General features: G+C 41.6%; 35 protein-coding genes, 1 tRNA gene and 1 pseudogene. 24 read left to right on the forward strand and 13 right to left on the reverse strand.

The window, feature by feature from the left end; translation table 11 throughout:
* A partial coding sequence (gene cobN, locus V7K50_RS27420) for a cobaltochelatase subunit CobN (RefSeq protein WP_334965679.1) occupies nucleotides 1-3,606 on the forward strand: 3,606 nt, incomplete at its 5' end.
* A gap of 9 nt (nucleotides 3,607-3,615) precedes the next feature.
* The gene (locus V7K50_RS27425) at nucleotides 3,616-4,845 is read left to right on the forward strand and encodes a peptidoglycan-binding domain-containing protein (RefSeq protein WP_334965681.1); all 1,230 of its coding nucleotides are present in this window, start codon (nucleotides 3,616-3,618) and stop codon (nucleotides 4,843-4,845) included.
* Nucleotides 4,846-4,976: 131 nt separating this feature from the next.
* On the opposite strand, the gene V7K50_RS27430 is transcribed toward V7K50_RS27425, so the two are convergent.
* The 4 genes from V7K50_RS27430 to lipA all read right to left on the reverse strand — a co-directional run bounded on the left by V7K50_RS27430 (nucleotide 4,977) and on the right by lipA (nucleotide 9,748).
* Nucleotides 4,977-5,432, reverse strand: coding sequence for a Fur family transcriptional regulator (locus V7K50_RS27430; protein ID WP_334802855.1), 456 nt, complete (start codon nucleotides 5,430-5,432; stop codon nucleotides 4,977-4,979).
* Between the two features lie 407 nt (nucleotides 5,433-5,839).
* The gene (sigC, locus tag V7K50_RS27435) at nucleotides 5,840-7,090 is read right to left on the reverse strand and encodes an RNA polymerase sigma factor SigC (protein ID WP_334965683.1); all 1,251 of its coding nucleotides are present in this window, start codon (nucleotides 7,088-7,090) and stop codon (nucleotides 5,840-5,842) included.
* 798 nt (nucleotides 7,091-7,888) lie between these two features.
* Nucleotides 7,889-8,824, reverse strand: a complete 936-nt coding sequence (locus V7K50_RS27440) for an NAD(P)H-dependent glycerol-3-phosphate dehydrogenase (protein ID WP_334965685.1) — start codon at nucleotides 8,822-8,824, stop codon at nucleotides 7,889-7,891.
* Between the two features lie 45 nt (nucleotides 8,825-8,869).
* Nucleotides 8,870-9,748 (reverse strand): lipoyl synthase, encoded by an 879-nt coding sequence (gene lipA / locus V7K50_RS27445; RefSeq protein ID WP_334965687.1) that lies wholly within the window; start codon nucleotides 9,746-9,748, stop codon nucleotides 8,870-8,872.
* Between the two features lie 137 nt (nucleotides 9,749-9,885).
* Between lipA and V7K50_RS27450 the strand changes: the two genes are divergently transcribed.
* The 8 genes from V7K50_RS27450 to V7K50_RS27485 all read left to right on the forward strand — a co-directional run bounded on the left by V7K50_RS27450 (nucleotide 9,886) and on the right by V7K50_RS27485 (nucleotide 18,132).
* Nucleotides 9,886-9,959, forward strand: a tRNA-Pro gene (locus V7K50_RS27450).
* Between the two features lie 506 nt (nucleotides 9,960-10,465).
* The gene (locus V7K50_RS27455) at nucleotides 10,466-10,606 is read left to right on the forward strand and encodes a hypothetical protein (protein ID WP_334965689.1); all 141 of its coding nucleotides are present in this window, start codon (nucleotides 10,466-10,468) and stop codon (nucleotides 10,604-10,606) included.
* A gap of 204 nt (nucleotides 10,607-10,810) precedes the next feature.
* Complete coding sequence (locus V7K50_RS27460) at nucleotides 10,811-12,580, forward strand: N-6 DNA methylase (protein ID WP_334965691.1); 1,770 nt, start codon at nucleotides 10,811-10,813, stop codon at nucleotides 12,578-12,580.
* 3 nt (nucleotides 12,581-12,583) lie between these two features.
* Nucleotides 12,584-14,506 carry a restriction endonuclease subunit S gene (locus V7K50_RS27465; RefSeq protein WP_334965692.1) on the forward strand — a complete coding sequence of 641 codons (1,923 nt, stop codon included), beginning with the start codon at nucleotides 12,584-12,586 and terminating at the stop codon, nucleotides 14,504-14,506.
* Nucleotides 14,506-16,233, forward strand: a complete 1,728-nt coding sequence (locus V7K50_RS27470) for an AAA family ATPase (protein WP_334965694.1) — start codon at nucleotides 14,506-14,508, stop codon at nucleotides 16,231-16,233. The genes V7K50_RS27465 and V7K50_RS27470 overlap by 1 nt, the downstream gene beginning before the upstream one ends.
* A gap of 55 nt (nucleotides 16,234-16,288) precedes the next feature.
* Nucleotides 16,289-17,050, forward strand: coding sequence for a hypothetical protein (locus V7K50_RS27475; protein WP_334965696.1), 762 nt, complete (start codon nucleotides 16,289-16,291; stop codon nucleotides 17,048-17,050).
* A gap of 67 nt (nucleotides 17,051-17,117) precedes the next feature.
* Nucleotides 17,118-17,546 carry a hypothetical protein gene (locus V7K50_RS27480; protein WP_334965698.1) on the forward strand — a complete coding sequence of 143 codons (429 nt, stop codon included), beginning with the start codon at nucleotides 17,118-17,120 and terminating at the stop codon, nucleotides 17,544-17,546.
* 271 nt (nucleotides 17,547-17,817) lie between these two features.
* The gene (locus V7K50_RS27485) at nucleotides 17,818-18,132 is read left to right on the forward strand and encodes a YkvA family protein (RefSeq protein ID WP_334965700.1); all 315 of its coding nucleotides are present in this window, start codon (nucleotides 17,818-17,820) and stop codon (nucleotides 18,130-18,132) included.
* A 46-nt stretch (nucleotides 18,133-18,178) separates the two neighbouring features.
* Here the strand turns inward: V7K50_RS27485 and V7K50_RS27490 are convergent, their stop codons facing one another.
* Nucleotides 18,179-18,424, reverse strand: coding sequence for a hypothetical protein (locus tag V7K50_RS27490; protein WP_334965702.1), 246 nt, complete (start codon nucleotides 18,422-18,424; stop codon nucleotides 18,179-18,181).
* Nucleotides 18,425-18,667: 243 nt separating this feature from the next.
* Between V7K50_RS27490 and V7K50_RS27495 the strand changes: the two genes are divergently transcribed.
* Both V7K50_RS27495 and V7K50_RS27500 read left to right on the forward strand, forming a co-directional pair.
* A complete protein-coding gene (locus tag V7K50_RS27495) occupies nucleotides 18,668-20,218 on the forward strand; it encodes a mercuric reductase (protein ID WP_334965704.1) in 1,551 nt (516 codons plus the stop codon).
* 69 nt (nucleotides 20,219-20,287) lie between these two features.
* Nucleotides 20,288-20,443, forward strand: coding sequence for a hypothetical protein (locus V7K50_RS27500; protein ID WP_334965706.1), 156 nt, complete (start codon nucleotides 20,288-20,290; stop codon nucleotides 20,441-20,443).
* Between the two features lie 18 nt (nucleotides 20,444-20,461).
* Here the strand turns inward: V7K50_RS27500 and V7K50_RS27505 are convergent, their stop codons facing one another.
* Nucleotides 20,462-23,506: a PA14 domain-containing protein gene (locus V7K50_RS27505; protein ID WP_334965708.1), complete on the reverse strand. Its 3,045-nt coding sequence runs from the start codon at nucleotides 23,504-23,506 to the stop codon at nucleotides 20,462-20,464.
* Nucleotides 23,507-24,629: 1,123 nt separating this feature from the next.
* Between V7K50_RS27505 and V7K50_RS27510 the strand changes: the two genes are divergently transcribed.
* Nucleotides 24,630-24,887 carry a hypothetical protein gene (locus V7K50_RS27510; RefSeq protein WP_334965710.1) on the forward strand — a complete coding sequence of 86 codons (258 nt, stop codon included), beginning with the start codon at nucleotides 24,630-24,632 and terminating at the stop codon, nucleotides 24,885-24,887.
* 8 nt (nucleotides 24,888-24,895) lie between these two features.
* Here the strand turns inward: V7K50_RS27510 and V7K50_RS27515 are convergent, their stop codons facing one another.
* The gene (locus V7K50_RS27515) at nucleotides 24,896-25,153 is read right to left on the reverse strand and encodes a hypothetical protein (protein ID WP_334965712.1); all 258 of its coding nucleotides are present in this window, start codon (nucleotides 25,151-25,153) and stop codon (nucleotides 24,896-24,898) included.
* A gap of 203 nt (nucleotides 25,154-25,356) precedes the next feature.
* Nucleotides 25,357-26,238, reverse strand: a complete 882-nt coding sequence (locus tag V7K50_RS27520) for an SDR family oxidoreductase (protein ID WP_334965714.1) — start codon at nucleotides 26,236-26,238, stop codon at nucleotides 25,357-25,359.
* Between the two features lie 551 nt (nucleotides 26,239-26,789).
* On the opposite strand from V7K50_RS27520, the gene V7K50_RS27525 reads away from it, so the two are divergent.
* Nucleotides 26,790-28,391: a peptide ligase PGM1-related protein gene (locus V7K50_RS27525; RefSeq protein WP_334965716.1), complete on the forward strand. Its 1,602-nt coding sequence runs from the start codon at nucleotides 26,790-26,792 to the stop codon at nucleotides 28,389-28,391.
* 226 nt (nucleotides 28,392-28,617) lie between these two features.
* Here V7K50_RS27525 and V7K50_RS27530 read toward each other — a convergent pair whose 3' ends face one another.
* Nucleotides 28,618-30,519: a serine/threonine protein kinase gene (locus tag V7K50_RS27530; protein ID WP_334965718.1), complete on the reverse strand. Its 1,902-nt coding sequence runs from the start codon at nucleotides 30,517-30,519 to the stop codon at nucleotides 28,618-28,620.
* A 362-nt stretch (nucleotides 30,520-30,881) separates the two neighbouring features.
* Here V7K50_RS27530 and V7K50_RS27535 point away from each other — a divergent pair, with 362 nt between their 5' ends.
* Both V7K50_RS27535 and V7K50_RS27540 read left to right on the forward strand, forming a co-directional pair.
* The gene (locus V7K50_RS27535) at nucleotides 30,882-32,156 is read left to right on the forward strand and encodes a DUF4255 domain-containing protein (protein WP_334965720.1); all 1,275 of its coding nucleotides are present in this window, start codon (nucleotides 30,882-30,884) and stop codon (nucleotides 32,154-32,156) included.
* Entirely contained in the window at nucleotides 32,153-34,144 is a 1,992-nt protein-coding gene (locus tag V7K50_RS27540) for an ATP-binding protein (RefSeq protein ID WP_334965722.1), read from the forward strand. The genes V7K50_RS27535 and V7K50_RS27540 overlap by 4 nt, the downstream gene beginning before the upstream one ends.
* Here the strand turns inward: V7K50_RS27540 and V7K50_RS27545 are convergent.
* Both V7K50_RS27545 and V7K50_RS27550 read right to left on the reverse strand, forming a co-directional pair.
* A pseudogene (locus tag V7K50_RS27545) lies at nucleotides 34,100-35,482 on the reverse strand (tetratricopeptide repeat protein); the annotation flags it as partial. The gene V7K50_RS27540 and the pseudogene V7K50_RS27545 overlap by 45 nt on opposite strands.
* Nucleotides 35,483-35,602: 120 nt before the next feature.
* Nucleotides 35,603-35,866: a CopG family transcriptional regulator gene (locus V7K50_RS27550; RefSeq protein WP_334965724.1), complete on the reverse strand. Its 264-nt coding sequence runs from the start codon at nucleotides 35,864-35,866 to the stop codon at nucleotides 35,603-35,605.
* Between the two features lie 94 nt (nucleotides 35,867-35,960).
* On the opposite strand from V7K50_RS27550, the gene V7K50_RS27555 reads away from it, so the two are divergent.
* From V7K50_RS27555 to V7K50_RS27590, 8 genes are all read left to right on the forward strand, one after another.
* Nucleotides 35,961-36,665, forward strand: coding sequence for a Uma2 family endonuclease (locus V7K50_RS27555; RefSeq protein WP_334965726.1), 705 nt, complete (start codon nucleotides 35,961-35,963; stop codon nucleotides 36,663-36,665).
* An 89-nt stretch (nucleotides 36,666-36,754) separates the two neighbouring features.
* On the forward strand, nucleotides 36,755-37,075 hold the full coding sequence (locus V7K50_RS27560; protein ID WP_334965728.1) for a hypothetical protein: 321 nt from the start codon (nucleotides 36,755-36,757) through the stop codon (nucleotides 37,073-37,075).
* 165 nt (nucleotides 37,076-37,240) lie between these two features.
* Nucleotides 37,241-38,173 carry a ferritin-like domain-containing protein gene (locus V7K50_RS27565; protein WP_334965730.1) on the forward strand — a complete coding sequence of 311 codons (933 nt, stop codon included), beginning with the start codon at nucleotides 37,241-37,243 and terminating at the stop codon, nucleotides 38,171-38,173.
* 127 nt (nucleotides 38,174-38,300) lie between these two features.
* Nucleotides 38,301-39,083: an isoprenyl transferase gene (locus tag V7K50_RS27570; protein WP_334965732.1), complete on the forward strand. Its 783-nt coding sequence runs from the start codon at nucleotides 38,301-38,303 to the stop codon at nucleotides 39,081-39,083.
* A 602-nt stretch (nucleotides 39,084-39,685) separates the two neighbouring features.
* Nucleotides 39,686-40,606, forward strand: coding sequence for a histone deacetylase family protein (locus V7K50_RS27575; protein WP_334965734.1), 921 nt, complete (start codon nucleotides 39,686-39,688; stop codon nucleotides 40,604-40,606).
* A 309-nt stretch (nucleotides 40,607-40,915) separates the two neighbouring features.
* Nucleotides 40,916-41,053 (forward strand): hypothetical protein, encoded by a 138-nt coding sequence (locus tag V7K50_RS27580; RefSeq protein ID WP_334802832.1) that lies wholly within the window; start codon nucleotides 40,916-40,918, stop codon nucleotides 41,051-41,053.
* Between the two features lie 177 nt (nucleotides 41,054-41,230).
* Nucleotides 41,231-41,677, forward strand: coding sequence for a tellurite resistance TerB family protein (locus V7K50_RS27585; RefSeq protein ID WP_334965736.1), 447 nt, complete (start codon nucleotides 41,231-41,233; stop codon nucleotides 41,675-41,677).
* A gap of 261 nt (nucleotides 41,678-41,938) precedes the next feature.
* Nucleotides 41,939-43,294 (forward strand): UDP-N-acetylmuramoyl-tripeptide--D-alanyl-D-alanine ligase, encoded by a 1,356-nt coding sequence (locus V7K50_RS27590; protein ID WP_334965738.1) that lies wholly within the window; start codon nucleotides 41,939-41,941, stop codon nucleotides 43,292-43,294.
* A gap of 324 nt (nucleotides 43,295-43,618) precedes the next feature.
* Here V7K50_RS27590 and V7K50_RS27595 read toward each other — a convergent pair whose 3' ends face one another.
* Both V7K50_RS27595 and V7K50_RS27600 read right to left on the reverse strand, forming a co-directional pair.
* Nucleotides 43,619-43,954: a hypothetical protein gene (locus tag V7K50_RS27595; RefSeq protein WP_334965740.1), complete on the reverse strand. Its 336-nt coding sequence runs from the start codon at nucleotides 43,952-43,954 to the stop codon at nucleotides 43,619-43,621.
* A gap of 205 nt (nucleotides 43,955-44,159) precedes the next feature.
* On the reverse strand, nucleotides 44,160-44,561 hold the full coding sequence (locus V7K50_RS27600) for a fasciclin domain-containing protein (protein ID WP_334965742.1): 402 nt from the start codon (nucleotides 44,559-44,561) through the stop codon (nucleotides 44,160-44,162).
* Nucleotides 44,562-45,115: the final 554 nt, after the last annotated feature.

The raw sequence follows: 45,115 nt of genomic DNA on the forward strand, positions 1-45,115 counted from the left end.
ACTTCGGAACTCGGTTCATCGACTTCGGAACTCGGTTCATCGACTTCGGAACTCGGTTCATCGACTTCGGAACTCGGTTCATCGACTTCGGAACTCGGTTCAACGACTTCAGAACTCGGTTCAACGACTTCAGAACTCGGTTCATCCACTTCGGAACCTCAAATCTCCCAATCCCCAATCCCCAGTCCCCAATCCCCAGTCACCAATACTTCGGCTTACCTCGGCTTCGCTCGGCACAAGTCGCTCAGTACAAGTCCCCAGTCCCCAATCCCCAATCCCCAGTCCCCAATCCCCAAAATCGGCATCCTTTTCTACCGCGCTCATTATTTAGCGGGAAACACCAAGGTAATTGATGCTTTATGCGAAGCTTTGGTACAGAAAAATTTACAACCAGTGCCAGTGTTTGTTTCCTCATTGCGTGAACCCGATGTGCAAGTTGAGTTAAGTGAATTTTTTCAACCCAAAGAAGGTGAATCAATAGCTGTGCTGCTGAATACCACTAGTTTTTCTCTAGCACGCTTGGAAAGCGAAACACCCCAAACCGAACTGTGGCAAAAATTAGATGTGCCTGTGTTGCAGGTAATCCTCAGTGGTGGATCAATTGAGCAGTGGGAGTCACAGTTTCAAGGGCTTTCTCCCCGCGATATTGGGATGAATGTGGCGCTACCAGAAGTAGATGGGCGGATTATTACTCGTGCTGTGTCTTTTAAAGCATTGCAAACTCGTAATCCCCATTTAGAAACAGATGTGGTAATTTATGAACCAGTTAGCGATCGCATCGAGTTTGTTGCTAAACTAGCAGCAAATTGGGCGCGTCTACGTGACAAACCACCCCAAGAACGGCGAATTGCCCTAATTTTGGCAAACTACCCCAACCGCAATGGCCGCCTCGCCAATGGTGTAGGACTCGATACCCCAGCTAGTTGTGTAGAAATCCTCCAAGCTTTACATCTGGCTGGGTATAAAGTAGAAAACCCCCCTGCTCAAGGAGATGAGTTGATTCAACGGCTAACAGCCGGCGTAACCAATGATCCAGAAGGTAGAGAATGGCTTCCGGTACATCAAAGTGTCTCTTGGGAAGAGTATCAAAAATATTTCGCTTCATTACCGCCAGCAGTTCAGCAAGGTATTAGTGAACGGTGGGGACTGGGGACTGGGGACTGGGGACTAGGGACTGGGGAAAAGAAAAATGGGGGAGACAACAGGAATACCCAATCCCCAATCCCCGTTCCCGGAATTCAACTCGGCAACATTTTCGTGGGAATTCAGCCAGCAAGGGGTTATGATCATGACCCCAGTTTGAATTATCATGCACCGGATTTAGAACCAACCCATGCTTATTTAGCCTTCTACTATTGGGTGAGAGAATCTTTTGGTGCTGATGCTGTAGTTCATGTAGGGAAACACGGCAATCTAGAATGGCTACCGGGTAAAAGTCTGGCTTTATCCAGTAATTGTTATCCAGAAGTAGCTTTTGGCGCACTTCCCCACCTGTACCCATTTATTGTGAATGATCCTGGTGAAGGTTCCCAAGCCAAACGTCGCGCTCAAGCGGTGATTATAGATCATTTAACGCCGCCCATGACTCGCGCGGAACTCTACGGTTCTTTGCAACAGTTAGAAAATTTAATTGATGAGTATTATGAAGCGGACAGTTTAGATCCTTCCCGTTTACCAGTGATTCGCGATCGCATCCACGAACTGGTGATCAAAGAAAATCTCCATCTAGATTTAGGAATCCAAAATGAAACAGAAATTTTTAATTCTGAATCTTTAATTTTAAATTCTATCGGTGGCTACCTTTGTGAATTGAAAGAAGCTCAAATCCGCGACGGCTTGCACATTTTTGGGCAATGTCCCCAAGGAAGGCAGCTACGAGATTTAATAGTAGCGATCGCTCGCATCCCCAATCGCCATTCTTCAGGTATTACCCGTGCGATCGCTCAAGATTGGGGACTAGATTTCGATCCTCTCACAGCCGATTTGTCAATGCCTAGTGGTGAATACTCAATAGTCAATGGCACAGAATGCCGTACCCTCGGTGATATCGTCGAAGTCCTAGAAGAACACGCCGCCCTCTTAATAGAACAACTCCTAACTCCTAACTCCTCACTCCTAACTCCTAACTCCCCACTCCCCATTGTCCTTAACTGGATACGCGATCGCCTCCTTCCAGCTTTACAACAAACCGATCAAGAAATCACCCATTTATTACACGGACTCGATGGCGGATATGTCCCCAGCGCTCCATCTGGCGCACCCACCCGTGGCCGCCCCGAAGTTCTACCAACAGGGAGAAACTTTTATTCTGTCGATATTCGCGCCATTCCCACAGAGACAGCTTGGGATATCGGTAGAAAAGCGGCTGAAACCCTCGTTGAATATTACACTCAAGAGCATGGTGAATATCCTAAAACACTAGGTTTATCATTGTGGGGAACAGCCACCATGAGAACAGGCGGTGATGATATCGCCGAAGCCTTAGCTTTACTCGGAGTCCAACCAGTATGGGATGGTGCAGCGCGGCGAGTAGTAGATTTTGAAATTTTGCCCCTAGCGATTTTGGGGCGTCCCCGTGTCGATGTCACCTTACGAATTTCAGGATTCTTCCGGGATGCTTTTGGCAACTTAATTGACTTATTCGATCAAGCAGTGTCAGCAGTAGCAGACTTAGATGAACCGCCAGAACAAAATCCCCTTGCAAATGCAGTTCGCCAAGAAACTGATTTATGGACAAGCCAAGGTTTAACTTTACAAGAAGCCGTGGTGCGATCGCGCTATCGCATCTTTGGTTCTCGCCCAGGTGCTTACGGCGCCGGACTCCAAGGTTTAATTGAATCCCAAAACTGGACAGACGACGAAGATTTAGCCCGCGCCTACATCAACTGGAGTTCTTACGCCTACTCCTCAGGAAATGGCGCAGAGGGGGAAAATGGAAAAATTTCTTCCCAATCCCCAATCCCCAATCCCCAATCCCCAATCCCCAGTCCCCAATCCCCAATCCCCAATCCCCAATCCCCAGTCCCCAATACCGAAGCCTTCAAACAACGCTTGTCCCAAATGCAAATTGTCCTCCACAATCAAGATAACCGTGAACATGACCTACTCGATTCTGATGATTATTACCAATTTCAGGGTGGCTTAACAGCTGCGGTGCGTTCTCTACAGGGGAAAAATCCCCAAACTTATTTTGGTGATAATTCCATACCTGCCCAACCACGCGTTCGTCAACTAAAAGAAGAAATTGCCCGGGTGTATCGTTCTCGCGTAGTTAATCCCAAGTGGATTGCAGGAGTCATGCGCCACGGTTATAAAGGGGCATTTGAAATGGCGGCGACAGTAGATTTTTTATTCGCCTACGATGCAACAGCTAAATGTGTCGAAGATTATATGTATCAAGGCATAGTAGAAGCTTACTTGCTCGATCCAGTTGTCTCCGAATTCATTCAGGAAAAGAACCCTTATGCTCTGCGTGATATTGCTGAAAGATTATTAGAAGCACATAAGCGCAATTTGTGGGAAGATGTAAGCATAGGAACATTAGAAGCTTTGAGGAACCTAGTACATCAAGCCGAAGCAGTTATCGAAGAAAAATCAATGGTGTAGGAAACAAATATGGAGAATCTTGCGTATTTGCACCTAGCTTTCGCCTACGAAGACAGCACACCCAGTGAATTGGTCTCCCTCAGTTCTTTGTTTAACAAAGCAGCTGCACCAGACTGGAAACGGCTATCTGGTAGGGCTTGGAAGTATATGATGCCCCTTGCTCTGTCTCTGTCCATTCTTAGCGCTGTCAGCAGCGTTATGGCACTGGAAAAAGGCGATCAAGGCCCTTCTGTGAGAAATTTACAACAAAACTTGAAAACAGCAGGTTTTTACCAAGCTTCTGTTACCCAAGTATATGACGCATCCACACAACAAGCTGTGCGGCGCTTCCAAAAGGCCGCTGGTTTACCAGTGGACGGCATTGTTGGAGCAAGCACCCTGCAAAAATTAGAAGGCTGGCAAGGCAAAAATCCCAGTACTACGACTACACAAGCTAAAAATCCCAGTACTACGACTACACAAGCTAAAAATCCCAGTACTACGACTACACAAGCTAAAAATCCCAGTACTACGACTACACAAGCTAAAAATCCCAGTACTACGACTACACAAGCCAAAAAGCCCAGCACTACTAGTTCAGCTAGTTCAGCCACCAGTAAGCGCCAAAATCCCAACTACCTGACAAAGGGGGATGAAGGTGAAGATGTGAGGGTTTTACAAGAACGGTTAAGAATCGCAGGCTTTTATTACGGAAACGCCACAGGAATATTTGGCCCAATTACCGAAGAATCTGTCAAGCGGTTCCAAGATTCTTACAAATTAAGCGTTGACGGAGTTGCTGGCCCTGCAACATTGCATAAATTGCCAGGAATTGGCATCGGTGATGGAGAAGAGGCTCCCAAAAAGGTAGTCAATCGAGATAAACTCCGTGTAGGCGATCGCGGTGAGCCAGTTAGAATCGTTCAAGAACAGTTGATCCAAGCAGGATATTTAGAGGGAGAGCCAAATGGCTACTATGGCCCCTATACTGCCGATGCTGTCAAAAGATTTCAGGCAGCTAACTTCTTAACAGCAAGTGGTGTTGCTGGCCCAACTACGCGAGCTAAATTATATAGCTCAGTTAATACTGCTAGCAAAAGCGAATTTAATACCCTAGAAATCCAAACCCGACTAAGGGAGCGGGGTTTTTATAAAGGCAAGCTGAATGGTGTGATGGCAGATGACACCAAAAAAGCGATTAAACAAGCCCAGGAATTCTACGGGATCAGTCTCAAGGATCTTAAGGGCGGACGCTTTTAACATCCGCTTTGGTGTTGTTAGTATCAGTCCTCAACTCATTGCTAGCCTCTAGTAACAGCAAATTACGAACTGCTCAAAATTCCATTTCTTTGGTTAATTTGAGTAGTTTTGTCTTTTTATCCACCCAAGTGCTAAAGCGGCATCAGCGCCCGTTGGCACTTGGGACACACTGCATGGATAGTCATTTGACAGTCAAGCAGGTGAAAGCCTTCTTTTTGAGCGGTTTTCGACCCAATTTTTAAGATAGAGTCATTTTTAAACTCAATAGTTGAGTTGCATCTAACACAAATTAAGTGATGGTGATGATGTGGATAGGGTTGGTTGATTTCATAATGTTTATGTCCCTCGCCCAGTTCTAGTTCCCGTAAAATTCCCATCCTTGCCATCAACTTCAAACTCCGATAAATAGTTGATAGGCTGATCCCTTTACCATCAATTTCTAACCGATGATAAAGATCCTCCGCACTCAAATGTTCACCTTGCGGAAGTTCTTGAAAAATGTGTAAAATTGTTTCGCGCTGGGGAGTTAAACGCCAGCCTCTTTCGTTCAGTTCTGCCTTGAGTGAAGTAGTTGTGTAGACAGTCATACTAATAGTTCTCAACAAAGCTTGTTAGTTGAGAATATAACAAATCTTGGGAGCAATTTGCAACAATCATTGCCTATTGAGAATTTATATTAAATATTTAAGAACAATTCATCAAATCTTGATCAAAATTCAAGTAATAAGCTGTAGTGCATTTAATTTGCATACAGCTAATAGTTAGGATACTTGTAAAGATTGCATCCCTTGACTTTAAATTTTGAATGAGTTAATTTTGAATTTCTTAGTTGCTCGCCATATTCAAGATATCTAGGGGAAACTCTTGTAGGATTAAATGCAAATTATTTGCTATAAGCCTTGAAGAGACTTTTTACCTGGGATCAAATCAGCCTTTTGTCCCTAGTCATTTGTCAAGTGTAGTTTTCTAATGACAAATGACTAATGACAAATGACTAACTTAGAGATTCCAAATAGTCGCGGATGAGGTTGCGGCGCTTGGGTTGACGGAGCTTTTGCAAAGCCTTGGATTCAATTTGTCGCACTCGTTCGCGCGATAAGTCAAGAGCGCGGCCAATTTCAGCTAAAGAGTAAGGATGACCATCAGCCAAACCAAACCGCATCAAAATTACATCCCGTTCCCGGCTAGTCAAATCTGATAGAAGATGATGCAAATCTCTTTGTAAAGATTCTCGCATTAACATCTCTTCTGGGGTTACACAGTCAGTTTCGAGTAATTCGCCTAACTCAGTGTCTTTATCCTTGCCTACTTTGGTTTCCAAAGAAACCGAGCGAGGAACCCGCAGCAAAACTTCTCGGACTTGGGTCGGTGTCATCTCTAACTCAGTTGCTAAATCTTCTAAAGTTGGAGTGCGACCTTTTTCTTGAGCAATTTTGCGTTGAGCCTTTTTGATTTTGTTTAATTTTTCGGTAATATGAACCGGTAGGCGGATTGTGCGACTAGAAGTAGCGATCGCTCGGGTAATTCCCTGACGAATCCACCAGTAAGCATAAGTACTGAAGCGATAACCCTTAGTTGGGTCAAATTTTTCTACAGCCCGCTCCAAACCGAGTGTACCTTCTTGGACTAAATCCAACAATTCCAAACCGCGATTTTGATACTTCTTGGCAACAGACACAACTAAGCGAAGATTCGCCTTAATCATGTGTTCCTTTGCTTGCAGTCCTTGGATCTGAACTTGCTCCAACTCTTCTACAGTCAACTTGGCGATTTCAGCCCAGCGACGTTTACCATCTGCCAAAGTTGGCCTAAGATCGGATAAAACTATATCAGCAGTAGCAGCCCATCTTTCCAAAGACGGGCGATGTCCCAATTCGGAAGTAAGACGTTCTTGAACTTCAACTAACCGAAGATAGGGCGTAATTACTTCATCCCCTTGCTTTGCGGCGTTAGCAAGTACTATCCGCATCCGCAAGTAGCGCTGGACTTTTTGAGCTTCTGAAACCTCTTCATCGCGCCCTAACAAGCGAACTCGACCAATTTCTTGAAGATATAGACGTACTAGGTCTGTACTCCGACGGTTAGTATTCGCAGCAAAGTTAGCATTTTCAACAGAAGCCATTTCTAGCTCCTGTAAGTCATCTACAGATAACTCACTGTCATCAACTGTGAGATCCGAGTCCAAAGCCTGGCGGGACTTTCTGGTATTGTGGGGGGCATCTGCATAAAAAGATGTTGCTGGCATAAGATCGTCTCAATGGCTCCAGGTAACAATAGATTACGGTCAGCTTAGATTACGGTCAGCTATTCAACTGTTGCTATTGTTCCCGCAATTTACGGCGAACTAACATGGTTGAAGGTTCCATCACAGTTTTTTTAGAAATTAACTGTGAGGGTTTGATTGGATACAGGATTACTGAACTTAATCGGCTGCTAAATTTTTGATTAAACCAATAGCTATTCAAATCCACAGCTAGGCTTTCAATATTTCAACTACTTAGTTAACATTTCAACCTTGACGGTTTTTGATAGTACCTTTTGTAACACAGTATAAACATCCTTCAGTGAATGTCATCTTTATAATTGGCATAGTCACATTTACATGGCTACAAAAGTCATATCCTGACGATTTACTAATTTTTTCTCAGGATTATTCAGGTATAAGTAGAACTAATGAATATCGGGGAAGTGATTAGTGTTCATGGCAAAAATTCTATTGACACGGAGATAGAATAGGTGGATAAATTATCAAAGACTCTCTCCGTGTCCTCTTGCATATCAGCCTTAACCTGCCAACTTAAACTTAATGGACTACTAACTAGTAGTCTGTCCCATTGATTTTGATCAGTGAGGGGGTTAGATCCCCGACTTATTGAAGAAGTCGGGTATCTCGCAGCCATCAGAATTAATGCGATGAAGCACTAGTAGTCCATCAAGCTAAGGAAAGCGTGGTATGTAGTAAGCACTGAAGTGCTTAACATAAGGACTTTAGTCCTTACTACAAACTTATTTAGCCAGCATAGTTGACTTGACAGACTACTAACTAGTAGTTGTATTCTGGCTTGATATCTCGCAGCATCAGTTCATCAAGTGCTTGTCGGGGTGTGATTTCGCCTTGAAGTAACCGATAAACTTGCTCGGTAATTGGGACTGCGATGTTTTGTTGCTTGGCTCGTTGCATCAAAACCCGGCAAGTGTTCACTCCTTCAGCAGTTCCTTGTAAATTTGCAAGAGTTTCTGTAAGTGACTTACCACCAGCTAGCTGATAGCCGACTTGGTAATTGCGACTTAAGGGACTATTGCACGTTGCTAACAAATCTCCTAGACCCGATAAACCATAAAATGTTTCGGTCTTTGCACCCCAGTTATTGCCGATGCGAACCATTTCTGTCAGTCCACGGGTGACTAAAGCAGCTTTGGCATTGGTTCCCAGTTGTAAACCATCGCACACACCAGCTGCGATCGCAATCACATTTTTCAATGTTCCCCCCAATTCCACCCCCAAGGGATCGGGATTGGTATATACCCGGAAACGATGAGAAGAAAAGACTAACTGTACTACTTCCGCAGCCGTGGGGATGTTACTGGCTACCACTGTGGCTGCTGGTAATCCCATTTGAATTTCTTTTGATAAATTAGGCCCAGACAAAACAACCACTGGATGGTTAGGGAATATTGTTTGCCAAATTTGTGACGGGGTACAGGTGGTTTGGGGGTCTAAGCCTTTCGTCGCCGTCACAAAAATTGTCTCTGGAGAAATGGGGAAAGATTGGACTTGGCAAGCAACATCTCTCACACCAATCATTGAGATAGCCGACAGGACTATTTGGACATCTTTTAAAACTACTTGGAGAGTTTGGGAACCTTGACGCGACCACACACGCACCTGATGACCATTGGCGGCGGCGATATTTGCCAGAGATGCACCCCAAGCACCTGCACCCAGAATTGCAACCGATAATTTTGAGTTGGAGTACATCTGCTCACTCATAACTGATAACTCATAACTCCTAACTCCTAACTTTTAACTTTTAAATCGGGGATAACGTTCCATTAATTCCCTAACTTGTTCAGCATGATATGAGCTTCTTGTCAATGGTGAAGAAACAACTTGTAAAAATCCGATTTCTTCGCCGAATGCCTTCCAATCTGCAAATTGTTCTGGGTTGACGAATTCGTTTACCTGCAAATGTTTTTGACTGGGTTGGAGATATTGCCCAATGGTCAAAATGTCGCAATCCACAGTTCGTAAATCTTGCATGACTTGGCGAATTTCGGTGTCAGTTTCACCGAGTCCAACCATGATGCCGGATTTAGTGTATGTGCTAGGAGAAACTTGGCGAGTGCGCTGCAATAATTCTAATGTGCGATCGTAATTTCCTTGGGGACGCACCCGGCGATAGAGGCGTGGGACAGTTTCGGTATTGTGGTTTAATACCTCTGGCGCAGCTTGTAGAATTATCTCTAGAGCATCCCAATTACCGCATAAGTCAGGGATTAGCACCTCAATTGTGGTGTTTGGTGAAACAGAGCGAACCGCATTAATACACGCCACAAACTGAGATGCACCACCATCAAGCAAATCATCTCGATTTACAGACGTGATCACTACATGATTGAGTTTCAGGCGGCGAACAGCTTGGGCTAATCGTTCAGGTTCGGTGGGGTCTAGTGGTTTCGGTTTTTTCTCAAAATCAATATCACAGTAGGGACAAGCGCGTGTACAAGCCGGTCCCATAATTAAAAACGTGGCAGTCCCAGCGTTGAAGCATTCACCAATATTCGGACAGGACGCTTCCTCGCAAACTGTATTGAGGGCTAAATCCCGCAAAATTTCTTTAACATTACCGATGCGCTCACGCCCAGGTGCTTTCACCCGCAACCAGTCTGGTTTTACAGTCACAATCCGCTTTTACCACTAGAGTTATACAAATTTAATCGTAGCAAGCAAAGCCTTTGATGAAGTGATCATATATAGATGTAATTCTGATATTTGGCACAGATTGTGATATTGTTATATTTAGAATGCCATTTTTCTGGCGGGATGTGGCGCAGCTTGGTAGCGCACTTCGTTCGGGACGAAGGGGCCGCTGGTTCGAATCCAGTCATCCCGATTTGTACTGTCGAATAACTAATTATTTGTCAACTGCTCTCGTATGAACTTAAATGTAGCTGACCTTCTTTGAGTGGAGTAGGAGGCTCAGTTATAATATCACCATAATTTCAATATATCTGCAAATATTCAGGATAATCCCGAACGAAGTGCGCCTTTCAACCCTCCCAAAAAGCTTGCAATTTAAATAAAAATTTCTATATTCAGTTGTCTAGCGCTCTTTTATCTCTCTGGTGAGAGAATAATCAAGGCTCAATGATGAAGGTCGTATGTCGTGAGGAAATTAACGATCGCATACCCATAAAAACCGCAAAACGAATCTCAATAAGCAAAACCCTGTCTTAACAAAGGTTTCAAGTTTTACTCTGGCGAGTGTAATAAAAGAGCGCTAAGGATTGTTGTCTATTAGCCTATTTGCTCTTGGCATCATAATTACTCACAAATCCTGACTATTTGGAATTCGTAAAAAAAGTGCAAAAATAGACGCCAGTTCTCTGTTAACATCTAATGTCCAGTCACATTATCGGTAAAATGTACAGGTCAATTAGTAAACAGGCTATAAACGAATGGCACGAAGAAAAGGTGAAACTTTTGCTAGTGATGGGTGTAGAAGAAAAGCAAACACCTACTGACTCCGTTGTATATTGATTTAAAACTTAGTTCTTGACCATGCTCCCCCTACACCCTGACACTCAAAAGCCAATCATTTTAAGGGTTTGCGCTTTTCTTAGTGCCATTTGGCTACAAGTAAGCTATCACCACTCACTACACAAGTTATAAATATTAGTATAGTAGCTAATGTTTTTGATACTGTTCTAGCAAGCGAGATAATTTAGAAGTTAGAGTTTATTTATGTCACTTACAAGTACCATTAAAACCATCCAGGACATCATGCGTAAAGATGTTGGCGTAGATGGAGATGCACAGCGCATGAGCCAGCTCGTTTGGATGTTATTTCTCAAGATTTTAGATGAGCAAGAAAAGCAAATTGAAGAAGTACAAGATTATACTTCTCCTATTAAAGAAGAATTTCGATGGCGCAACTGGGCTGCTGTAGAAAAAGAAGACCAGAAAACTGGCGATCAACTTATCGAATTTATAAACAATGATTTATTTCCTGGATTAAAGGATATTAATAATTATCGAGGTAACAGTAAACTCCGTGAGGTAATACAGAGTGTATTTGAGGATGCATATAACTACATTAAATCTGGCTCTTTACTACGTCAGGTTATCATAAAAATTGAAGAAGATATTCCGTTAAAGAGTTTTGAAGACCAAAAACATCTTGGAGATGTCTACGAAAAATTGCTTAAAGATTTACAATCAGCAGGCAATGCAGGCGAATTCTACACACCGCGTGCTGTGACTGAATTTGTTGTAGATAGAGTTGCACCTAGAATAGGTGAAACCATACTAGATCCGGCGTGTGGTACTGGAGGTTTTTTAGCACAAGCAGTAGACTATCTCAACAAAAGTAAGAGAGAAGAAAGTGCTGAAACTCTACAAAATATCCAAGATGCGCCCCGTGGTATTGAAAAAAAGCCTCTTCCCCATCTGCTGGCAGTGACTAACATGATTCTGCACGGTATAAAGGAGCCATTTCGCATCGAACGTAAAAATACACTTGATCTTTACACAGACTGGACTGAAAACAATAAAGTTGATATTGTTATAACAAACCCACCTTTTGGTGGAATGGAAGAAGAGGGAATTGAGAACTCCTTTCCTAATGAGTTTAGAACTCGTGAAACAACAGATTTATTTATTTATTTTATATATAGTAAAATGCTTAAGAATGGCGGACGATGCGCCATTGTTTTGCCTGATGGATTTCTATTTGGTGAGGGTATAAAAAGCCGAATCAAGGAAGATTTAATGGAGAAATGTAATCTCCATACGATTGTCCGTTTACCCAATGGTGTATTTAATCCCTACACTGGCATCAAAACTAATATCTTATTTTTTGAGAAAACTGATAAAGAAAAAGACTCTACACAAACCATTTGGTTTTACGAACATCCCTACCCAGAAGGCTACAAAAACTACTCTAAAACGCGCCCTATGCAATTTAGAGAGTTTCAAGCAGAACAAGAATGGTGGGGTGATCTTTACGATACTTTGACTTATGAAAAGCGGAATGAGAGCCAACACGCCTGGAAGATTGATTTTAGGAAAGAAAAGACGGAGGCACTAGCGGAAGCAGAACCGTACTACAACAAAGCCAGAGAATATGAAAAGCAAAAGCGGGAAAAAAGTGAAGAGATTAAGGAGTTAAATGCTGCAATTAGAACGCTGCGAAGGGAGGTAATAAGTTTAAAGTCTAAGGAAGAAGAAAAACAGGTTTTAAAAAAAGAAATCGAAGTGAAGCAAGAGTTAATCAAAGTTTTCAAACAAGAAGCTGCTAAACTTGAGCGTCAAGCAAAGGATGAACAAGATTCAGGCGATCGTATAAAATATGCGATTTATAATCTTGATCGTAATAATCCACATACACAAGAAAAAGTATTAGATGTAACCGAGCTAATTTTGGAATTCGAGCAGATCCAGGCAAGAATTTATAAAGCCCAAGAACAGTTAAAAGATAAACTTGCACAGGCTCTTATTCGAGAGGTTGAGTAACTAATGAATGTGCAATTATTTTTGAGTAAATTTTTAAATATCGTTACTGGTTCAACCGATTTTACAGAGTTACGTAAACTGATAGTTAGGCTGTCAATAAAAGGAAAAATAGTTGATTCTTTTAAAGAAGATGAAAAAGCTGCATCGCTAGTAGAAAATACATATAAAAGAGTAGATAAATTTGAGATTGAACTTCCATTACACTGGAAAATTGTTAGTCTAGGCGATGTAATTCAACTAATTTCTGGTCAGCACTTAAAACCTCAGGAGCAAAACAGAGAAGGTAGAGGCATACCTTACGTCACTGGTGCCTCTGATTTTGGAGTTCTTTATCCAATCATAACTAGATGGACAGAGGAAGCAAAAAGTGTTGCTGATAAAGGAGATATCCTCATATCCGTCAAAGGCACAATAGGTAAACTCAATCTCGTTAAAGAAGAACCTATTGCTCTTGGCCGACAAGTTATGGCAATTAGACCACTGCAATTGTATCCGAAATATATCTATTGGGTTCTCTTCGATAGAAGCAGCTATTTTAGAGGAAAAAGTATTGGTATAGCTATACCAGGAATTAGTAGAGAAGATATTTTGAGTTTAGAAATGGGTGTGCCGCCCATTGCGGAGCAGAAACGTATTGTTGCTAAACTTGAAGAATTAATGGCACTTTGCGATCATCTTGAAGAGCAACGAAGTCAACTAGAAGAGATTCGGCAGAAGTCCATAAAAGAGTTGCTTGATAGAATTATCAGGGCTTTAACGAATGATAAACTCCTTGAAAATTGGCAGATATTACATAGTCATTTTTCAAATTTATTCGTTACGAGTGAAGCAATCTCATCATTGAAACAAGCAATTGTACAGCTTGGCATAGAAGGAAAGTTAGGAACCCAAGTTGATGCAGAGGAATCTGCTCAGGATCTTTTGATTAAATTGGAGCGTGAATATGTAGAAAAACTTAGAGCTAAAAATGCAGATAAAAGAATATCAATAAAAGCCATCTCTGAAGGGGAAATAAGGTTTACCTACCCTTCTTATTGGCAAATAGTGAGGTTTGGGCAGCTAGTACTGAGTTCCGAATCAGGATGGAGTCCTCAATGTGATGAAATACCAAGAAATAAAGACTCAGAATGGGGAATTTTAAAGGTTAGTGCTGTAACATGGGATAAATTTTTACCACATGAAAACAAAGCTTTACCTAAGGATGAAAAGCCTAGACCAAGCATTGAAGTTAGAGATGATGATTTCTTAATATCAAGGGCAAATACACCTGAGCTTGTTGCTAAAAGCGTGGTGGTGATAAATACGCCGCCGAAACTTATGATGAGCGACAAAATTATCCGATTAAACTTTAGCTCTTTCGTAGATAAAAGATTTTATAACTTATTCAATAACTCAAAACTTGGTCGAAATTATTACGAAAACCATGCAACAGGAACGAGTAGTTCTATGCGAAACGTTTCTAGGCAACTGATACTAAATATGCCTGTTCCTCTTCCGCCATTGAATGAACAGAGATTAATTGTAATAAAAGTTGAGAAGCTCTTGACATTATGTGAGTATTTAAATGAAGCTTTAAAAGAATTCAATTTCATAAGAGAACAGCTATTAATTGCATTATTAGAAAGTGTTCTGTACGATGAGTCTGTTGGCAAAATTACGGGTTTAAAAAAAGAGCCTAATAGAGCGACAAAAAATCTTACTGTTTCAATAGAAATCAATTTATCTATGGGCAAAGATATTTCTAATACAAAATTAGCCAAAATTCTTGGAATAAATGATGGGAGAATGGAGGCTAAAGAACTTTGGAAAGCTTCTGCATTAAAGAATATTGATGAATTTTATGCTTTACTTAAGCAAGAAATAGAAGATGGATTTATTCAAGAACCAGATGTCGCCGAACTTAAACTGGTGGAGACTGACGAATAATGCGTATAAAGCGGCTGAAAATTCCATGCTTTAAAAACCTCAAAAATCTCAATATGGAGCCTGAAGACTATACAGCACAGGTGGTGATCGGTCAAAATGCTACCGGTAAATCCAACCTGATGGAAGCGTTGGTTGCAATTTTTCGCCATTTGGATTTGGCTGAGTCTCCCCCTTTTGATTATGAGTTGGAATATACTTGTCGCGGTCATCATGTGATAGCACGAGCATCTTCTGATAAAGTCATGATACAAGTCAAAGATAAAGAAACTGGAGAAGAACAAGAAATAGAGGCAAATGAATTTGCTCATCAAGCTCTCGAATATCTTCCTGCACAAATATTTGCCTATTATTCAGGTCGCAATGAGCGTTTAGAAAAACTATTTTTTGAACATCAAAAGCGGCAATATCTCAAACTTCGGGGTCAGTATGTTGAGAATGAAGAAGGAGAATTTGAATATAGGTCAGAAGATGTTTTGTTGCGCCGATTATTTTATTGTCGAAATGAGCATAGTTCTTTAATTTTGCTCGCTTACCTAATTGAACTTGAGCGAAAAAAAGTAAAAGGCAAGGTTGATACTGTAAAAAAAGAACTGGATTTGCTCAAGGAATATTTGCAAGTAGGCGGGATTGAATCAGCATTATTTGTTCTTCGAGAACCTCATGAATTGCCAAGTGAAGATATTGATGATTTAGATAGAGAGTTGACAGAGGTAGAAAGTCCTGGTGATGAGCGTTTTTGGAATGCATCTGGAGTTATCGCAGACTTCCTTGCAACTTTATGGAAGTATGCTCTGGCACCAATTTCAGAGGAATTAGATAAACCGATTGACTTTCGTGGGCATACTGAACAACAGGATACCTTATATCTCTACTTGGATAAAAAGCGACTTATTAATGCAGCAGAGGAGATAGGTGATGTAAATATTTTTTTTCGCCAACTTGAAGGTATTTATATGGCAGGTTATCTCGACGAAGTTCGCATCCAGGTTCATCGAGAGGGTACTGGAAATCCTTTGGGATATAAGGAACTCTCCGAGGGTGAGCAACAACTTATGACGGTTCTGGGTCTTCTTCAATTTACTCGTGATGATGAATCTCTCTTTCTTCTTGATGAACCTGACACGCATCTCAACCCAATATGGAAATATAACTATTTCTCATTAATGATTGATGATGTACTGGGTAGCAAAGAAGATTACCTAGAGAAAAATCAGTTGTTTATTACTACACATGACCCCTTAATGTTAGGCTCTCTTCTTAAAGAGCAAGTATTGGTTCTTGGAAAATCATCTAACGGTACAACAGCAGAACACCCCCATCAACATCCAAGGGGTATGGGGTTTAGCAACTTGCTTCGGAGTGAAATGTTTGGTCTACGCTCAACTATTGATCCAAAGACCTTAGACGATCTGGATGATCGTAACTTTTTAATCGCAAAGCGCAGTAAAAGTGGTCTTAGCCCTCAAGAAGCTGCAAAACTGGCTGAACTTCAGGCTCGTTTGGAAGAATTAGGGTTTGGGCGAGAATTTCAAGATCCTATGTATCAATTATTTATCGAAAAGATGTATGAGCATAAAAAGCAACCAATCGATAAAGTTCTAAGTAAGGAGCAAATAGAGCAGCAAGCAGAATTAGCTGAGAAAATCGTTCAAGAACTCATCCATAAAGAAAAAATGGATGAATTATCTGATTTAGCAAGAGAGTTGAAAATTCAGATCAGCGAATAGTTTAAGAGGATTCATGAGATACGTTATAGTTACTGGAAAGCCACCTGATACATGGTTGGAAGAAGCTGAACAATTAACAGAGCAACTTAAAAATGCTAGTTCAGAGGAGGAAAGGAAACAAATAATTGAGAAGAATGAAAAGCACTGGAGAAGTAATACTTTTCGTGATTGGCTAATTGATCAGTTTAAGGGGAAGTGTTGGTATAGTGAGGCTAAAGAAAGTGTATCTTCCTATCATGTAGATCATTTTCGCCCAAAAGGACGAGTCACAAATATTGATGGATCTTTTCGTGAAGGTTATTGGTGGTTGGCTTTTGAATGGAATAACTATCGTATCTCTGGAGAACTTCTGAATGTTAAAAAAAGAGATCTGTTTCCTCTCAACTATGGAAGTTATGCACAGCCATTCGATACAAAAGGACTGGAAATTGAAGCACCTATATTATTAGATCCGTGCGTAGAGGACGAAGCGTCATTGATATCTTTTAATGAAGTAGGAGAAGCTATACCAGCAGAAGGTATTGATGACGCAGATGAGTGGAGAGTAGACAAAACAATTGATATTCTTGGATTAAACAAACTGGGACGTTTAGTAAGTAACCGCTCTGCTAAATGGAATGAATGTCTTTTGGAAATTATTGAATATAAAAAGCCTTCTGAGGAAGACAACCATCAGGCGTTAAAACTAGTCCGAAGAGCATCGGCAGTTAGAAAACTTAAAAAAATGGTTAAATATGAAGAGGAATTTTCATCAGTTGCTCTGTCATGTATAACAAAGACAGCCCCTGAGTCTTTATATAAACAAGTAATTAGTTAATATTTAACAAAGTAAATATATTTCACCGCCACCAAAAGCAAGCATTTGAAACTTCACAAAGTATAAATTGTTTTTCCACCAGCTACAAACCCGCGATGATAAAACAGGTAATCGAGGATATGCGGTTGGCTTTGAGGGGTTAGTGGATTTTGTCCACTCAGCAGCACCGCAAAATCGCTTTGTCGAGGAAGTTGTGCGGGAAGAAATGAAGATGTTCCCGAAACAGGCTTTACGAGAACTTATTGCTAATGCGCTAGTGCATCAAGATTTTGCCGATATGAGCAAATCAGACCGAATTCGAGCTTGCTACCAACATTGCTGTCTGCTGTATGTTAGCAATCAACCGATGTCTAACCAAACCTTACGGGAGCGGTTTCGTCTAAGTGAGTCAAGAACAGCAACCGTTTCTCTAATTATAGAAGCTGGCTTGATCAAGGCAGACGAATCAGAATCAACCTCTACCCGCTATGCTCGCTATCTCCCGTTTTGGGCATAAAAGTGTTTTAACGCAAACCGAGATGAGTAACCATCAAAGCCTGAAACCCTTACGGAATAAGTAAAAAAGTGTTTTAACGCCAACAGGGACAAGCCAAAAATACGTCGAAAAATTGCAGACGCGGTTCGCCTACTCCACAAATAGCGATCGCATCTATTTATCTTTGTTGATATATGACCAGTAGCGTCTTCCAGACTAACTAGGGCGGTTATTCACACCGGGAATTTTTAGCATAATTTGTCAAAATTAAAGATAACTAGAGGTTCAAAATATGAAATTTTCAATCCAATCACTTTACACCTGGTATCGCAATTTGCTTCGTAATCCCAAGTACCGTTGGTGGGTAATTTTAGGAACGCTAGTTTATTTGGTTAGCCCAATTGATATTGCCCCAGATTTTATACCCGTTGTGGGACAGATTGATGATGTTTTTCTTTTGACCTTGCTAGTTAGTGAGGTGTCTGGGTTAGTGATTGAAGGCTGGAAAGCTCGTAAGGGTGATGTGGATACCGAAGTACCTAATACTAATGAGGGGTCTACCTCCACTGCAAGCACTATTGATGTTGATGCTGTTTCTGTTAAGTAGATTTAATCAAACAGTGGGTAGGCTGGTGACGATAAATTGCACCCTACTACCTATTTTTTATATCAGTCAAGGTGATGAAGAAAACAAATAAAAAGCGAATAGTGGGATTTTTGATATAGCAGTTATCGTTTACGTGAGGTACACCCGTAGGGGCACGGCATTGCCGTGCCCCTACACCTCGTGATGTAACGTTGTACTGCATCTGAATGGGAACCGCTATAGTAGTTTTAATTCGGCACTGATTTTTCATCCGATAGCTGCTTTCACTTCCCTTTACGAAGACGATAGTCATTCTGAAACCCGCGCATGCGGGTTTAGTTTGTATTGCCCGATACTTCTAGTCTGTTCGCGTAGCGTGCGCCTTAGCGCAGGGCAATCCCCGAAAACAGGATGCTCCCAGTTCCAATCTGATCTGTCAATTCCCAAACAGACAAAACAATTCAAAGGTTGTATTCCTTATTAAACAAGTATAAAAAATAAAAGACTGAACCGCCTAAATTTATCGGGATTATTAATTTTAAAAGAGGTTTTGCCAATGAACAATTCAGACTTAGAAAGAGTCACAGTTCGCCCAATGGATGAGTATAACCAAAAATTGGTGTCTTATGTCCATCCGCCAAATTGGGTTAATCCTCAACCCGCCGATGTTTACGATTTGGTAGTAATTGGTGCTGGTACGGCAGGATTAGTAGTTGCGGCGGGTGCGGCGGGTCTGGATTTGGGTTTAAAAGTGGCGTTGATTGAAAAGCATCTCATGGGTGGAGATTGCTTAAATGTTGGTTGCGTACCATCTAAAACTATTATTCGCTCTGCCCGCGTCGTTGGCGAAATCTGGGATGCTCAAGACTTGGGAGTTAATATCCCCCAACATAATATTGATGTTGATTTTCCGAAAGTTATGGCCAGGATGCGGCGGATAAGGGCTGATATCAGCCATAATGACTCGGTGGAGCGGTTCTCATCGTTGGGTGTCGATGTCTTTTTGGGTAGCGGTCGATTTGCAAGTAAAAATACTGTGGAAGTTGGCGACAAAACCCTCAAGTTTAAAAAAGCTGTAATTGCCACTGGCGCAAGAGCTGCACAATTGTCGATTCCAGGAATTGAACAGGCGGGTTATCTAACCAATGAGACGGTTTTTTCCCTGATTCAACGACCGGAACATTTGGCGGTGATTGGTGGCGGTCCCATTGGTTGCGAATTGGCGCAAGCTTTCCGGCGTTTGGGTTGTGAGGTGGTACTTTTTCATAGCGGTTCTCATCTTCTGAATAAAGAAGACGCTGAGGCGGCTGAAATTCTCCAAAAGGTTTTGATTAGCGAAGGAATTCGCGTGGTACTAAATTCCAAATTGGAAGAAGTGGTAACAGTTACTGAGGGGAAACGACTTTATTTTTCAGCCAATGGTCATCGAGATTCGGTGACAGTGGATGAAATTTTAGTGGGTGCGGGGCGATCGCCAAATGTGGAAGGTTTAAATTTAGAATCAGTAGGGGTAGAATACGACAAAAACCAAGGTGTGAAGGTAAATGATTACCTCCAAACGACCAATCCCAAAATTTATGCAGCTGGCGATATCTGCATGAACTGGAAGTTTACCCATGCTGCTGATGCGGCGGCGCGGATTGTAATTAAAAATACCCTGTTTTCTCCCTTTGGCTTGGGACGCTCGAAACTCAGTAATCTGGTGATGCCTTGGGTAACTTATACTGACCCAGAAATTGCCCACGTAGGGATGTATGAACACGAGGCGCAGAAATTGGGTATTGAGGTGACCACAATTAAGATCCCTTTTAGTAGTGTAGACCGAGCGATCGCAGATGGTGAAGAGTCAGGATTTCTCAAAATCCACCATAAAAAAGGGTCTGATGAAATCATCGGTGCAACCATCATCGCCAGTCATGCGGGTGAGATGATATCAGAAATAACTACGGCAATGGTGAATAAGATCGGTTTGAGTAAGTTAAGCAATGTGATTCATCCTTATCCCACTCAAGCCGAAGCTATTAAAAAAGCAGCTGATACTTATCGTCGTACACTCCTGACATCAAATACTAAAAAATTGTTGGGATTTTTGACAAAATTATCTTGACCAAAATTAGTGAACAGTCAGGTAAGGGACTGACAAGAAATAAATTATCCATTTTGTGGGGTGGGCAACATGAGCGCTCTAAATCTGGGACGGGTGGGGACACCCATCCCACAAAAAATATCCCAAAACCGACACAAAACCCTCTCTATTTATCCTCTCTCTGTGTTCTCTGCGTCTGGAGTGGTAGCCTTCGGCAAGCCCTTCGGTCTACGTTTATTTGGATAATTTCTTTGTTGGAAATCCCTAAACAGGTCGGAAGCGAGCGATCACGCCTCCGGTCAAGTTTGCGTAATACAGATTACCATCTGGTCCAGTGGTGATTTGTGCAGTTACCCCTAGATTAGGCGTGTCTGCTTGGGAAGCAAAGCGCTTAACTGAGACAACTTTGCCCTGACTATTCAATGTCAAAGCATCGATAGTTCCTTGACTGAAATCGCCAACGAATAAAGCACCTTGATAGATTGAGGGGAAAGTATCGCCTGTATAAAAGTCACCCATGACAATCGAATTAGAAGCACCAAAATGGTTGTAAGTGTAAATTGGTGCTGTAACAGTTGTGCCACTATTATAAAAGTCTTGCGCTGCATCTAGGGGAGAATATTTAGGTTGTTGCAGGCTGACGATATTACCATTTGCATCAAGACCACCTTCATAGAATGGCCAGCCAAAGTTAGCTCCTGGTTTTCCGACATTAACCTCTTCCCAAGTAGTGAAGCCAACATCACCAATGTAGGGGGTATTGGTCTTTTGATCAATTGTGAAGCGGAAGGGATTACGCAGACCTGAGTCATAAACTTTGGAAATATTGCTATTGGCGTCACCGTTGTAGAAAGGATTACTTGATAACCCTTGACCAGTAATGGCGTTAATCCGCAGAATCTTACCGGACAGATTATTATTATCCTGGACGCGAATTGCTCGCGGGTCTATGCCATTGTAGGAAGTGCCATCTCCTACGCTAACAAATAGAGAACCATCAGTACCAAAGCGCACAGTACCAATTGTGTGAGATTCACTATCATTGGCGATAAAATCCTGGATATTTTGGACTTTACCCTGATTATTCAGATAATCCTGTAAGCTGGTAAACGGCTTACCAGTATCTTTGTTGAGAATTCCTGATGGTGCATAGCCAAGTGAGACATCTGTGCTATTTCCATCTGGGTGGCTGATATACTGCCAACTGGCATTTTTGCCTAGCAGCACAACTTCGCTGCCAGCAATAGCAGTAGTGTAATTAGTGTTGGGATCAGCTGTGACGCGAGTTAGCCGTGCAGTCCGATTCCCATTCTGATCGGGATTGTCCAATGTGCTATTGGGATTGTTCTTAGGATTGTTTGGATTAGTTTCTGGTGGATCGTAGGTATACAACAGGTAAACATAATTGTTACCGTTTGGATTTTTGCCAAAATCTGGATGTACGGCAATGCTCAACAGACCGCGATCGCGCGTATCATTTACCTGTCCAGAAATATCGATAAATGGTGTTGATAATAATGTGCCGTTTCTCATGACTCGCACTACCCCATTTTTCTGGGCAATGAACATGGTCTTACTATCAGGTGTCCAGTCAAAAGCTGTGGGTTGAGTCAAACCAGAAGCTACCGTATCTAAAGCAAAGTTACCAGGGTCATTATCAATAATACTGATAGTTGTCTGTTGAGTAGTTAGCTGCACTCCAACTGCGTTACTGAACTTCAAACTAAATGTTTCATTTGATTCCCCAATGGTGTCATTAATAATGGGGATAGCAATTGTCTTGCTGGTTTGTCCGGCTGCAAAGTTTAAGGTTCCAGATACAGTTTGGTAGTCAGATCCCGCTTTAGCCGTCCCATCCACGGTTATGTAGTCTAGACGAGCAGATCCCAAAGCGTTACCCCGTGTAACTGTCACCGTTGCAGAACCGTCACCCTCATTAACTATTGGCTTACTGAAGTCGAGGGCAGAGCGATCGTTATCTTGAATCGTAATTCCGAGAGTTCTTTGGAGTCCTAATGTTGCCCCCTGTGGCTGATCAATGACAAAATTAAAGGTCTCATCTGGTTCTGGTAAGGAATCATCATTGATGGGAATGGATACCTGTCTGCTGCTTTGTCCCGGCGCAAAGATAACTGTTCCAGCGCTTTCAACGCCTTCACTTCCGTAGTCAACTCCTGCTGTGGCAGTATTAGATAGGGTGGCATACTTAATTGAAGATGTACCGCTTAAGTCACCGCTCCTAAGTATAGTTACATTAACACTACTAGCGCCTTCGCTCACAGTGGTGGAAGATGATCCTAATGTGATGGTGGTCTGAAGAACTGGTGAATACAGTTGAGACTGAGGAATGATTTCTTTGGTCTGAGAGGAACTTGACCAAGACAGTTTGGAAACGGCTACGGATAGATTATCGTAGTATTCGAGTTTGATATTGTACTTCTGACCTGCAACCAGTGCGATGGAGCCACTGTATTCTGTGGCAGGTTGATTGATAAACTTATCGATGACTAGTTGATCGTTGACCCACAGGCGTATACCATCATCACTAGTGGTGTAAAATTTGTAATTTTCGCTGTACTCAGCTTCTACCTGACCTGTCCAACGTACCGAGAAGGTATCTGCACCGACGGACGGTGCTGGAGAACCAGTGCCCCAATTAAAGTTCACCGTCGGATCTATGCGAGTTTGCTTCAGATTGGTGAAGTTGATGTTGTCGTAGTACTCTGCTTTGAGTCCGTTGCCATTAGCAGCGATGTTGACATTACTATACAGTTGAGACTGAGGAATGATTTCCTTGGTTTGAGAGGCGCTTGACCAAGACAGTTTGGAAACGGCTACGGATAGATTATCGTAGTATTCGAGTTTGATATTGTACTTCTGACCTGCAACCAGTGCGATGGAGCCACTGTATTCTGTGGCAGGTTGATTGATAAACTTATCGATGACTAGTTGATCGTTGACCCACAGGCGTATACCATCATCACTAGTGGTGTAAAATTTGTAATTTTCGCTGTACTCAGCTTCTACCTGACCTGTCCAACGTACTGAGAAGGTATCTGCACCGACGGACGGTGCTGGAGAACCAGTGCCCCAATTAAAGTTCACCGTCGGATCTATGCGAGTTTGTTTCAGATTGGTGAAGTTGATGTTGTCGTAGTACTCTGCTTTGAGTCCATTTCCCTGAGAAAGCACATTGCTAGCCCGAGCGGAAGTACTGCTTAGTTGTGCTTGATTATCTAGAGCAGATGGTTGAGCAGCAATTATTGGACTTGGAGATGTTGACAACGGTTGATTCTGTGATTCATTCATTCAGATAGATCCCTCACAATAGTTCTAAAACTAATGCCATAATCAATGATTTATGATTAGTTTTATCTTTAATACTTTCAACAAAATTCGTAAGTACGATAGAGAAAATATATTAATAAAAAAGAATTATTTCCCTATTAATATATTCATTACTATTGATAGTATTTCACTCAATTGCTGATAGAAATTATCTGTTATTATGCTCATATACTCCACTACATTTACTGTCTACTTATATCAACATTAAGATGAGATAGCATGACGAAATGATACGCATTTCTACATCTTCATCTGAAAGCAGATATATAGAAAAGTGCGTATGAGAAAAAATACCAGAGATTAATTTAAGGGCGCATTAGTCCTTATTAATCTTTGTTTGATTTCTACAAATTTATGGCAGCTTCTAATCTCACTGATATACAGATGCATGAAGTTGAGGTGAAGCAATACCCAACCAGAGTAGATATTTAAGTATCTCAGGTAAGATATTGAACATTTGTATTTAAGTATTTTACTGGGATCAATGAATTACACATTTGAAAATATATCACAGTGTTATGTCTATCTTTTTTGTGGAGCTTTGTTTAGTTAAAAATTCACATTTATATATCCTTTTTTAAAGGAGTATTAAATTTTTGATGATATTTAAATAAAAGTTCCCAAGGTAGAATTAACAACCTAATGGATAATCTCATACTTTTATCCACATAGTTATTTAATTAGATGAAAATTCTATAAAGAAAGTCTTAAATCTTTAAAGATTTGAAAAAGTATTAATTATCTATACTGTATATTGACTGTAAATTCATATCTTTGTTACAAGAACCAGCAGAGATATCGCTCTTCTATGACTATGGAGAGAGAATAATCCAAGCGATTAGAAATCGCGGCTACACAAACTCTCGTCCCTTCGGGTTCGGGAGTGACGCTCGTTGCGCTAAAGCGTCTCCCCTTGGAAGAAGACTCGCTTTCCGCGTCCTATCGCAATCGACGCCAAGCGCCAAGACTGCGACCCCCTCACCGCCTGCGCGGACTAACGCCAAAATAGGGTTTCAAATTTAATCTGGCGAGAGTAATAAAAGAGCGATATAGTACTAACCTCAAGTCAGTGGAGTAAAAACTTTTGCAAAAGCTGAACACAATCTGCTGGAATTTCCCGATCGCTCATACTTTTCGAGTAACTTTGTTGTCGGTAGACTATCTAGCGATCGCTAGGCGACAGTTTATCTTCTCTACGAGACGCTGTGCGATCGCTGAATGCAAGGAATTCTCAGCGTCTGAAACCCTTGATATTCCGTTCATCTATCAAAGTTTTCAATTTACACCAAGTCGGAAAAATTACAAGTTTGACGTTGCACATTCCCACTTTCCCCTAGACTAGGCTCACTTTTACAATTCTGATTCCGTTATTGGAGCAACAATTTCGCCAGTACCCAATTGCAGTATCAAGTCTTGCTCAGTAATTAATCCACTAAGTTCTTTTACTTGTAAATTCATTTCTTCACAAGCTTGTCTGAGTTCTCGGGCAAATTTGTTGATATCTTCACCATAGCCACACTGATAAGCAGCAGTTTCAATTCCTTGCTTGGCATTTGCTCTAGCACAATCTACTAGTTCTGTGCCATGAAGTGGTGTAGGAGATGCCATAAAGGTAGTTATTATTTCTTAAATGTACGCTGTTAGATAGATTATCAATATTTAAACGTTGACTCATCCCTCCAATGGAAGACAATGAGGGTAGAGTTAGGAGTTTAGAGTTAAGAGTTATAAATTCAGGATATATCGTTTATAACTTCTAACTCCTAACTCATAATTTTTACCTCCTAACTCCTAACTCCTAACTATTTAACTTACCCATTGATAACTTCTCCACCATTGACATGTAACACTTGCCCAGAGATATAAGAACCATCATCAGAGGCTAAAAATACGTAGCTAGGTGCAACTTCTTCCGGTTGTCCGGCACGTTGCATTGGTACTTGTTTACCAAAATTTTCAACTTTATCTTCGGGAAAAGTTGAGGGAATTAAAGGTGTCCAAATTGGTCCAGGTGCTACAGCATTAACGCGAATTCCCTTTGACACCAAATTTTGTGATAAAGAGCGAGTAAAGGCAACGATCGCACCTTTTGTGGAGGAGTAATCTAGCAGATGTGGGCTACCTTTATAAGCTGTTACCGATGTGGTATTGATGATAGAACTGCCTACTTGTAAATGCTTGAGTGCAGCTTTAGTCATGAAAAACATCGAGAAGATATTAGTGCGGAAAGTTCGCTCTAGTTGTTCTTCGGTAATTTCCTCGATACTTTCTTGCGGATGTTGTTCGGCGGCGTTGTTGACGAGAATATCGAGTTTGCCAAACTCATCAACTGTTTGTTGTATAGCTTGCTGACAAAAAGTTTCATCGCCAATATCACCTGCGATGGTTACTGCACGTCGCCCTTGTTTTTTTACCAAATCTTTGGTTTCTTTGGCATCATCGTGTTCATTGAGGTAAAGGATCGCCACATCCGCACCTTCTTTAGCAAATGCGATTGCAACCGCACGACCAATACCACTATCTGCACCCGTAATCAATGCTACTTTATTTTGTAACTTACCACTACCATGATACCGAGCATCATCTGCTTTGGGTTTTGGTGTCATTTCTTTTTCAACACCGGGTGTTTCTTGCTGCTGTGGCAGTTGTAATTTTTGCTCTTTTTTCTCTTTTTGCTCTTTTGATTTAGCCATAGGTTTTGTGTTGGTAATTGAATATTGAATTGGGCATTGGGTATTAGGTACACCCCATATTTTTCATCTCTGCTATTCTCCATTTCAAAAGTAAACCTTGGATCGAAAATTCAACCCAAGGCTTAATTTTTACTTTGACTATCAATAGCCATTTGCAGTTTTAGGCATTTATATCCTGGATGTTTGCCAAACTTACTTATTTTTAGCAACTTTACGCAACTTACATTATTTATCCTCACGTCTGACCATTAAAAATAAATACACAACTCTGATGTGATGAATAATTTATCTTTTTCATCTGCTTTCAAGTTAACTATTATATTGCTGTAGTTTATCGCTCCCTAGAGGTAAAGTAAGCTGCAATTAGCTCAACCTTAAGACGGAAAAGAAATTAAATAAGTCGCCAATCTGCGGGTTACTAGAGTTTAATTTATCCTTGGGGACTTACTTAAATTTTTTTTGCAAAACTATCTGAATCCTGACACGGCGACTAGACATTTTCCAAAAGCCTTCATGGTGCGCTACATTGAGATCATTAGAGGGCAGGGGTTATGGCAAGACTAAATATTTCTGAGTTAGAACAGGTTGAAAAATTTCGCCACTTACAATTAACCCTGCGCGATCGCTGGAAAACGAGCGAACTATTTGACAATAGTGAAGCGGATATTTTAATTATTCCCTCCCTGAGTCTGGATCAACACGAACTCCAAAAGATCGAAGGCTGCGAACATTATGAAGAAAGATTACTATTTTCCTTAATTCGATTGTCTAATCCCCAGACTCGGCTGGTTTATGTAACATCAGTACCGTTGCATCCTAGTATCATTGATTATTATCTGCAACTGTTGCCAGGAATTCCCTTTTCTCATGCTCGCAATCGCTTGCTGTTACTTTCTACTTACGATTCCTCCCTTAAGCCCCTCAGCCAAAAGATTTTAGAACGCCCCCGTCTGCTAGAACGCATTCATAAATCTTTGAGGCTAGATAAATCATTTATGATCTGCTACAACTCTTCGCACTGGGAAGGCGAATTGTCTTTAAAATTGGGTGTACCACTGTATGCTGCTGCACCAGATTTACAGATTTGGGGGACAAAAAGTGGCAGTCGGCAAATCTTCGCCCAAAGTGGAGTACCGCATCCAGATGGCAGCGAAAAAGTTTGGAACCACACAGATTTGGCAGAAGCTACGGCTGATTTGTGGGAAAGACAACCGACATTAAAACGGGTAGTAGTAAAACTCAACGAAGGCATTTCTGGAGAGGGGAATGCATTGCTGGATCTTAGACCGATTGAGAATTTAGCACCAAGCAAAGGTACTCATACTCAAAGGGTAGCGGCAATTAGCGATCGCTTCTCAACAATGCGCTTTCAAGCAAAACAAGAAACTTGGGATAATTTTTCGGGAAGAATCCCGGAATTAGGGGCAATTTGCGAAGCATTTGTGGAAGGGGAAATTAAGCGATCGCCCAGCGTCCAAGGACGGATCACACCCAATGGCGAAGTCGAAATCCTTTCAACCCACGACCAAATTCTCGGAGGTCCAGACGGTCAGATTTATCTTGGTTGTAGCTTTCCTGCTGATGAAAGCTATCGGTTGCAATTACAGCAATTGGGACTACAAGTTGGCAGAAAATTAGCAGAAAAAGGCACTTTAGAGCGATTTGGTGTCGATTTTATCGCCGTTGATCGAGGTAATAAAGAGTGGGATATTCAGGCGATCGAAATTAACCTCCGTAAAGGCGGTACAACTCATCCATTCATGACCCTAAAATTATTAACCAACGGTCGTTATGACCTTTCCACGGGTTTATTTTATAGTCAACAAGGTCGTCCAAAATACTATATTGCCACTGATAATCTGCAAAAAGAGCGCTATCAGGGATTATTGCCTAATGATTTGATGGATATTATCGCTGAACACAGACTGCATTTCGACAGTGGTACAGAAACGGGCACAGTGTTTCATCTTATGGGTTGCCTTTCGCAGTTTGGTAAATTGGGATTAACCAGCATCGGTGATTCCCCGCAACAAGCACAAGACACTTATAACAAAGTGGTCAAAGTTCTCGATGAAGAAACCCGCAGCGAAAATCATGATTTCTCCCCGTTTTCAGATTATTCCTTTCCCGTGGCTTGGGATGAACATAGTTAATAAATCTCGTATCAGGGACTTCCAAATAAAAAAATGTTCCAAAACTGACGCAAAAACTCTCTCTATTCCTCCTCTCTCTGTGTTCTCCCGAAGTTTGCTCAACGCGGGGAACCCGCGCACGCAACTTCTCTCTGTGTCTCTGTGGTAGCCTTCGGCAAGCCCTTCGGTCTACGTTTATTTAGATAATTTATTTCTTGGAAGTCCCTCAAGCTAGCTTTTTAGCTGATTAGTTCTGAGTCCGCCCACTATTAGGTAAACCTTGCTGGTTGCTTGGCTCTTTGCCAGATTGCAATTGAGTATATATATAGGTTACTAATGCTAAAGTCAACCCAACAGCCAAGACTATTCCCACGATTCGCAATAAATTGGGAGAGATTCCCGTTGCTATCTGTCCATTTCCCTTTGGTTGGTAAATAGTGTCATCCGTTTGGGCTTGTGGTCTGCCTTGATTCGATGCCTGTCGCGGTTGATACAACGTATTATCTGATGTCGGTTGTTGTCCGCCTTGATTCGATGGCTGTCGTGGTTGATACAACGTCTTATCTGGTGGCGCTTGTTGCCCACCTTGATTCGATGGCTGTCGTGGTTGATACAACGTCTTATCTGGTGGCGCTTGTTGTCCACCTTGATTTGATGGCTGTCGTGGTTGATATAACGTCTTATCTGGTGGCGCTTGTTGCCCGCCTTGATTCGAGCCAGGTCGAGGTTGATACAATGTATTATCTGGTGGCACCTGTTGCCCACCTTGATTTGAGCCAGGTCGAGGTTGATACAATGTATTATCTGGTTTACTGGCGTTCGGATTACTCACAGGATTCTGTTGACTTTGCTCAATTGGGTTAAATGGTCTGGGAACAGTTTCGTGATTTGAACCTTGATTGTACCCAGCATCGAGGGGAGGAACACTTTCCTGTAATTTGTTTTGGTCAATCGGGTTAAACTGTCTGGGAACAGTTTCGTGATTTGAGTCTTGATTGTATGGAGATGGAGGACGAAGAATGGTGTCGTCGTTTGATTGTCTGGGAACAGTTTCGTGATTTGAGCCTTGATTGTATGGAGATGGAGGACGAAGAATGGTGTCGTCGTTTGATTGTCTGGGAACAGTTTCGTGATTTGAACCTTGATTGTAAGAAGGTTGGGGTTGCCCAGTAATCTGTTGAGGTTTACTAGTAGTCTCGGCGACCAATTTGGCAGCAGCTTGTAAAGCCTGATTTAGTTCTTCTACTGTGGCAAATCGGTTAGCTGGGTTCTTGTGGAGGCATTTCATCACCACTGCTTCCAATTCTACGGATAAATGCTCACACCCTGGTTGCGATCGCAGTGGTTTTGGTGGCTCATAAGCATGAGCTAACACCCAAGAAGCTTCACTGATATGACTACCCTTAATGCTGATTCCAAATGGATCGGCGGCACTCAGCATTTCATAAAGGATAATCCCTAAGCTGTAAATATCACCCCTGGCATCCAGGTTTTTATCACTTTGGATTTGTTCAGGAGGTGCGTAACGAAATGTACCAATAAATGTACTAGTAATATTTGTAATATTGGAATTTTCTGAAGATTCACTCCGAATTTTGGCAACACCAAAATCCAAAACCTTTACCCACTCGCCCAAATCGGTAGGTACTAAAAATATATTATCTGGTTTCAGGTCACGATGAACTACCTGAATATGTTCAGTGGTTTTCCCGCCATCTCGTTGCAGAGTCACTCCTTTATGGGCAAGCTCTAGACCCTTGCAAACTTGCGCCATAATCTTCACCGCCCGCTCAACAGACAGCCGCTTTTCGCGCAGCAGTAACTGCCTGAGGGTTTGCCCCCGTAAATATTCCATTACGTAAAATGGAAAACCTTCCGGGGTTACACCACAGTCACTAATTTTAACAATATTGTCACTTTGCAAAGCGGCAGAAACTGCCACCTCCCGCTCAAAACGCTTTCTCATTTCTTGTGATGCCACTAGCGTATCTTTGAGCAACTTCAACGCTACCTGCTGACCGACACGGGTATCCGTTGCTAGGAAGACTTCTCCCATGCCACCCCCGCCTAACCGTCTGTCTAAACGGTATCGCTGGTTATCACCTACAAAGCGACCATTCCAAGAATTTGAAGAAGGCGGGGATTTCATTTGGGGCAACCCATCCTAGTTACTTCACAGTGTTAACTTTATTCAGAGATAATACTAGTATGACAAATTTCTTGCTGACTTCGTAACTTAGATGAGTATTAGTAATATATACTACTAGTGCTTATCCAATTATACTCAGCTTAACATAAAAGTAATGCTAGAAATTTGATAAAATATTTAAAATTTAAGACTTATGACAGTTGAAAGTTGTTCCTGACGTTAAATTCACGCAAATGCCCATTAACTTTTGTATGCCGTGCAGATAATCTTCGTTACAGAATATTTAAAGTTTTGCAAAATATATTCTGTCAATGTACTCTGGCGTACATGATTAATATGTGCTATTGCCATGAGGAACGAGGATGAGTAATGTGCTCTCTATAGCCGCCGTGACAGCAGTACTAAAAGTCTTGCTGGAAAATGGTTTAGTCAGCGATCCGATCGCTGCTAGTGTTGGTGATGTGATTGTAACTGCCTTACCACCCGATCGAATTTCAGTTGAAGCTGACGAGCGTGCTCAAATCAACCTCTTTCTCTATCAAGTGACGCAGAATCGCAATGTCGATTGGGTATCTCAGGAATTTCGCGGCAGGCACTCACGTATTAATGGCAACCCGCGCTCTGTGACTCCACCACTAGCTCTTGATCTCCATTACTTGCTAACAGCTTATGGAGCCAAAGATTTTCAGGCGGAGCTTTTACTGGGTTATGCAATGCATTTATTACACAAAACACCAACTATTACATCTGATATTATTGAAAATACTCTGATAAATGCATCTACCACCAATACCTCAAGTGCTTTTTCGCAAGCTGTAGCAACTGTGTCTGTATCCGATTTAGCTGAACAAATTGGGCAGATAAAATTAACTCCAGAGTTTTTTAATATGGAAGAAACTTCTAAGTTATGGTCTGTTTTACAAACGCACTATCGGCCTTCAGCGAGCTATCTGGCATCAATGGTATTGATTGAGAGTAGCCAATGTGACAACCCTGAAGGTTTCTACATGATGCCCTTGTCTCAACCGAGTATAGAGCAAGTTATGGCTTCGGCAAAGACCGATCAAATGATTGTTGCAGGTACAACATTAGTAATTCGTGGTAAGCGGTTACGGGGTGAAATCACACGAGTTCGTTTGGGTAATACGGAGAAATTAATAGTACCTCAAGATGTTAAAGAAACCCAAATCAGCCTGTTAGTTCCGCCAGATTTATACGCAAGTGTGCAGGGTATCCAAGTTGTACACCTGACAATGGGCAATGGAGGGCAAACCAATCATCTAGTTGAATCAAATGTTGCGGCTTTTGTCCTACATCCAACAATTACAGCATTCGTTGCTGAAGTAAAAAATAGCGGCGACAATTTACGCACAGCCGAAATTACCGTTAAATTCCAGCCCAAAGTTGGTAAAGCACAGCGAGTAGTTTTGCTACTCAATGAAGTGTCAGGTGATAGTCCAATAGTTTACTCTTTCTTTGTTGCACCACGCACTGAAGATACTGATGCGATCGCTATTCCTGTTAAAAATGTGAAGCCAGGAAATTATCTTGTCAGGGCGCGGGTAGATGGAGCGGAAAGTCCACTGCACAAGAATCAGTCTGGAGCTTATGATTCGCCACAGGTGACTATGTTATGAATCCGACAACAATTAATCGCAATTGGGATCAGGCAAACTATCGCTATCTATCAGCAGCCCTAGCCGTGGTGCGTGGGATTTTAGAAAATCACACGGCAAAAGAGCAAAATCAACCAGAGGACAAAAACCAAGAGATTTTACAGCAGGCGTTACAGTCAGCCTCTGTTGCTATGCCTGCACCATCAGCATTGGAGAGAGTATGCAAAATGTTTAGCCTCTCATCCTTTGAACATGATTTGTTGCTGTTGTGTGCAGGTATGGAATTGAATGGAGATTTTGGGAAATTATGTGCTATAGTTCACGGAGATTCACAACGAGCTTACCCAACCATCAGTTTAGCTCTTGCAGCTTTACCTAACGTCCACTGGGATGCGATCGCTCCAAATGGTCCCTTACGTCATTGGCGGTTAATTCAAATTGGTGATGGTCATGCTCTTACCCTCAGTCCGTTAAAAATTGACGAGCGGATTTTACATTATCTCACAGGCATTCAATACCTTGACGAGCGTCTAGCTGGCATCATTGAACCATTACAAGAGGTTAGTGATTTAGTACCCTCGCACCAAGATTTAGCAGAGCGAGTGGCAGCAGTGTGGTTACAAGGTTACAAGGTTAATAACTTGCCAATCGTCCAGTTATGTAGTAAAGAAACTGCTAGTAAATACGCCATTGCTGCTACAATTTGCCAACTCCAAGGTTTAAACCTGTGGGTAATACCTGCACAAGTTATTCCCTTAGCACCTAGCGAGTTGGATAATCTCATCCGCCTATGGACTCGTGAGACGATTTTAAGTAAATGTGCCTTACTCATAGACTGCAACGAACTGGATACTAATGATACGGCACGGCTGAATGCGATCGCTCGTTTCATCGAACGCACAAAGGGCTTTTTAATAATTACGAGTCGGGAACGCATCGGCTTATCACAACGCCTGGTAGTTAATTTTGACGTACATCAACCAACTACCAAAGAACAAGGTGCAGTTTGGCAAGATGCGCTAGGTGCAATGGGGGAGCAAATGAACGGGCAAGTTAAAACCCTAGTGGATCAGTTTAATCTAAGTGCTGCAACCATTCGCGCTGCTTGTGCAGAAGCCGCAGGACAGTTAGCCCAAACACCGGAAACCGATATCAGCGATATTGTCTGGGATGCCTGCCGTGTGCAAGCACGTCCCCGCTTAGATGAACTCGCCCAACGAATTGAGCCATCTGGTGATTGGGAGGATTTGGTATTACCAGAGGCACAGAAACAAATTCTTAGGGAAATTGCGGCTCATGTACGTCAGCGTAGTACTGTATATAATAATTGGGGTTTTGGTGCCAAGAGTGCTAGGGGATTAGGAATCAGCGCTCTATTCGCAGGTGCTAGCGGCACTGGTAAAACCTTGGGGGCGGAAGTGTTGGCACAGAAATTGCGTCTCGATCTCTATCGCATTGATCTATCATCGGTAGTCAGCAAATATATTGGGGAAACAGAGAAGAATTTGCGCCGGGTGTTTGATGCCGCAGAACAAGGCGGGGTGATTTTGTTGTTTGATGAAGCCGATGCTTTATTTGGGAAACGGAGTGAAGTCAAAGATGCCCGCGATCGCTATGCCAATATAGAAGTTAGCTACCTATTGCAACGCATGGAAAGCTACCCAGGTTTAGCAGTTCTGACTACGAATCTGAAGAGTGCAATTGATACAGCCTTCCTGCGGCGGATTCGCTTTGTGGTGCAGTTCCCCTTCCCCGATACAACGCAACGAGCGGAGATTTGGCGACGCGTTTTTCCAGATGATACACCAACGACAGACTTAGATGCTCTACAACTGGCACGGCTGAATGTGGCTGGGGGTAATATTCGTAATATTGCCTTAAATGCAGCTTTCTTAGCTGCCGATGCTGGGGAACCAGTGCAGATGAAACACATATTGCGGGCGGCTCAGACAGAATATAGTAAGTTAGAGAAACCCTTGACTGATGCGGAAATTGGAGGGTGGATTTGATTTTAAATCAATTAGCGATCGCCTTTGAGTAGCGCAGGTGAAAATTTTTTCAACTTGTTTCGGTGCTTTGATTTCAGTAAATAGCTGAATCGCCTGATTGAAATTCATTTGGCTTTCATCAGGTTTTGCCATCTTCTGATTAGTTAAACCTAATTGAAAATAAGCTTCAGCTAGATTACACTTTGCACCTATTTTATCCAAAAGTTCGATTGCTTCTGCATGATTAACAAGAGCTAATGCAAAATCTGTTTGTTGTCAATGGATTTCTGCTAAACCATTGAGAGTTTTTGCTTTTACCTGCATATAGTGACTTTCTTCAGCAAAACTCAAGGCTTGGTGCAGTATTTGATTTGCTTTATAAAAATCTCCTAAATTTAGATATTTTTGAGCTAAAATTTGCATGAAATAGGCAAATCTTCCAGTTTGTTCCACCAATCTTTCGTTTATAATATTTTGATAAGCTACATTTGCTAATTGATAGGAAGCATCACATAAACCTAAATAAGAATATACCAAAGCTAAACAAACTGAAGCTTTCTCTGCCCAGCGATGATGCTCGGTATTTTGAGCCAGGTAAATTACTTGTTGAAATAAGTTTACGGCTGCCTCTAGTTCCCACAAATCTATTTTGTAAAGACCAATACTTAATAAAGAATCTACCTCTAGCATTCTCAGATAGTAAACTGGATGTTTATTCTCTGGCTGAGGTACAAGTGATTTGAGTGCTTGGGTTGCCAGATTAATAGTCTTTTCTTGACAAGCGATCGCTTGACTAATCTTACCTGTTATCCAATATAAATCACTCAATATATTATAAAGTTCACTGAGATTTTGGTCATTTTACAGATGGTTAAAAACTTGATTGATTGCCGCAAGTATCGGTTTAATTCAACCCATCCGATACAACGTACTACCAAGAGGTAAAAACTGCTGCCATTGATTATTTCTGCTTTTTAAAATTACCCTACCTGCTAACTCAAACTCTTGAATTTCTATATAATGATAATATGCTTCTAGAGCTTGCAAAGCATCTTTAAAGGTTTCAATTTGTTTAACACTAGTTGTCCAAAATTCTGCGGCTTTGTGGTTGGCAATTTCCCATTCATCGCTGGGGCGTAAACGTGCGTAGGCGTAGCCAGTCGTAGATATCGCTTCTTTGCGAATCACAGGATGCAGCCAATATTCGCCTTGATCACACTCCACCAAAGACCGATTTCTTAAGGAGGCAATAATTTGGCGATGTTGATCGGGTGGGACATCCCAAAGTAAACAAAATAACCCTTGAGATGGGATAGTAGGTATATCATTGTTACCACCTCCTCTAGCAAGAAGAAGGTAACAAGTTTCGGTAATTACAGGGTAAGTAGTGACTAGTGGTTCATTGAGAGCATTTAAAACTTGTAGTGCTAATTGATGTATTGATCGTTTTGGTTTCCAAGTGCAACGAAAAAGCCAGTATCAGCGATGATCATACTTTTCTTGCATTAGCGATCGCACAATAGCTTCGGAATTAGCAGCTAAGTCAGTTTCCCCTTTGAAACAGCCGATAAATTTACTTTGCTTGAGTTTAGCTAAGGGATCTGGTTTTTGTTGCTGAAGTTGTTGATAGCGCAGTTCAATCGAAGACTTAATTGCCTCTACTGTATCTTGGTCAGCCTCTTGTTGGATGTAGGCAAGCTTTTGAGCATGTTCTTCATCTAGCTGAATATCAAAATTCTTCATTGCCACTAACTTAGAACGTTTACCTAAAGTATATCGTCCGCGTCGAATCGTCTAGAATAAAACTCATTAGGTAACATCAGCACCATCATTACTTATGGTGAAATCAGACTCCCGTCAATTGCCTAGCAGTGCTGAACTTCCTTGTTCAGACGATACCCCTGTGGATAACGAAGACCAAAACTTTATTCCTAACCTGCTTCTCTTTTTGCTGCAATATATTTGGGCAAACCGTAATGACTGGTTTTTCAGTGTGGATATGGGCGTTTACCATACTACAGGGGTTAGTCCACTTGTACCGATTGTACCAGACGGATTTTTGAGCTTAGGTGTAGAACGCCGCAAGGCAGATAAATCTCGTAAAAGCTATGTTGTTTGGGAAGAAAACAATATTGTACCTATCTTGGCTTTAGAAATTGTTTCCTTAACTCCGGGTGGAGAATATGATAAAAAATTAGATACTTATGCCAAATTAGGAGTACTTTACTACATTATTTATAATCCAGAGTATTGGCAACGCGTTAGCGAAGCGGCTCCTTCGGAGCTTCGCCACCAACCTTTTGAAGTTTATCGCTTAGTAGATGGTAGCTATCAATTGCAAATTGGTGAACCTTTTTGGATGCCAGAAATTGGTTTGGGAATTGGGCGATCGCAATACGTATCTGGTAGTATCCAGCGTCAGGTTTTGTATTGGTATGACCGACAAGGAAAGCGCTATCAAACATCAGAAGAACAGTTGGAATTAGTGCAACAACAACTTGAGCGTTATCGCCAGCAATTTGGGGATTTACCAGAGAGTTGAGCAGTGAGGTAATTCGTAATTTTTTTATTCTTTAAAATAAGAAAAATAAACCCGCAATCTGCTGTATTTCGATAACCTAAATTGTTATTTTGCCAGTCATATTTGTTATTTTAAGGTTGATTGAAAATGCCGTGTATGAAGAAATTTTTTGCCTGGGGAATAAAAAGTATCAAATACTCATTGCTGAGAGTGGGATGAGGTACTGGGCAAGCCTAGCCTATGAAGAAATTATCACAAGAAAAAAGAAAGGCAAACCCAGGCAGTTATTAAAGTGGTCATACATTGTAGAACTGAAGCAGGGTTCTGAGCTATTCGATACTCTTGTCCCAGATGGAGGTGCTTGGGCACCGTTGATAACCTATTTAAAAGAAATTGCTCGACAACACTCAGAAGGTAATTTTCCAAGTTAAAACAAGTAATTCATAAGCTTGAATAAGACTGGTAGATTTTAGTACTACTTTTTCCCCGACTCTTCTAACTGCATCAGATAAAACTGCCGACTTCAGCCGACTGACAAAAGAAAGTGCGATCGCTTAGGCTATTGGGCATAGAGATAAAAAATTGAGTATAAAAATATGCTTAATACCCTCAGTTCAATTGCAGAAGACTTAGATCCCAGTCCTCATTACTTGCAAACACAACGCCGCATTCGTTCACTTATAGATAGATATATTGCAGTTGAAAAACTACATGAACGTCTGGAAGATTTACCGATACAGTTTGCCAATCCCCAACCGCGTCCCTGGAAATCTATTGATTGGCAGACAATTAACCGCAATCAAATTATCGGCTTAGACGCAGAGGTATTTCTATCTATATTGATAGGTGCAATGGATACGGAAGCTCCCATTCGCGGCTATACCCAAACAAGTCGGCAGTATTTAGAAAAATTGCATCCTCAGATGGCTCGGTTTGTTGGTGGAACAGTCGGTGAAGATGGCGACTTGCTGGAACTTGGTTTGTGGGAAAAGGAAGAACGTCAGCACACACCTGCATTAATCAAAGTCTACACCCAATTAACAGGCGAAAAAATTACCCCAAAACTTCGGACTGTTAGAAGCTATTTCCCCACAGATGACGCTCACGAAGATTTATATCGCCACGGCTTACACCGCATTGCCACAGAATACGGTGCAACCTGTCTTTATATTTGGCTCATGGCTCACACAACTGGCGCACTCCAGGATGTTCTAGAGGAACTAGCACAGGATGAAATCAATCACATGACCAAATTCTGGGGGTTTGGAGTCTGGGCTTTCCCTGATACTGGGTTGATGCGAATTGGACGCACACTCATCAAAACGCGATCGCAAAACTATCAGCGTAACAACCTTATGCGTACCCTCCGCCGCATGATGGCTACCCTCAACTGGAATGCTTGGTCATTAACCAACAAAACAACTCTCCTCTTCACCTTCACCTACACAATGCATCGTTTGTGGAGTTGGAACAATAGCCTAACACCAGAGTATTTGCAAGATTTATTTGAATTTGGAATTACTGAATAAACCTTTTGCACTCTCCTGTACGCCTAGAACGTGAGCTTTTCATACTCTTTATCTCTCAAACTCTGATTTCTCCGTGTCCTCTGCGGTTCGTTATTCCGTAACTCTTATTCATCAACGCAAAAAATCCATGACTTCCAAACTTCTCTCAACATTACCCAGCGATTTAAACCCCGAAAAAATACCCCAACATATCGCCGTCATCATGGATGGTAACGGACGATGGGCAACCAGTCGAGGATTACCGCGCATTGCTGGACATCGCCAAGGAGCAAAGACACTCAAAGAACTATTGCGTTGCTGCAAAGATTGGGGAGTCAAAGCGTTGACAGCCTACGCTTTCTCAACAGAAAATTGGCAGCGTCCTGTTGAAGAAGTAGATTTTCTAATGCATTTGTTTGAGCGATTACTACACCGCGAGTTGGCTCAGATGCTTCGAGAAGGTGTACGAATCTCGTTTATTGGAGATTTATCGGCTTTACCCAAGTCTCTACAGACGGAAATGGAACGTTCAATGACAGAGACATTAAACAATCAAGCAATCCACTTTACTGTTGCAGTCAACTATGGTAGTCGCAACGAAATTACCAAAGTTTGCCGTCAAGTAGCTCAACTCGTGCAACAGGGCAAACTTAATGCAGAACAAGTGAATGAAAGTCTTGTAGAACAACATCTCTACACAGCAGATACTCCAGAACCCGATTTGCTGATTCGTACCAGTGGTGAGATGCGGTTGAGTAATTTTCTCTTGTGGCAAATGGCGTATACAGAAATGTATTTCACCGATATTCTTTGGCCAGATTTTAATAGAGAAGCATTTCATCAGGCTTTGTTGAGCTACCAAAGACGCGTAGGCGTAGCCCGTCGTAGACATCGCCGTTTTGGTCAACTTAAAGCTTCACTATCAGCTTAGTCAACCATTCACCAGACATCGCCTCAAAATTAAACCGGATTTTTACCATGAGCGATAAAACAGGAGTCAGAATTCAGAATTCAGAATACTCTACCCACAAGGGGATAGAGTTTTGATTACGAAAAATATTTATTTTGGTTTCGCCCACCAGGGGGGAGGTTTTAACCAATATTCAGACGCTCGCGGACTCGCTTTTCGCGTCGCTATCACCCACTCGTACAGAATTCATGCTGAATTCTGACTCCTGAGTTCTGAATTCTTCTCATAAAGTAAAAGCACCCACATTACCAGGATGGTATATGAGCGCTCATAAATAAAAACATTATCGAGGATAATCTATCTGCTATGACAGACCGAAGTAACTATAAGAATAGCAGGCACTGGGTAAATAAACTGCAAGGGTAGTTACAAATGTTTTGTTAAAAATATTACTTACCGGAAATTTGATGCTTGACTTAGGCAAAATCCAATGGATTGCGAAATCCTATTCTCCTCAAGAACTCTTTGCTGCCTTGGTTTGGCAGCGTCAGTTCAATTCTGTTTGAAAGCTGGCAAAATTTGATTCAATATTATGAGTGTCCCTTGCCAAAGTTTTTTGTTCTATGCTGCCAGTCATCTATTCCGACGAATTTTTAGATCACAAGACTGGAAAATACCATCCCGAAAGACCAGAACGCTTGATAGCGATCGCTACTGCCCTCAAAGCAGCTACATTCGCAGATAAAATTGTCTGGCGATCGCCTACACCAGTATCAGAACAACCATCACTCATGTCTTCGTTGGTGAAAGCCCATAGCCCAGCCTATATCAAAAAACTTTGGCAAATTGCTTCTAGTGGTGGCGGACCTTTGGATGGAGATACACCAGTTTCCCCACGTAGTTATGATGTGGCATTGTTGGCAGTTAGTGCATGGTTAGATGGAGTTGAGGCGGTGTTAAAGTCAGCTAATCCAGCTTTTGTACTAGCGCGTCCACCCGGACATCATGCAGAAAGTGATACAGGGATGGGCTTTTGCCTATTTTCTAATGCTGCGATCGCGGCTTTATTTGCCCTGGAACAACCCGGAGTTAAACGTGTCGCCATCCTCGATTGGGATGTACATCACGGTAATGGTACTCAGTCCATTGTAGAAACTTATCCACAGATTGCTTATTGTTCGTTACATCAGTACCCATGCTATCCCGGTACTGGAAGATCGACAGAACGCGGCTTTCATAATAATGTATTAAATTTACCAATACGTCCTGGTAGTGATATTGCAACATATCAGCCACTATTTGAAACAGAAGTAGTACCGTTTTTAGCAAACTTTCAGGCGGATTTACTGATTGTGAGTGCTGGTTATGATGGCAATGCCGCAGATCCTTTGGCAAGTATCAACTTGCAGCCAGAAGACTATGCTTTATTTACTGATTATTGTCTAGGGCTAACTCGTAAAATTCTGTTTGGCTTAGAAGGTGGTTACGATTTTGATACTCTTTCTCAATCAGTTGTAGCGACGATTCAACCTTGTTTAGTCTAGGTTAGGGACTGGGGAAGGTGGGGCCCCGGGGATAAGGGGTAATGGGGATTGGGGACTGGGATTGGTGAATGGGACTGGGGACTAGGGGGAAGTTGGAGTAACTTAGAGTAAGTTTTTCCCCAATGCCCAATGCCCAATTCCTATTTTGTAAACTTTATCGAATCTTCAGAAAGAAAAAGTTTGATTAGGGTTCTGAAAGAGCTAAAGTTTTGTTAAGATGCAATTGCTAGCAGTTTCTCAACGAAATTCACCTATCGGGGTGTGGAGAAATAAAAAGTACTAGCAGCACAAAATTCAAAAGGTGAAGCAATGACCACCTATATTTTTTTTGATGAAGCCTTACGGATGCTGACCAACGCCTATTTGATATCAGCAGTACTGTTAATAGCAGTTTCTGGCATAGGTTTGGCGGTAATTGAAACAATAGAAAAGACAGGAGAAGGCTAAGTTTACAGATAGCAATGTAGTTCCTGCCAAAAACCATTGGGTGCAAGTGTTCGCCGTGAATAAATCTTGGGAACACTAAAGTAGAAAAGTCTCATAGCGTTATAGTCTTACCTGTAAATCTACCAAACATACAGGTAGTTATAGCGCTATTGGGACTCTAACCAAGGAGCTACTACAATGGGTCTATTCGACGCTGTGTTGGGCACAGAAAGCCAAACCCAAGCAGCACTCAATCCAGCAGAAGCTTTTGCTGTCATTATCTTGACGGCAACAGCCTCAGACGGTTATCTTTCTGTTGAGCAAGCAAATTCTATCACTTCTGTGCTGTCCCGGACGAAACTTTTTAAAAGTTATCCCCAGGAAATGATGAACAGGCTATTTGAGAAAATATTGGGCATTCTCCAGGGGGATGGTTTTAATGCTTTGTTTGATGCAGCAAGAGATTCTCTATCTCAAGACTTGCGAGAAGCAGCTTTTGCAGTAGCTACCGATTTAGTCTTAGCTGAAGGTATTCTAGGTGAAGAAGAGAAAAACTTCTTAAATGATTTATATCAAGCTTTAGGAGTTTCTAGTGAGATAGCAATACAAATTGTGCAAGTAATCTTGATTAAAAACCGGGGATAGTACGATAGAACATAACTTTTTATGCCGATTATCCCTACCCCATTAAACTATATAAGTAGCTTATAAATCAAGGGTGGCACGGGATTTAAGCTTCTTTGCCCCTCTTTTTTGGTGTCATTCTAACTGTGTGTAGATTTATTATTGCTCTGTAGAGACGTTGCATTGCAACGTCTCTATATAGATCGTGGAAATTATCTGATCTAAACAATATTGTGTCATAATTCGATTTTATAATTTTGAACTCTAAATTGTAAATTGCTTATGCGTTGTTCTGCCACCCTAACCGAACTGGTTGAAGTTATTTTAGCCTATCCTGTAAACTTATCTGAAAATGCCTTAACACAACTAACTAGCGGTATCCAAACAGATAGCCGCACCCTGAAGCCAGGTGAAGTATTTGTCGCTTTACGAGGCGATAAGTTTGATGGACATGAATTTGTCGCCACTGCGATCGCAAAGGGTGCTTTAGCTGCAATCGTAGATTTTGAATACGAAAATCCTGGATTCCCTGTATTACAGGTAAAAGACACCCTCAAAGCATATCAAAAAATCGCCCGATGGTGGCGCGATCGCTTTAACATTCCGGTCATTGGTGTAACAGGTTCTGTGGGCAAAACTACAACCAAAGAATTGATCGCCGCAGTTTTAGCCACAAAGGGACGAGTTCACAAAACTTATGAAAATTACAACAATGAAATCGGTGTCCCGAAAACTCTCCTAGAACTTGGCGCAGAACATGACTACGCCGTGATTGAAATGGCGATGCGGGGTAAGGGACAAATTGCCGAACTGACGCAAATAGCGCGTCCAACAATTGGAGTAATTACCAATGTGGGAACGGCGCATATTGAGTTACTGGGTTCGGAAGAAGCGATCGCTCAGGCAAAATGTGAGTTATTAGCCGAAATGTCTACTGATAGCGTAGCAATTCTCAACCACGATAATTCCCTATTAATGGCCACAGCAGCGAAAGTTTGGCACGGAGAAGTTGTAACTTTTGGTTTTTCTGGTGGGGATATTCAAGGGCAATTAATTGATCACGAAACTGTGGAAGTCGCAGGAATCCAACTACCTTTACCTCTACCTGGTCGTCACAATGCAACTAATTTCTTGGCAGCTTTAGCGGTGGCAAAGGTGTTGAGAATTGATTGGGCATCCTTAAAAGCAGGTGTGATGGTGGATATGCCCACAGGTCGATCGCAGCGATTTACTTTAGCCAATGATGTGGTAATCTTAGATGAGACTTACAATGCTGCACCAGAAGCTATGATAGCAGCATTACAATTATTGGCAGACACACCCGGAAAGCGGAAGATTGCCGTATTGGGTGCAATGAAAGAATTGGGAGAGCGATCGCACCAGTTGCACCAGCGAGTGGGAGAAACAGTGCGAAAGTTGAATTTAGACGGCTTGTTGGTTTTGGTAGATGGACAAGATGCCGAAGCGATCGTTAAAAGTGCCGAGGGCATTCCATCGGAGTGTTTTGCAACTCATGCCGATTTGGTGGCTAGGTTGAAGACATTTGTGCAAGGAGGCGATCGTTTATTATTCAAAGCCGCCCATTCCGTGGGACTAGATCGGGTAGTCAATCAATTATGTGCAGAATTTCCCAAATGAATCTACCACTAGAAACCCAACGTCTCAGACTGCGAGACTTTGTAGAGTCAGATTGGCGAGGGGTTCATCAATACGCCCACCCCACAAGAAATAATTGAATATTTTTTTATTTGTCAGTCCCTTATTTGTTGTCAGTCCCTTACCTTACCAGAAGCGATGATCGCAGCGTTACAATTATTGTCAAACACACCCGAAAAGGCAGTTTTAGCCTTTTCGGATGCTATGAAAGAATTGTCAGGATAGATGTCTAATGACAAGCACCTACACGTCTATGCACCAGGGAATTGAATAAATAGTGCGATCGATGGATAGTAGGTGTAGATTTTAGGCGTTGTTGGAAAGACTAGGGCTGTTATTGTAGCGTCTTTGAAAAAGAATTGCTGCGAAATTAGTCACTAAACAGGTGATTGCTAGCAACAGCAATATATAAGTAGGAGCCATTACCACGCCAAGCATGAACCAAGTATATACGTGCAGTATCATTACAGAAGCAAAAAAGCTGGCAATTCCAGCAGATTGCCATACTTGATGTGATGGGCGACGTAATGCTACCAGGCTCATCGTTAAAATTGTGACAAGCAAGTTCGCTGGTACGAGAAATGCACAAATACTTATGCAGTTGCCACAAGAAAACTCAGCTAAGGTGTTAAAATCGAGCATTAATTTATTGGGATAGATGTTAGCTTTTTAAGAATTTAACTTATTTTATTTTAAAATAACGAAATTTACCCTGCTATACTAATGATAAATAATATCACAAGTATAACATAAATTAAATATATTAGTTGCGTTTTGACACTACGAATAGTTACTTAATTATAAAGGTTTTGGATAAGTAGGGTGGGTATTTTCCACCCTAGCTGAATTAACCTGGTAAAATCACCGTATCGATAACGTGTACTACACCATTATCAGCTTCGATATCTGCTGCTAAAACTGTGGCATTTTTAACTTCAAAACCATCAGAAGAATCAATTTTAATGGGTGAACCTTCCACAGAATTAACCGTACCGAGTTGGGCTAAATCAGCTTTTAGCAGCTTTCCTGGAACGACATGATACTTTAAAATCCGCGTTAGCTGGGGAATATTCTGTAACAGAGTTTGGATAGTTCCCTCTGGTAACTTGGCAAAAGCATCGTCATTTGGTGCAAAGACAGTGAACGGACCAGGACTTTTTAATGTTTCTACTAAACCAGCAGCTTGTACAGCCGCCACCAGGGTTTTGAAAGACTCAGCCGTAACTGCAATATCAACAATATCAGCCATATATTTCACCTAAATCTCTGCAAAAGATTTTAAAGGATAATAAACCTTTTTCATTAATCCAAAAAGTTTTTCTCAAAGAGCGATGGCTGGGTTGGGCTACCCCTACGCTAATCACAGGTACGTGTATAAAGTCCTATAAGATACCAAATATAGAGCTAGTGCTTATGCTACTCTGAAAGATTTCAAAAAATGAACTGATGAAAGTAGTGTCTAGTATATTGGCTAAAAAAATTGACTATTTCATTAGAACAACTGGCTTTAACATACTCAGAAACCGTTGATGAGGTTATTGAGTGTTTAAGTAATTCGGCGAGAATAAATCAAAAGACATCTCTGAAAAAAAATTGTTTTGACGTAGCAGTCTACGTCTCTACAAGGGTTCTGGGTAACGCATATTTAATTTCTGGAGATGTCTAAACTACATTACAGCAGTTTTCATGTATTTGAACCACATCTGTCGTAGGGGCACAGCATTGCTCATTGGTGTCAACTTAAGCAAAAAGTAAGCAAAAGATGTAATCTAAGAACATCAATAATGATGTTCTTAGAGATAC

Source organism: Nostoc sp. (assembly GCF_036917135.1).
Taxonomy (GTDB): Bacteria; Cyanobacteriota; Cyanobacteriia; order Cyanobacteriales; family Nostocaceae; genus Nostoc.

Bases quoted from the DNA above. Each gene is read 5' to 3' on its own strand.
- V7K50_RS27485 (WP_334965700.1), top strand. From the start codon at position 17,818: ATGAAATTTTCAATCCAATCACTTTACACCTGGTATCGCAATTTGCTT.
- V7K50_RS27465 (WP_334965692.1), top strand. From the start codon at position 12,584: ATGAATGTGCAATTATTTTTGAGTAAATTTTTAAATATCGTTACTGGT.
- V7K50_RS27535 (WP_334965720.1), top strand. From the start codon at position 30,882: ATGAGTAATGTGCTCTCTATAGCCGCCGTGACAGCAGTACTAAAAGTC.
- V7K50_RS27540 (WP_334965722.1), top strand. From the start codon at position 32,153: ATGAATCCGACAACAATTAATCGCAATTGGGATCAGGCAAACTATCGC.
- V7K50_RS27470 (WP_334965694.1), top strand. From the start codon at position 14,506: ATGCGTATAAAGCGGCTGAAAATTCCATGCTTTAAAAACCTCAAAAAT.
- V7K50_RS27525 (WP_334965716.1), top strand. From the start codon at position 26,790: ATGGCAAGACTAAATATTTCTGAGTTAGAACAGGTTGAAAAATTTCGC.
- sigC (WP_334965683.1), bottom strand. From the start codon at position 7,090: ATGCCAGCAACATCTTTTTATGCAGATGCCCCCCACAATACCAGAAAG.
- V7K50_RS27565 (WP_334965730.1), top strand. From the start codon at position 37,241: ATGCTTAATACCCTCAGTTCAATTGCAGAAGACTTAGATCCCAGTCCT.
- V7K50_RS27575 (WP_334965734.1), top strand. From the start codon at position 39,686: ATGCTGCCAGTCATCTATTCCGACGAATTTTTAGATCACAAGACTGGA.
- V7K50_RS27430 (WP_334802855.1), bottom strand. From the start codon at position 5,432: ATGACTGTCTACACAACTACTTCACTCAAGGCAGAACTGAACGAAAGA.
- V7K50_RS27455 (WP_334965689.1), top strand. From the start codon at position 10,466: ATGTCCAGTCACATTATCGGTAAAATGTACAGGTCAATTAGTAAACAG.
- V7K50_RS27490 (WP_334965702.1), bottom strand. From the start codon at position 18,424: ATGACTATCGTCTTCGTAAAGGGAAGTGAAAGCAGCTATCGGATGAAA.
- V7K50_RS27495 (WP_334965704.1), top strand. From the start codon at position 18,668: ATGAACAATTCAGACTTAGAAAGAGTCACAGTTCGCCCAATGGATGAG.
- V7K50_RS27505 (WP_334965708.1), bottom strand. From the start codon at position 23,506: ATGAATGAATCACAGAATCAACCGTTGTCAACATCTCCAAGTCCAATA.
- V7K50_RS27500 (WP_334965706.1), top strand. From the start codon at position 20,288: ATGAGCGCTCTAAATCTGGGACGGGTGGGGACACCCATCCCACAAAAA.
- V7K50_RS27425 (WP_334965681.1), top strand. From the start codon at position 3,616: ATGGAGAATCTTGCGTATTTGCACCTAGCTTTCGCCTACGAAGACAGC.
- V7K50_RS27515 (WP_334965712.1), bottom strand. From the start codon at position 25,153: ATGGCATCTCCTACACCACTTCATGGCACAGAACTAGTAGATTGTGCT.
- V7K50_RS27590 (WP_334965738.1), top strand. From the start codon at position 41,939: ATGCGTTGTTCTGCCACCCTAACCGAACTGGTTGAAGTTATTTTAGCC.
- V7K50_RS27600 (WP_334965742.1), bottom strand. From the start codon at position 44,561: ATGGCTGATATTGTTGATATTGCAGTTACGGCTGAGTCTTTCAAAACC.
- V7K50_RS27520 (WP_334965714.1), bottom strand. From the start codon at position 26,238: ATGGCTAAATCAAAAGAGCAAAAAGAGAAAAAAGAGCAAAAATTACAA.
- V7K50_RS27550 (WP_334965724.1), bottom strand. From the start codon at position 35,866: ATGAAGAATTTTGATATTCAGCTAGATGAAGAACATGCTCAAAAGCTT.
- V7K50_RS27530 (WP_334965718.1), bottom strand. From the start codon at position 30,519: ATGAAATCCCCGCCTTCTTCAAATTCTTGGAATGGTCGCTTTGTAGGT.
- V7K50_RS27570 (WP_334965732.1), top strand. From the start codon at position 38,301: ATGACTTCCAAACTTCTCTCAACATTACCCAGCGATTTAAACCCCGAA.
- V7K50_RS27460 (WP_334965691.1), top strand. From the start codon at position 10,811: ATGTCACTTACAAGTACCATTAAAACCATCCAGGACATCATGCGTAAA.
- V7K50_RS27585 (WP_334965736.1), top strand. From the start codon at position 41,231: ATGGGTCTATTCGACGCTGTGTTGGGCACAGAAAGCCAAACCCAAGCA.
- V7K50_RS27580 (WP_334802832.1), top strand. From the start codon at position 40,916: ATGACCACCTATATTTTTTTTGATGAAGCCTTACGGATGCTGACCAAC.
- V7K50_RS27440 (WP_334965685.1), bottom strand. From the start codon at position 8,824: ATGTACTCCAACTCAAAATTATCGGTTGCAATTCTGGGTGCAGGTGCT.
- V7K50_RS27595 (WP_334965740.1), bottom strand. From the start codon at position 43,954: ATGCTCGATTTTAACACCTTAGCTGAGTTTTCTTGTGGCAACTGCATA.
- V7K50_RS27555 (WP_334965726.1), top strand. From the start codon at position 35,961: ATGGTGAAATCAGACTCCCGTCAATTGCCTAGCAGTGCTGAACTTCCT.